Below are 56426 nucleotides of genomic sequence, written 5' to 3' on the forward strand. Positions count from 1 at the left end.
CAGCATCTGGCCGGCATGAAGGATTCGAAGGTGATCGTCGCCATCAACAAGGACGAGGAGGCGCCGATCTTCCAGGTCGCCGACTACGGACTGGTCGCCGATCTGTTCGAAGCCCTGCCGGAATTGCAAAAGGCGCTCTGACGATACCTTTCTGGCTTCGAGCCACTTGCATGACATCTGCCCAGTTCCAAGGTTGACATGAACTCAGCCCTCGACATAGTCTTTGCGGCATTCACCAGGGGGGTCCCGGCAAGGGGCTGAGATACTGCTGGACAATACGGCTTTGCCTGTTGTGGCGCAGTGACCCGTTGAACCTGATCCAGTTCATACTGGCGTAGGGACGGTGCAAGCGCTCGAAGGCTTCGGATTCCCGCGTGGATTCCATGCCGGCGTCTTTTCATCATTCCGGCTGATTGACTGGGTCTCCAATTGCAACTTGGAGCCTCAAACCATGACCATTGCCGCAAAGAACCTCACCCCGACCGTCACCACCGGCCCGCTGCCGGCGTCGCGGAAAATCTACATCCCCGGAGATATGCACTCCGATATCCGCGTGCCGATGCGCGAAATCAGCGTCCATCCGACATCGGGCGAGCCGCCTGTCGTCGTCTATGATTCCTCCGGCCCCTATACGGTCGAGGGCGCCGAGATTCACATCGAGCAGGGCCTGTCGCAGCTTCGTCGCGGCTGGGTGCTCGCGCGCGGCGATGTCGAGGCCTATGAAGGCCGTCATGTGCGTCCCGAAGACAACGGCTTTGTCAGCGGCGAACGGCTGACACCGGAATTTCCGGCCAAGCGCCAGCCGCTGCGGGGCAGGGACGGTAAGGCCGTGACCCAACTCGCCTATGCACGCGCCGGCATCATCACTCCGGAAATGGAGTTCATCGCCATCCGCGAAAATCTCGGCCGCAAAGCGAAAGCCGAAGCTTTGGTTCGCGATGGCGAGAGCTTCGGCGCCCATATTCCCGATCATGTGACCCCGGAATTCGTCCGCCAGCAGGTCGCGGCCGGCCGCGCGATCATTCCCGCCAATATCAACCACCCGGAAAGCGAGCCGATGATCATCGGCCGGAATTTCCTGGTGAAGATCAATGCCAATATCGGCAATTCCGCCGTGACCTCCTCCATGGCGGAGGAAGTCGAGAAGATGGTCTGGGCGGCGCGCTGGGGCGCCGATACCGTCATGGATCTCTCGACCGGCCGCAACATTCACAACATCCGCGAATGGATCATCCGCAATTCGCCGCTGCCGATCGGTACGGTGCCGCTCTATCAGGCACTGGAGAAGGTCGGCGGCATCGCCGAGGATCTCACCTGGGAAGTCTATCGCGACACGCTGATCGAGCAGGCGGAGCAGGGCGTCGATTACTTCACCATTCATGCCGGCGTGCGGCTGCATTACATCCCGCTCACTGTCAACCGCGTCACCGGCATCGTTTCGCGTGGCGGCTCTATCATGGCGAAGTGGTGTCTCCATCATCATCGCGAGAGCTTCCTCTACGAGCGTTTCGAGGAAATCTGCGATATCTGCCGCGCCTATGACGTCTCTTTCTCACTTGGCGACGGCCTGCGCCCCGGCTCGATCGCCGACGCCAACGACGCCGCGCAGTTTGCCGAACTGGAGACGCTCGGCGAGCTGACGAAGATCGCCTGGGCGAAAGACTGCCAGGTGATGATCGAGGGACCCGGTCATGTGCCGATGCACAAGATCAAGGAGAACATGGACAAGCAACTGGCCGTCTGCGGTGAGGCGCCCTTCTACACGCTGGGGCCGCTGACGACCGATATCGCCCCAGGCTACGATCACATCACCTCGGGCATCGGCGCGGCAATGATCGGCTGGTTCGGCACCGCCATGCTCTGCTACGTTACCCCGAAGGAGCACCTCGGCCTGCCCGACCGCAACGATGTCAAAACCGGCGTCATCACCTACAAGATCGCCGCGCATGCGGCCGACCTTGCCAAGGGGCACCCGGCCGCTCAATTGCGCGACGATGCACTCTCGCGCGCCCGCTTCGAATTCCGCTGGGAGGACCAGTTCAACCTCTCGCTCGATCCCGACACCGCCCGCAGTTTCCATGACGAAACCTTGCCGAAGGAAGCCCATAAGGTCGCGCATTTCTGCTCGATGTGCGGCCCGAAATTCTGTTCCATGCGGATTTCCCACGACATCCGCGCCGAGGCGCAGAAGGAAGGATTGGAAGCGATGGCGGCGAAATATCGGGAGGGCGGCGACCTCTACATGCCGATCGACGGCGCCGCACATCCGGCCGAGTAACATGCGCGTCCTCGTCAAAGGGGCCGGCGTCGCCGGCCTCACCGTCGCTCACGAACTGCTTCGGCGCGGTGCTGAGGTCACGATCTCAAATCCCAGCCAAAATTTCCGCGAGGCCGCCTCCTGGCTCGCCGGCGGCATGCTGGCGCCATGGTGTGAACGGGAAAGCGCCGATGAAGCCGTGCTCGAGCGCGGCCGGGATTCCGCCGACCGCTGGGAAGCGATCCTGCCGGGCAAGGTCGTCCGCAACGGAACGCTTGTCGTCGCGCCGAACCGCGATCAAAACGAGCTGAAGCGATTCGCCAGCCGCACCACTGGCTATCGCTGGGTTGAGGAACGCGAAATCGCTACCCTCGAACCCTCCCTTGCCGGTCGTTTCCGGCACAGCCTGTTCTTTCCGCAGGAAGCCCACCTCGATCCCCGCGAAGTATTGCTATCGCTGAAGAGTGATCTGTCGGCCAAGGGCGTCATCTTCGTCGATGCGATCGCGGATGACGGCGAATTCGCCGAAATCGTCGATTGCACAGGGGTAGCCCGCCTCGGCCAAAGCCCGGATTTGCGGGGTGTGCGGGGCGAAATGCTCTATCTGCAGACGGAGGAGGTCACGCTTGCGCGGCCCGTCCGCCTGCTGCATCCGCGTTTTCCCGTCTATATCGTGCCGCGTGGCGAAGGCCTGTTCATGGTCGGCGCGACAATGATCGAGACGGAATTCCAGGGGCCGATCACCGCTCGCTCGTTGATGGAGCTGCTGAATGCTGCCTACGCGCTGCATCCCGCTTTTGCCGATGCCGCCATCGTCGAAACCGGCGCCGGTATACGCCCTGCCTTTCCAGACAATTTTCCGCGGGTGACGCGGGAGAGCAATGTCATCATTCTCAACGGCCTTTATCGCCACGGTTTTCTGCTGGCACCGACCATGGCTGCCGAAGCCGCGGATCTGGTCTTTTCCGCACAGACGAAACAAGGGAGCCCCCGATGCGCCTGATCATAAACGGCGAACCCGAGACAATCGCCGCAACCACGCTTTCGCAGCTTCTGGCTGCGCTCGACTATGAGGGCGCGTGGCTGGCAACCGCCGTCAACGGCGAACTCGTCCATCGCGAGGATCGTGACGATCACCTCCTGAACGACAATGACAGGATCGAGATTCTGACCCCGATGCAGGGAGGCTGACCCGTGCTTGATCTCTACGGAACCCAGATTGGGTCACGCCTTCTACTCGGCACAGCGCGTTACCCTTCGCCAGCCGTCATGGCCGAGGCTGTCAAACGATCCAGGACGGAGATCGTCACCGTGTCGTTGCGCCGGGAAACGGCCGGCGGGCGCAATGGCGGCGCATTTTTCGATATGATCCGGGCGCTCGGCATCCGCGTTCTTCCCAATACCGCCGGCTGCCATGGTGTATCCGAGGCCGTGCTGACGGCGAAGATGGCGCGCGAGGTGTTTCAGACCAACTGGATCAAGCTGGAGGTGATCGGCAATCACGATACGCTGCAGCCTGACGTTTTCGCGCTTGTGGAGGCGGCCCGCATTCTCGCCAGCGACGGCTTTGAGGTCTTTCCCTATACGACCGACGATCTGGTCGTGGCCGAGCGGCTGTTGGAGGCCGGATGCAAGGTGCTGATGCCCTGGTGCGCGCCGATCGGCACCGCGGCGGGCCCGCTCAATCTTTCCGCCCTTCGATCCATGCGTGCGCATTTTCCCGACGTGCCGCTGATCGTCGATGCCGGCATCGGCCGGCCGTCGCACGCAACGACCGTGATGGAGTTGGGATTCGATGCGGTCCTTCTCAACACCGCCGTTGCCGGCGCGGGTGACCCCGCCGCAATGGCGGAAGCCTTCGTTGGGGCGATTGAGGCCGGCCGACAGGCATTCGGCGCCGGCATGCTGGAACCGCGCGACATGGCGGTTCCGTCGACACCCGTGATTGGAAAGGCGGTTTTCGCATGAAGCTCGATCCCTTCTATCTGATCGTCGACAGCGCCGCCTGGATCGAAAGGCTGGTTCCGCTTGGTGTCAAACTCGTGCAACTGCGCATCAAGGAACGGCCGCTACCGGACATACGCACAGACATCCGGCGGGCAAAAGCAGTCTGTGCGGCGCATGAGTGCCAGTTGATCGTCAACGACTATTGGCAGATCGCCATCGAGGAAGGCTGTGATTTCATCCATCTCGGCCAGGAGGATCTGGCGACGGCCGATCTTGCCGCCATCCGGGAAGCCGGCCTGAAGCTGGGACTTTCCACGCATGACGAGGCGGAATTGGCAATCGCGCTTGCGGCGCGTCCGCACTATCTCGCGCTCGGTCCGATCTATCCCACCATTCTCAAGGCCATGCCCTGGGCGCCGCAAGGTCTTGGCCGTCTGCGCGAGTGGAAGAGCCGCATCGGTCCGCTGCCGCTTGTCGCCATCGGCGGGCTGACAGTGGAGCGCATTGCCGGCGTGTTCGAAAATGGGGCCGATAGTGCGGCTGTCGTGACCGACATCACGCGCAATCCCGATCCCGAACAACGGACGCTGGCGTGGATTGCGGCAACCCGGTCATTTCACCAGGGCCGTTGAAGAGGAACTATCCCGACAACTCCGCTGTTTCACGCGAGGTATTTCGCTAGCGGCAGGAGGTTGCATATTCTGGACCGCCAACTGGTCGAACATCGCTCGGCCGAATTTGAAAATGGGACCGGTGGCGCAGGGAACCAGTGCGCGCACTACGATCTACTCCCGGGCTTCTGGTCCATCCCCCTTCCGAGGCCTCGCCCCAGAATGGCAATGCCCACATTGGTCAGCGTCGGATGGTTGAAAAACAACCACCGCTTTGTCCGCAAATGGCGCAAAGCGAGAGACGCGCATCGAACCACTTGTCTCAAACATCCTGAGCCGGACACATCATAGCCAGCAACGACATAGCTGTGATGGCATTGTATGAGGTGCGTCGCCGTTGTACTATGCAGCCTGACGGTTGCGCAAAGTGCTCGATGTATAGCCGGGGCCAAAGTCCGGTCGCGCGCTTCAACCCGATGAATAAGTGGCCGCGGATCATGGAACTTATCGTCGCCCTTGGCCTGATTGTCTTCAAGGTCGCGTTTCTGATTGCGATCCTGCTGCTGCTGCCGTTGCCGCTAACCTGGCTGGAACGTAAGATCGCCGGGCACATCCAGCAGCGGATGGGGCCGATGCGCGTCGGGTGGCACGGGCTGCTGCAGCCGGTGGCGGACGGAATAAAGCTCTTAACCAAAGAGGACCACATCCCGGCCGAGGCCGATCGCTTCCTGTTCAAACTGGCGCCAATCCTGGCGCTCACTCCGCCCTTTGTGGTGTTCGTCGCGATCCCCTTCGGCGAAAGCATCTCGGTCCTCGGCGCCGAAATCACGCTCTACGTCTCCAACATGAATGTGGCGTTACTCTTCGTCTTTGCGGTGATCGGGATCGAGGTCTATGGCGTCATCTTCGGTGGCTGGGCCGCTAACAGCAAATACGCGGTCCTCGGCAGCCTCAGGACCTGCGCGCAGATGATCAGCTACGAGATTCCGATGGGGTTCGCGGTGATCGGGGTGGTCATGTTGGCGCAATCCATGAGCCTGCTCGACATCGTGCAGGCCCAAACCGATGTTTGGAACATCGTCTACCAACCGGTCGGCTTCTTCGTGTTCTTCGTCGCCGGATTGGCCGAAGCGCAGCGTATTCCCTTCGACCTTTCGGAAGCGGAAGGCGATCTGGGGGCCGGCTTTCATACCGAATACAGCGGTATCCGCTTTGCGTTTTTCATGGTCAGCGAATACGCCATCGTGTTGCTGGTGTCGGTCCTGGTGGTGATCCTGTTTTTCGGCGGCTGGAACGGTTTCCTAATCCCGTTGCCACCGCTCCTCTGGTTCGTGCTCAAGGTCGCATTCTTCGTCTATGTGTTTATCTGGTTCCGTTTCACTTTCCCCCGCTACCGCTACGACCAACTGATGGCGATCGGATGGAAAGTCTTGCTTCCTCTGTCGATGGCGAACATAATTATAACCGGTGTACTTTTAGGGGCCGTAGCGGCCCCGTAGCGAGGCGGCGATGTCGCGCGCGCAGGACAGAATTGGAACATGGATTGGCTGGACGTTCTTCGCCGATCTTGCGAGCGCGTTGGCTCTGACCTTCGGCTACATGTTCTCCAGAACCGTCACCATGCAGTATCCGGACAAGGAAAAATGGCTGCCCTACTCGCGCTATCGCGGGCATCACTTCCTGACGCGTGATGAAGAGGGCGAGATCAAGTGCGTGGCCTGCGAACTCTGCGCGCGGATCTGTCCCTGCGACTGTATCGAAGTCGTCCCCTACGAGGACGAGAAGGGCAACCGGCACCCGGCTAAATTCGAGATCGACACGGCTCGCTGCCTTTTCTGCGGGCTGTGCGAGGACGCCTGCCCAGCCGATGCAATCGCGCTTGGCCAGCAGTACGAATTTTCGAGTTTTTCCTCGCGTGACCTGGTGATCGGGCGCGACGACCTGCTCGCCAAGCCGGGCAAGGCGACAACCGGCGGCGGCGTGGTTGCCGCGCGCCTGAATACAAAGAAGGACGTGCTCGTCGAGACGAAAGAGACGAAGGGTTACAACTGGTGGCGGAATATCCGGCGAACGTGAACGCGCGCATCCGTCAAGCCGGAGCGCGCAGACAGGAGGCTCAGATGCTTGTCGGCGAAATCATGAAGAACAAGGGTGCAGGTGTCATCGCGGTCGCTCCCGATCAGACGATGGTGGAAGTCTTGAGGCTGTTTCGCGACAACAATATCGGCTTCGTCGTCGTCAGCCAATCGAACGACGAATACCTGGGTTCGCTATCGGAGCGGGATTGCTGCAATGCGGTGGCGGAATATGGGGCCGAGGCGGCGATGATGCGGGTCGCGGATGTCATGAACCGCAATGTGGCGACCTGTTCGACACGGGATTTGCTACCCGTCGCGATGGGGATCATGACCCAGCGGCGTACGCGTCATGTGCTGGTCATGGATGGAGGCGACGTTGTCGGCGTGGTCAGTATCGGCGACGTGGTTAAACACAGGCTCGACGAAGCGCAGCGCACAGAGCAGGATCTGCAGGATTACATCTGCGGGACCAGGTATCACTGACGTCGCCAGCTTGATGTGGAGACGCTGGGGCAGGGCGGCTTTGCCGTGCCCCGACCCCAAATCGTCAGACCCCACGCCAGATCCGGCTCGTGCGGTCGACCTCAAGAGCGGCATGCACCTTCTGGACCTTGACCGGGCATGGGTATTCGCCCCGCCGCATCAGGCTGTTGAGACGCAAGGCTCTATAGTTTTCCGGAACGAAGACGAGGCCCTTGGGAAACCGCCTGTCGACCTTGAGCTGCGCCGTCAGTTCGCCCTGGGCGGAACGCACCTTGACCTGATCGCCATCCGAAAGGCCAAGCTGTGCGGTATCCTGCGCGCTCATCGCGACATAGGGATCATTGGCGACCGTGTTTAAGATGTCCGACCGTTCGGAAAGATATCCGTTGTGGAACAGGCAGTTGCCGGTGATCAGCATGAGCCGGTCGGCTGCTGTCGGGACAGGCGGTGGCGCAAAAAACACGTCGGCCGGTGGCGCTGGCACTGCCTTGGTGAATGCGCCGTCGGCGCCAAGCGCGTCCTGAGTCAACCCCTGATAGGCCGGAACCAGCCGGGCAATCTCGTCGAAAATTTCGCCTTGCGTCGACGGCCGCAGTGCCTGGTTGCGAAGCGCTGCGACGAAGTCGAAGATCGCCAGATTGCTCCGCGCCTCGAAGGCGGGTTCGCGGAATTTGCGGACCGTCTGGGTCCGGCCCTCGTTGTTGGTGAACGTGCCGGTTTCCTCGCCGTAACCTGCCGCAGGCAGAACGACCTCGGCAAGGCCCGCCGTATCCGTGAGGAAGGCGTCCTGCACGACCAGGAGATCGGCGGCGCCAAGCGCGCGCGTCACGAAATCCCTGTCGGGATAGGCGATCAGGGGGTCGGTTCCGGCGATATAGAGCGCGCCCATCCGCCCGCCGACGCAGAGCTCCAGAATGGCGTCGAGATCCGCGCCGGGTTCAGACGGGATTTCGGCGCCCCAGTTCCGCGCAAGAGTTGTGCGCGCAACATCGTCGGCGACCGCCCGCAGCCCCGGCAGAGCCACCGGCAGAACTCCCATATCCCAGGCGCCCATCTGGTTGGCACGGTCGAAGAGGAACTGCATCGCCGGGCCCTTGCCGAGCAGGCGGAGAACGTGCAGCAGGTTGTTGATCTGCTGTAGCGTCGCGCGCGCTTCGGGTGATCTCAAGAGGTCAACGCTGACAAGCACGGTGACGCTGCTGCCTTCCTTGAGCGCCGCGGCCAGACGATCCGGCCCTTCAATGCCGGTGCTCGCCGCCGGCTTGCCAATTATCGCGCCGATGCCCGCAAGAACGTCGCCCGGCAAAGCCTGACCAACTGCCATCACGAGACTGGCCACCACTGTCGCAAGGCTCGCCGCTTCTCCGCCGGGCAGCACGCGAACCACCACGCTGGCATCGGCGTCCAGACGGGATGGCCGCGCCGAGAGCATGAGCAATCCGGTCTGCCGCCGCCGCACGCCATCCCGCAGCAGATATTCGGTGACCGGGTTCTCCTCGGTGACGTTGCCGCCGACGACGAGCACGCAGTCGTTGCCGATCACTTCTTCCAGCGGTGCGCGGCTGTTAAAGGCTGCCAGTAGCGGGCCGAGCGTATCGAAGGGCGTGGACCAGCGTGACGAGCAATCAATGTTGTTGGTCCGGAATGCCGTCCGCATCAGCTTCTGGAACTGGTAGAGCACCTCGTTGGGCAGGCGAGGCGAGGCCAGCCCGCCAGCAACCTTGCCCTCGACGGCCGATAACCGCCGGCGCAGATAGTCCCCAGCCTCATCCCAGGAAACCGGAACCAGGGCGCCATCACGACGGATCATCGGTCGCTTGATCCGGTCCCGGCTCGCGACGAAATCGAGGCCGAACCGTCCCCGAACGCAGAGCGTTTCGCGGTTGACTCCCTCATCCCACTTCGAGCGCACCCGCATGAACTCGCCCTTACGTGTGCCCACCGTCAGCTGGCAACCGGTGCCACAATGCGGGCAGACCGTGTCGGTCTCTACGAGATCCCAGGGGCGCGCCTTGTAGCGGTAGGGGAAGCTCATCAGCGCGCCGACCGGGCAGACCTCGACGCAATTGCCGCATTGGTCGCAACTCGCCAGACTGCCCTCGAAGCCGGTGACGGCGGTATCCATGCCTTTTTCGACGGTGCCCAGCGCCACCGCACCGACGACCTCCTCACACATCCGGACGCAGCGCTGGCACTGGATGCAGCGGTTGACGTTCATGATGATGACCGGGCTCAGACGAATGTCCTCGGAGTGGAACACACGTTTGTCATCGCGGAATTGGCTTTCGCGGGGGCCGTAGGCCATCACCATGTTCTGAAGCTCGCATTCGCCGCCCTTGTCGCAGATCGGGCAGTCGAGGGGGTGGTTGGCGAGTAGCATGTCGAGCATGGAAGAGCGCGTTTCCTCGATCAGAGGCGTGTTCGTCCGCACGACCATGCCATCGGTGGCCGCAGTGGCACAGGACGGCTGCAACCGCCGCACGCCCTCGATCTCCACCAGGCACATGCGGCACGAAGCCAGCGGCGGCAGCCGCTTCAGATAGCAGAAGGTCGGGATATCGACGCCCAAACGCTGGGCGGCCTGCAGCACTGTCGAGCCAGCCTCAACTTCCAGCGTTTGTCCATCAATCGTAATGCTAACCATACTTCCTCGCAGTCCTGTCGCAGCGCCCGCCGTCAGTGAAAGGGACACCTGCGGTCCTCGATATGGGCAACGAACTCATTGCGAAAATGGCCGAGTGCCGCCCGCAACCCCATCGCCGCCCCGTCACCCAAGGCACAAAACGTATTGCCGAAAATGCCTTTGCAGAGCATATCCAGCTGCTCCAGATCGCCGGCAGCACCTTCGCCGGCCTCGATCCGGCGCAGGACCTTGACGACCCAGTTCAATCCTTCCCGGCATGGCGTGCACTTGCCGCAGGACTCATGATGGAAGAATTCGATGATCCGGGTGGCGACCTTGACCATGCAGGTCGAGTCGTCGATCACGATAACGCCAGCCGAACCGAGCATCGAGCCGGCGGCAGCCAGCGAGTCGAAATCCATCCTCACCTCCAGCCCGTGCTCCGGTATAACAGGCGCTGAGACCCCGCCGGGGATCACCGCCTTGATTCTGCGTCCCGGCAGCGCGCCGCCGGCGTGGTTCTCGACCAGTTCGCGCAGCGGTATGCCCATCGGCAACTCATAGAGGCCGGGTTTGCGCACCTGCCCACTGAGGCAGTAGAGCTTCGGGCCGGGGCTCTTGTCCGGGCCGATGCCCCGAAACCAGTCCGACCCCCGTATGACGATATGCGGCACGCAAGCGAGCGTCTCGACATTGTTGATCACGGTCGGGCTGGCGTAGAGCCCGGCCACGGCCGGAAATGGTGGCTTCAATCGCGGTTGCGCCCGCTTGCCCTCGAGCGACTCGAGCATCGCAGTCTCCTCGCCGCAGATATAGGCGCCGGCGCCGCAGTGGATGTGTACGGCGAAATTGAAATCCGAGCCCAGAATGCGCTTTCCGAGATAGCCCTTTGCGTGGGCCTCGGCGATCGCCTGCTTCAGACGACGGATCGCCGTCACATATTCTCCGCGAATATAGACATAGGCGGTTTCGGCCCCGATCGCGTATGCACTTACCGCCAGCCCCTCGATCAGTTGATGCGGGTCGTGCTCCATGATGATCCGGTCCTTGAACGTGCCCGGCTCGCCCTCATCGGCGTTGCAGCACAGATATGTCGGCTTGCCGGTGCGCTTCGGCACGAAACCCCATTTCATACCCGTTGGGAATCCGGCACCGCCGCGACCGCGCAGGTTGGACCGTTTGACGAGGTCGATAACCTCGTCAGGCGTGTGCTCGCGCAGCGCCTTCGCCAGCGCCTGGTAGCCGCCGCCAGCCTCGTAAGTCGACACCAAATGACCGTCCGCCACATCGACATTTTTGAGAAGAACCGGCTCGAACATGGCGCTATCCCCCCGGCAGCCGTGCAGAGGTGGGCTCGACGCTCGCGGCTCCCGCTGTCGCCCGCAGGCTGTCCAACAATCCGTTTATCCGCGCCACATCAAGGTGGGCGTGGTAATCGTCGCCGACTTGCATCACCGGAGCCATCTCGCAGGCGCCGAGGCATTCGACGGTCGAAAGCGTGAACAGCCCGTCCGGGGTGGTGTCGCCTTTCCTGATCCCCAGCACCGTTTCCAGATGGTTCAGCAGGTCCTCTGATCCGCACAGCATGCAGGAAACATTGTCACAGAGTTGCAGGTGGAACATCCCCACCGGCTCGGTGTGGAAGAGGGTGTAGAAAGTCGCCAGCTCGTAGACCCAGATCCGCTCGACGCCGAGAATGTCGGCGACCTCTTCCAACACCGGCCCAGGCAGATGGCCATGTTCTTCCTGCGCGATCAGCAGTGCGGGCATGATCGCGGAGCGCTGGTCGGGATAGCGCGCCGCCGCCTCTTCGATCTTTTCGCGCATGGTCATCGCATTCAAATCCTTGCTACTTGTCCACCTCCGCCATCACAGGGTCGAGGCTGCCGAGCACGGCGATCATGTCCGCCAGATAGCGGGCGTTGGTGACCCCGAAGAGGGCCTGAAGATTGACGAACGAGGGTGCCCGCACCTTCATGCGGAACGGTTTTGGCGACCCGTCGCTGATGATGTAGAAGCCAAGCTCGCCCTTTGGCGCCTCGATCGCCGAATAGACCTCGCCCTTCGGCACCTTGAAGCCGTAGGCCGACAGGTCGAAATGCTGGATCAGCGTCTCCATCGAGCAGTGCACCCGATCCTTGTTGAGCGGGAAGGCGATTGTCGGATTGTCGATCTGGAACGGACCCTCAGGCATCTGGTCGATGCATTGTTCGATGATCCTCATGCTTTCGCGCATCTCGTCGACGCGGCATCGCCAGCGTGCATAGCAATCGCCCTCGTTACGGGTGATGACGTTGAAATCGAGCCGGTCGTAGATCTCGTAGGGCTCATCGCGCCGGATGTCCCAGTCGACACCGGAAGCACGCAGGTTCGGGCCGCTGAGGCCGAGATCGACCGCATCCTCGGCGGAGATAACGCCTATCCCCTTCGTGCGATTGAGAAACACCCGGTTATCTTCGAGCAGTCGCTCATAGTCGCGGATACGGTTCGGGAAGATGTCGCAAAACTCCCGGATCTTGGGGAAGAACCCGTCAGGCAGATCCTCGCGCACCCCGCCGACCCGGCAGAAGGACGTGTGCATGCGCGCACCGGTGATCATTTCCAGGAGGTCCATGATCATTTCGCGCTCACGCATGACGTAAAGCAGCGCGGTCATGGCGCCGAGATCCATCGGCAGCGCGCCGGTGATCAGGAGGTGACCGGAGATCCGCGCCAGTTCGGCCATCATCACGCGGATATATTGTGCCCGGATCGGCGCTTCTATGCCGAGGAGTTTCTCCACCGCCAGCGCGAAGGCCAGGTTGTTCGAGGGCGGACAGAGATAGTCGAGCCGGTCCGTCAGCGGGAAAATCTGGGTATAGGTGAAGCTCTCCGCAAGTTTCTCGGTGCCGCGATGGAGGTAGCCGATATGCGGATCGACGCGGCCGACGAACTCGCCGTCCAATTCGAGGACGAGCCGAAGAACCCCATGGGTGCTGGGGTGCTGCGGACCGAGGTTGAGAAGCACTTCCCTGGTATTGAGCGCTTCACCCTCGGGCCTGTTGAGCTCGGTGACTTCAGTCATCTCAACGTTCCGGCGTAGGACGGCCTCCCTTACGGAATGTCCCTGGTGGCAAGGTCGGGCTGCGTTGGCGGCGGACCTTCGGCACCGAAGGGGTTCAACTTGTCCTTATAGCCCCTGAGAGGGAAATCCTTGCGCTGGGGAAAGCCCTCGAAGCCTTCCCACATGTAGATCCGGCGCAGATCGGGATGTCCCTCGAACCGGATGCCATACATGTCCCAGGCCTCACGCTCATGCCAGTTGGCGGTGCGCCAGACTCCCGTGACCGAAGGCACTTCAGGAGGATCGCCAAGCCGGCACTTGATGCGGACCCGCCACCTGTTGGGCAGCGAATAAAGATGGTAGACCGCCTCGAACCGCGGCATTTCGGGATAGTGATCAACCCCGCAAATGTCCGAGAGGAAATTGAATTGCAGCGCCGGATGCTCTTTCAGGAACCGGCAGAAGTCGACGATCCTCTCGGGCGGAACGGCAAAGGCGTCGATACCGTGCGCAGTGCCGAGGTCCTCGATTGTTTCTCCGAAGCGCTCCATGATCGGAGCGCGATTGAGGGACGGCTCCGCACTCATGACGCTATAACCCGATCCAGAGGTGTGCCGGCGAGTGCCCGGGATCTCTTGATCTTTTCTTGAAGCAGGAGGAAGCCGTGCATCAGCGCCTCGGGCCGGGGCGGACAGCCAGGCACATGCACATCGACGGGCACGAAGGTTTCCGATCCCTGCACCACGGCATAGGTGTTGTAGACCCCACCCGAAATAGCGCAGGTGCCCATGGCGATCACCCAGCGCGGTTCCGGCATCTGGTCATAGAGCCGCCGCACGACGGGCGCGAATTTCCGGGTCACGGTGCCGGCGATGATCATGACGTCGGATTGTCTCGGCGAAGGGCGGAACACCACGCCGAACCGGTCGAGATCGTAGCGGGCGCAACCGGCAGAGATCATCTCGATGGCGCAGCAGGCAATGCCGAAGGTCTCCGGCCACAGCGCCGACCTCCGGCTCCAACTGATGATGCTGTCGGCCGTGGTGAACAGCACGCTGTCGCGGATCGCGTTGTTTACGCCTCCCATTCCAGCACTCCTTTCAGCCAGGCGTAGGCGAAGCCTACGATAAGCAGCACCATGAAGACGAACATCTCGATATAGCCGACCAGCCCGATCTCTTTGAGGACGACGGCCCAGGGAAAGAGGAACATCGCTTCGACATCGAAAACGACCAGCAGGATCGCGAGGATGAAGAACGGCACCCTGAAGCGGCCCGCCGCCGCCTCGCCCGCTGCGTCCATGCCGCATTCATAGGGCATGTTCTTGGCGGGGTAGGGATTGGATGGGCGCAGCAGCGAGGAAACGAACAACGTCACCCCCACCACCAGAACGACTCCGGCGACCATGAAAAGAACCGGCAAGAATTCCATTGCAGTCATATCACTGCACCGGTTGCCCACTGACCTCATCGCGAACCGGTAAATCGGTCACGCCACGGGGCGACTTGGGCAATCCTTCCTCCGTCTTCAAGTCTATTCCGTCGGTGTGATCATTGCAAATCCAATCGCTCACCCGCCAAAGACCGAATCTTGGGCAAGCTTCAGAAACCACGACGGAAACAGGCCGATGCCGATGGTGCCGGCGGCGGTGACGGCCAGCGTGGCGCACACCAGAGGCGTCAGAGCCGGGGCGAACGCCCCCTTCGGCTCGCGCATGTACATCACCATGACGATGCGGATGTAGAAATAGGCGGCGACGGCGCTGAGCAGCACTGCGATTACCGCCAGCATGACGAAACCACGCTCGACGAGGGCGACCAGCACGTAGAACTTGGCGAAGAACCCGGCCGTCGGCGGAATGCCGGCCAGCGAGAAGAGATAGAGCAGCATCAGAAGCGCCAGCCCCGGATGTGACTTGGCGAAACCCGCATAGTCTTCGATGACCTCGCCCGAGACATCGCCGTTCCGCATCATGATGACGGCGGCGAAAATGCCGAGATTCGTGAAAGCGTAGATCAGTAGGTAAAGCATCACGCTGGCGATCCCATCGGCACCGCCGGCCGCCACGCCGAAAATCGCGAAGCCGGCATGGGCGATGCTGGAATAGGCCAGGAGACGCTTGAAATTATCCTGGACCAGCGCCACGAAGCTGCCGAGCGCCATCGTCACCACCGCAATGACGGCGACGATGATCCAGACGTTCGAGGCTGCGACCAGAGGGTTGAGGAACACCCGCAGGATCACCGCGAACCCAGCCGCCTTGGGGCCAACCGACATGAAGGCGGTGATCGTCGTCGGCGCGCCTTCATAGACGTCCGGCAGCCACATATGGAAGGGAACAGCGCCGACCTTGAAGACCAGCCCCGCGACGATGAAGACCACCGCCAGCAGCAATCCGGGATCGAGCGGATCGCCGGTCACCGCCGCAGCCATCCCGTCCAGTTGCGTCGTGCCGGTAAGCCCGTAGATCAGCGAAACGCCGTAAAGGAAAATCCCGGTCGAGACCGCGCCAAGGATCACGTATTTCAGTGCTGCTTCGTTCGACCGCCGCTCACGCCGCAGGAAGCCGGTCAGCACATAGGTGCAAATCACCATCAGTTCGATGCCCACATAGATCGACAGGAGATCGGTCGCCGAGGCCATGATCATCATGCCCGAAAGCGCGAAGAGCAGCAGGACATAGTATTCGCTGCTCCCGATCCCTTCGATATCGGCATATTTTCGCGAAAGGAGGAATGTCAGAACGGTGGCTAAATAGAAAACGAACTTGAAGAAGACCGCGAAACGGTCGGCGATGAACATGCCCGTGTAGGCCGGCCGCACCTCGCTCGCCAGCATGAGTGTCGCCAAGGCGGCAATCAACACGACCGCGACCGACGCCCCGACAAGGAAATGTTCCTGTCCCTTTCGCACAAACTGTCCCAGGATCAGCAGGATGCAGGCGCCGGTGATCACAACGATCTCGGGCAGGCTCGCCAGGGCCGACTGGAAAAGCATGGCGGCGGTCATTGGCCGCTCCCCCTGCTGTGCACGTGCTCCAGCAGTTGCTTCACCGAGGCATCGATGATGTTGAGAAAGGGTTTCGGATAGAGCCCAACCCAGAGTACGAAGACGGCCAGCGGCAGGATCGCAGCCATCTCACGGGCGTTCACGTCGCGTATCTTCAACCGGGCGCCGACGCTGGCCGGGCCAAGCGCGACTTTCCCATACATGCCAAGCAGATAGGCAGCCCCGAGCAATGCGCCCAAAACGGCGGCCGAGCCGGCGACCAGGTTGGCCGCAAACCCGCCTGACAGCACCAGCAACTCGCCCACGAACGAATTCGTTCCCGGCAGCGCCATCGACGACAGGGTAAACAGTGCCAGAAACGTGGTGTAGATCGGCGCCACCTTCATCAACCCGCCATAGTCGGCGATGCTGCGGGTATGGGTCCGCTCGTAAATCAGCCCGACCAACAGGAACAGGGCGCCTGTCGTCACGCCATGATTGAACATCTGCAAGATACCGCCCTCGAGCCCGCGGAGGTTCAGTGCAAAAATCCCCAGCGTCACGAAGCCCATGTGGCTGATGCTGGAATAGGCCACCAGCTTCTTCAGATCGTCCTGCGCCAGCGCGAGCAACCCGCCATAAACGATCGCAAGCACCGAAAGCGTCAGCATCAGCGTCGAATAATACATCGATGCCTCCGGCAGCATCGGCAGCGAGAACCGCAGGAATCCGTAGGCGCCCATCTTCAGGAGCACTCCGGCGAGGATAATGCTGCCTGCCGTCGGCGCCTGCACATGGGCGTCCGGCAGCCAGGTATGGACCGGCACCATCGGCACCTTGACCGCAAAAGCGATCAGGAAGGCGAAGAACAGCCAGGACTGGATCCGGAACGGCAAGTCCTGCTCTGTCAAGGCGAGGATATCGAAGGTCCTGCCACCGTAGAAATAAAGCACGATGACACCGATCAGGAACAGGAGGCTGCCCGCCAGCGTGTAGAGGAAAAACTTGATCGCCGCATAGACCCGACCCTCGCCGCCCCAGACGCCGATGATGAGGTACATCGGGATCAGCATCGCCTCCCAAAAGACGTAGAAGAGGAACAGATCGAGCGCGCAGAAGACCCCGAGCATCAGCGCCTGCATGGAGAGCAGGCATATCATGAATTCCTTCACCTTGCGGTCGATCGCGACCCAGGAGGCGAGCACGCAGATCGACCCCAACAGTGCGGTCAGGAACACGAAGAGCGCGCTGATTCCGTCGATGCCGAGCGCATAATTGATCCCGAGCGCAGGTACCCACGGGCGCGTCTCGGTGAACTGCATGGCATGGGTCGTGGTGTCGAAGCCGACCAGCATGGCGATGCAGAGAGCAAGGTCGAGGACGGTGAAAGAGAGCGCAGTCCACCGAGCCGCATCGTCACCGCGCAGGAACATCAGAACCGCAGCACCGGCGACGGGTGTGAATATGATGAAGCTGAGGAGCGGGAAGCCCATGGCACTCCTCTACCGCCACGCCACGACGAAGACGACGATGGCTGCGATCAGACCGACGACCATCGCCAGCACGTGATGGGTCACGACACCCGTCTGGAGCCGCCTGAGCCGCCCGCCGCCATGCAGGATCGCGTGGGCAATGCCATTCACGACGGCATCGACGCCGGCAAGATCGAGCCGGAGTCCTGCCCGCGCCGCGCCGTGCAGCAAGGGCAGCGCCGCAGTCTCGGAGACGTTGCTCACCGCCTGCTCATAGCGCGCCAGCGGCCTTTCGGCGAGCCACATGAAGGCCCGCGCACCCTTGCGATAAAACCAGTCGGTGTCGAGGCTGATCGTCTTCTCGGGATCGAGCGCCCAGAGGAACAGCACGAACCCCAGGGCGGTGAACATCAGCAGCCCGAGGCTCTCCATGACATGCAGGCCCGTATAGGGTTCGAAATCCACCGGATAGGGCAGAAGCGCATAAAGCGGCTGCGGGAACACCCCGATCGCAATGCAGAGCACCGCCGCCATGCCCATGGCAATCAGCATGTTGCGCGGTGGCTCGCGCGCCTCCAGTTTCCGGTCCGTCCCGAAGAACATGTAATAGGGAAGCTTGAGGCCAGTGTGCAGGAACGTCCCGGACGATGCCATCGTCAGCGCCAGCACCACCAGCGCGCGGTGATCCGCTCCTGCAGCCGCTATCACCATCGATTTGGTGACGAAACCCGAGAAGAACGGGAACGCCGAGATCGCGAAGGCGCCGACCATGTAAAGCGCGACGGTCAGTGGCATGGTCTTGTAAAGCCCGCCGAGCTCGGTGAGCTTGCGTCGGCCGGTGACGTAGATGACGGCCCCGGCACCCATGAACAGCAGCGCCTTGTAGAGGATATGCGCGAAAGCGTGGCTGGCCGCTCCGTTTAACGCCATCTCGGTCCCGATGCCGATACCCGCGATCATATAGCCCACTTGGCTGACGATGTGATAGGCGAGAAGCCGTCGGCAATCGTTCTCCAGCACCGCGTAGATGACGCCGTAGAGCGCCATGATGGTGCCAAGCCAGACCAGGAGCTCGGTCCCCGGAAACGCCCGCGCCAGCACATAGACGGCGGTCTTGGTGGTAAACGCGCTCATGAACACCGCCCCGGTGACGGTCGCCTCCGGATAGGCATCGGTCAGCCAGGCATTGAGCGGCGGCACGGCCGCGTTGAGGATGAAGCCGGAAAGGATCAGGTAGTCGCCGACCCCCATTCCCCCGTTGGTGAGGCCCCCGGTGATCGGGCCGAAAAGCAGTGAACCGGTGGCGAGCCCGTGGGAAACGATGCCGCCGAGCAGGACGACGCCGCCGGCGATATGGACCATGAGATAGCGGAAGCCGGCCCGGATCGCCGGCCCATCACGCTGCGCGAAGACCAGATAGGCGGAAGCGAATGCCATGCCCTCCCAGAACAGGTAGAGGGTCAGGTAGTCACCGGCAAACACCACGCCTAGCGCGCTGCCGACATAGACGAATGCCGCTACGTGCTGGCCGGCATCCGTCAGGTGCAGCGCGTAGACCATGCCGATCAGCGCCATGATGGTGAAAACGGTGGCGAAGACGATGCTGAGCTTGTCTACCTTCGCGATCAGGATCTCCTGTCCGATGAACCGCGCTTCACCATAGCTGCCCGGCTCCATCGCAAGCACGGCAAGGATCGCCAGCGCAGGGATCAGAAGCAGATAGGCCTTGCGGACCGACCCGCTGAGGAACGGGATCGGCAGGGCGCCGGGAATAAAGAGCAGAGCCGGATGGATGAAGTCAGTCATAATAGTCCTCGCGCCGCATCAGCCGGACCCGATGGCCGAGAAACTTGGAAACGAAGATAAGCAGGACGCAGGAGACGAAGCCGTAGACGGCCGACCAGCCCGGCAGGCTGTCCCACAGATATTCGGCGTGTTCGCGAGACACCAGAAAGTCGGCGACGACGATCAGGACGAGCACGAGGTAGAATAGTCGGCGGCGCGGCCTCGCATATTGCTCGTCACCAAAGAAGTCGACGACACGCTTGATCATCGGATCACTCCGTCTGCCAGGGTGAGAAAATAGCCCGGGAAAATGCCCATCAGCACCGACAGGATTGCCGTCGCGACCAGCGGAATCGTGACCAACGGAATTTCACGGACCGTCGTCCGGCTCTCCTGCCTCTCAGCCTGGAAGAAGGCGGCATAGCTGATCGGCAGGAAATAGGCGGCGTTCAGGATCGAGCTCACCAGGAGCACCACCAGGAACACGGTCTCTCTCGCCGCCACGGCGCCCTCCGCCAGATACCACTTGCTGACGAAGCCCGCGGTTGGCGGTATCCCGATCATACTGAGCGAGGCGACGAAGAATGCCCCCATGGTCCAGGGCAGCCTGCGGCCGATACCGGCCATGTCGCTGATGTTACGCTTACCGGACGCGCAATAGATCGACCCGGCGCAGAAAAACAGCGTGATCTTGGAGAATGCGTGCGCCGCGATGTGGATGATCCCGCCAACCATCGCCACTGGCGACAACAGAACCGCGCCCAGCACGATGTAGGAGAGCTGGCTAACCGTCGAATAGGCAAGCCTGGCCTTCAGGTCGTCCCGCGTCAGGGCGTATACCGACGCCATCAGGATCGTGAACGAAGCCAGATAGGCCGTGGCGATGCCGAGGCCCAGCCCGCCCACTAGCCCCGTGCCGAAGACATGGAACACCACCCGCAGGACGCAGAACACGCCCATCTTGACCACTGCCACTGCATGCAAAAGCGCGCTGACCGGTGTCGGCGCGACCATCGCGGCGGGCAGCCAGGCGTGCATCGGCATCACAGCAGCCTTGGCGAAGCCGAAAAGATAGCAGAAATAGACGACCGTCAGCAGCGCCGCGGAGGCATCGCTCCCGGCCAGCAGTCCCCACGCGACAAAGTCGAGCGACCCCGCAATATGGTAGGTCAGCGCCAGTGCGGCGAGCAGCGCGCTTTTCGAGGCGCCCATCAGATAGACGAGATACTTGTGGCTGCCCCTCCATCCCTCTTCGTCCTCGTGGTGGTAGACGAGGGGATAGGTAACGAGGCTGAGCACTTCGTAGAAGATCACCAACGTAAACAGGTTGGCGGCGAAGGCGCCCCCGGCGGCGGCCGCAAGACTGCTGGCGAAGCAGGCGAAGAACCGGGTCTGCGCATGCTCGTTCAAATGCCGCATGTAGCCGATCGAATAGATCGCCGCCACGATCCACAGCAGCGACGAGACGGTGGCAAACACCATGCCGAGCGCATCGACCCGGAAAGCAAAGTCAATCCCCGGCAGAATCTCGAACAGACGCAATTCGACCGTCCCGCCCGCCAGCACCGTGGGTGCCATCGACACGACAATCGCGAACATGACGATCGCGGCCAACGGCGAGACCAGATCGCGAAGTCTTTCGCGGTTGTTCAAAAGGAGAACTGCAAGGGCCGCCAGACCGGCGACGGTGATGGCAAGCAACGGCCGGATGGATACAACCGGGTCCAAAGCCGCTATCCTTTCATCACCGTCACGTCGTCGACCTTGAGGGTGGACTTGTTCCTCACGAGGGCGACCAGGATACCGAGGGCGACGGCAACCTCTGCCGCGGTGATTGCGATGACGAAGATCGCGAAGATCTGCCCACGGAAATCGGCGTGGTAACGCCCGAAAGCGATGAAATTGATGTTGACCGAGTTGAGCAGCAGCTCCAGCGACATCAGGACGACGAGAATATTGCGCCTGAGCAGCACGCCCGCCGCTCCGATCACGAACAGGACCACACCGAGCACAATATACCACCAGAGCGGAACCATCACCCCTGCTCCTTCCGCGCCAGCATGATGGCGCCGACCAAGGCCGCCAGCAGGATTACGGAGGCGGTTTCAAACGGCAGGAGATAGTCGGCGAAAAGGGCTGTGCCAAGCTGCCTGACGTCATCGCCGCCGCCCATCGTGACGGGCTCCATGACCGAAAAGCGGTCGCTCCAGAGCACCAGCACGAGCATCTCGACCCCGAGCAGAACGAGAAGTACGAGAGCCGGGAGGTTTCCGCCCGGCAAGAACCGCTGCAACACCGCTTCGCGCACATCGATCATCATGATCACGAACAGGAACAGGACCATGATCGCGCCGACATAAACGAAGATCTGGATGACCGCGAGCAACGGTGCCTCGAGCAAGACGAAGATTGCCGAGACCTGCAGGAAACACGCCATCAGCGCCAATGCGCTGTGAACCGGATTGCGCGCCAGGACCATCGTCAGGGCCGTGATCACGGATACCGTAGCGAACAGAAGAAAGAACCCCTGATCCATCGACGCCGACCCTCCGGCGCGAACTGTCACTCGGCGCGAGATGGCCGGATTTGAGATTGCGCCGCAACTTCAGATGCCTTCGCAAATTGTGCCCTAGTATCGGATTTTTCACAAGATTATTGTCATCGCCGGAGCAAAAGCAGCCCAGTCCGGATGTGGCGAGATGCGCGTTGGGATCGCCGTGGCTGGTGAAGAAACTTCTGCCTTATCTTTTGGTAAATCTGGCGTATATTTGAATGTATGAATATTGATCGGGTGACCGTGCGGCCCCGGAGGTATTGCCGAGAGGCAATCCGTATTTTCGCTTTGGCATTGATCTGGGGTTCAGCATTCCTGTTTTCCGTCGCCCCGACAGCGGGCTCGGAACGCGTCGCTTTACTGCTGCGATTGAATGGCGCCGTCAGCCCGGCGTCCGCCGACTATGTGATACGCGGCATCCAGCTTGCCAACGATCGTAAAGTGGCGTTGATCGTCCTGCAAATGGATACGCCCGGCGGTCTCGATACGTCGATGCGGGACATCGTTCGCGCAATCCTTGCCTCATCTGTGCCGGTCGCGAGCTACGTGGCTCCGAGCGGCGCCCGCGCGGCCAGTGCCGGCACTTACATCCTCTATGCCAGTCATATCGCCGCCATGGCGCCGGGTACTAATCTGGGCGCCGCAACGCCCATTGCTCTCGGCGGGAGCGGACAAGACAACGGCCAGAACGGCGACAGCAAGGAGCGACAGTCGCGCAACGCTGCAGAGGCAAAGGCAGTGAACGACGCTGCTGCCTATCTTCGGGGGTTGGCCGAGTTGCGTAATCGCAACGCCGACTGGGCGGAAAAGGCGGTACGCGACGCAGCCAGCCTCTCATCAACTGCGGCCGAACGCGAAAAAGTCATCGATTTCGTCGCGTTCACCGTCGACGAGCTGATGGCGAAAGCCAACGGTCGCACGGTACGGGCAGGAGGAGCGGACATCCGGCTTGATACGACTGATCTCGCTGTCCAGAGCATCGAGCCTGACTGGAGAACACGCCTGCTTTCGGTTATCGCCGACCCGAATGTCGCACTCATTCTGATGGTCATCGGCATTTACGGCCTGATATTCGAGTTTCTTACGCCCGGAGCGGTTATCCCGGGAATGGTCGGCGGCATATGCCTGCTGCTCGGTCTCTACGCCCTGGCAATGCTGCCGGTCAGCTATGCCGGCGTCGGCCTCATCGTGCTTGCGGTTGCTCTCTTGGTCGCGGAGGCGCATGCACCGACATTCGGGGTTCTCGGCCTCGGCGGTGCGGTCGCCCTCGTTCTGGGCGCAACCATCCTCTTCGATACGGATGTGCCCGATCTGAAAGTGAGCCGACAGGTCCTAGTTGGTATCGGTGTTTCAGCCCTTGCCTTCAGCCTCATCGTCGTTCGCCTTGCATTCGGCGCGCGCCGGCGTGCCGTGGTGACCGGTGCGGAGCAGATGATCGGCATCTCAGGGAAAGTCTCCAGTTGGACGGGCACGACCGGCTACGTTGTCGCGCATGGAGAGCGCTGGAGCGCCGCCTCCGCCGAACCGCTCACGGACGGAGACGACGTGACGGTCATTGCCAGAGATGGGCTAACCCTCGAGGTCACCCGTGATCCCCGCAAAAATCGAGGACCTCAAGAAAGCAAGGAGAAGCTGAGATGACCATGATTGGAGGTTTCATCTTCTATATCGTCGCAGTCGTCCTGTTGCTGATCATCCTGGCGAGCGCAATCAAGATCCTGCGCGAGTATCAGCGGGCGGTCGTCTTTACGCTTGGCCGATTTACCGGCGTGAAAGGCCCCGGATTGATCCTGCTTGTTCCCTACGTACAGCAAATGGTGCGGGTCGACCTGCGCACGCGCGTGCTCGACGTCCCCAGCCAGGACGTCATCTCCCATGACAACGTTTCGGTTCGAGTCAGCGCGGTGATTTACTTCAGGGTCATCGATCCGGAGAAGTCAGTGATTCAGGTCGAGGATTTCATGGCAGCCACGAGCCAGCTTGCCCAAACGACGTTGCGCTCGGTGCTCGGCAAGCACGATCTCGACGAGATGCTCGCGGAACGCGACAGGCTCAACGAAGACATCCAGAGAATGCTCGACGTCCAAACAGATGCGTGGGGCATCAAAGTGGCCAATGTTGAGATCAAGCATGTTGACATCAACGAGTCGATGATCCGTGCGATTGCCAGGCAAGCTGAGGCAGAACGCGAGCGACGTGCAAAAATCATAAACGCCGAGGGCGAGCAGCAAGCCGCGGCAAAGCTGGTGGAGGCGGCTGAAATGCTGGCCAGGCAACCGTTGTCAATGCAACTGCGCTACTTGAGCACGCTGAACGTTATTGCCGGGGAAAACAGTTCGACGATCATATTCCCTTTCCCCATGGAACTCATTCATCTCCTGGACGGCAAGGCCGACAAGCCAACTGAATGAGCAACGGCATGTCCGGCGCTTTGATAATAAATTCGAAGAGTTACAGGAGCTGAAATACGATTTCACTTTGTTCCAGAAAATAAAATAGCGTCATCATATCCGTAACCTTTTTCCGGCGCCAGTGACCGCGAGCACTCGCTCTGAAGGGCGCGATTGCCAGCTGCGAAGACGCCAGCACGCGGACGAGGCAAGGATCAGCGAGAAGTTCCGGGGGCTAACCACCCCTACCACGCCCAAAGGCCGGCACTGAAGCCACGCTTGTGCGCCCGGGAACGGTTCGATTGATTGTTCAGGCGCAGCCCACCGCTAAAGCGAATGTCAGGGTCTGTATCGGCCCCGGGATATCCGTAATGAGCGATTGGCTCAGACTCGGCGCCGCGATCTGTCGCTGCCTGGCTGAGTGAGAACATTATGGACTTTTAAAAGTAGTCCCATGAATAACTTGGTTGCCAGTCGGTAAACATTCGCTGAATGCCCGGATCAATCCAGTTCCGGGCATCCATTGTCAAAGTAACCTTGGCCGTCAGGCTGCCTCGCGGAAACCGATAATGGCCTTGATCTCGAGGAATTCACCGATCGCCATCGGACCCCATTCACGTCCGTTGCCGGACTGCTTATAGCCGCCGAAGGGCGCAGCCAGATCAAGATTAACATTGTTCAAATAGACTTGGCCGGCACGCAGGCGACGCGCAATAGCTTCCGCCGCATCCCGCTCACCCTGAACATAGCCAGCTAGGCCGTAGGTCGTGTCGTTCGCGATTTTAACGGCATCTTCTTCGTCGGAGTAAGCAATGATGACGAGGACTGGTCCGAAGATCTCTTCACGCGCGATCGTCATGTCGTTGCGCACGTCAGCGAAGACCGTAGGCCGGACGTAAAAGCCAGTGTCGAGTCCATCGGGACGGCCAAGCCCTCCAGTCACAAGCGTGGCGCCTTCATCGAGCCCCGACTGGATCAGACGTTGGATTTTGTTCCACTGCGCTTCTGAAGCTACAGGCCCCATCTTCGAGTTGGAGGAGGGATGGCCGACGGACCAGGTTTCGGCGGCGGCCTTTGCGTAGCGGATTGCTTCGGCAACCTGATCGATATGGACCAGCATCCGAGACGGGGCACTGCAGGACTGTCCGCTGTTCAGCATCATTTGCGCTACGCCGCCTTCGACAGCAGATGCGAGGTCGGCACTACGCAGGACGATATTGGGTGACTTTCCCCCGAGTTCCTGATGCACTCTTTTGACAGTGAGGGCACCCGTGCGAGCAACCTCGATCCCAGCCGCAGTTGAGCCGGTAAACGAGACAAGGTCCACGTCCGGGTGGCTCGTCAAAGCATTGCCGACAACGCGTCCATCACCATGCACGAGGTTGAACACCCCTTTAGGAACTCCGGCCTCATGCAGGATCTCGGCAAGGATCGTGCCTGAGAAGGGCGCGATTTCGGAGGGCTTCAATACCACGGTGCAGCCCGCAGCAAGCGCAGGCGCCACCTTTGCGGCCATCAGCATCAACGGCCAATTCCACGGCGTGATCAAAGCACAAACGCCGATCGGCTCGCGCACGACTTCGCTTGTGCCAAGAGGCTCGTCGAACCGATAGTCCGTCAGCGATGCTCGTGCGATCTGGAAATGGGCAAGGCCGGCGGTCACCTGCAATTGTTCAGAGAGCCATTGCGGCGCGCCCATTTCATCCGTTACCGCCAAGGCTAAATCGCTGGCTCGCTTCTCGTAGGCAGCAATAATCCGGTCGAAGAGCGAAATTCTCTCCGCAATCGAGGTGAGTGAATACGTTTCAAACGCCTTTCGCGCAGCTGCAACCGCATCGCCCACGTCACTCGCATCGCCCAGCGCGACTTGACCAACGACGGTCTCGTCCGCTGGGTTGATGACATCGATTACGGCTGTGCTTTTGGGCTGTACCCAGGCTCCGTCGATGTAGAACTGAAGATTGTTACGCATGAAAAAGCTCCATCATTGTTGACGGAGGCATAAGTATCTTTTGTAAACTTGGCGTCAATCAGGCACTTGAAGTCGCGCTGGTAGGGCGAAGTATACTTGACCCGGACTCGTCATTGCGGACGCGACGGCGAACCGATTTTTGAAAGCCCCGCCGCTGCTCAGCTCGCGTCACATGCGTAGCCGGATCAGCGATCTGTCCGCTGCCTTCTGCCGGTCATCCGTATTGTCGAAAGCCTCTCTCGCTGCGGTGACCTCCGGCAGTTTCACCAATGTCCACTTGTGCAGTTCTTGGAGGGGTTCACGCAACGTCTGGCCAAGTGGCGTCAGTTGATATTGCACCGCCACCGGCGAGAGTGAAATTACCTCTCTCGCTATGAGACCGTTGCGCTCGAGGCGACGGAGGCACTGAGTGAGAGCCTTCTGCGTCACGCCTTGCAGCCGGCGGCGGATGGCATTGAAGCGCTGCGGTCCCTCATCGAGAACCGCAATCACCATCATCGACCACTTGTCAGCAATCTGATCGAATAGAGCCCGGCTCGGGCATTCAGAAGAAAAGCAGAGCGGTTCCAGTTCAAGCATGATGGTTTCCTTCGATATATCTAGGCGACTTGAAGTGCCTGATTGACGCTAGGTCTACATCATATACCTGTACCTTCGGTTAACACAACGGAGTTCTACCGATGCCCAGTCCCGATACAAGTAGCCTTTTTCGACCGTTCAGCATCCGATCGCTTGACCTCAAAAATCGCATCGTGATGGCGCCTATGACCCGCCTTTTTTCGCCCGAAGGCGTGCCGGGACCGGCGAGTGCCGACTATTATCGGCGCCGAGCAGAAGGTCGCGCCGGACTTATCCTTTCTGAAGGGACGGTGATCGACCGTCCTGCCTCCCGCAATGATAGCGGGATTCCCTTCTTTCATGGCGATGCAGCGCTACAGGGATGGAAGACTGTGATTGACGCTGTCCACAGTGCTGGCGGTCGTATGGGGCCGCAGATCTGGCACACTGGAGCTACCCGGTACATCAACGGTTGGGAGCCCGATGCGCCAGTGGAAAGTCCGTCTGGTCTCGACGCGCCTGGCGACGCGCGCGGCGTGGCGATGACCGGAGAGGATATCGCCGATACTGTCGCAGCCTTCGCCAAAGCCGCAGCAGACGCCAAACGGCTTGGTTTCGACACTGTCGAAATACACGGCGCGCACGGCTATTTGATCGATCAATTCTTCTGGTCGCGCACCAATTTGCGGACGGACCGATATGGCGGGCCAACGATCAAAGAACGCTCGCGCTTTGCAGCCGAGATCGTTACTGCCGTGCGTGAAGCGGTGGGACCTAAATTCCCGATCATCATGCGCGTCAGCCAATGGAAGCAGCAGGATTTCAGCGTGCGGCTTGCTGAGACACCTGCAGAGATGGAGACTTGGCTGTTGCCTTTGGTTGAGGCAGGCGTCGATGTCCTTCACGTTTCGCAACGTCGCTTCTGGGAACCAGAATTTCCGGAGATTGACGGCGAGAATGGTCTCAATGGCGCAGGCTGGGCAAAGAAAGTGACGGGTGCCGCGACAATCGCTGTCGGATCCGTGGGACTAGACAACGACGTTACTGCCAGCGCTTTCGTCGGCAAGGGATCAACTACAGCTAGTCTCGATCGCTTAATCGATCGCATGGAACGCGACGAATTCGACCTTATTGCTGTGGGACGCGCGTTGCTCAGTGATTCGAATTGGGTCGGCAAGATAAAAGACGGCGAATTTTCGGGATTGAAAGGGTTCGACCCAACTTCCTTATCCGAGCTGGTCTGAAGAAGAAGGGTGGGCGGATGAGAGCGTTGGCTGCGTCCGTCCATTAGCATATTTGACGATATCGTCGACGTGGTGCACTGGCGTCCACCTTGCTGGCTAACGAAGTAGAGAAATTTGACGACAGCGCTCGGCTGCTTACCGTCCCAAGCCGCCGTTGCACCGGTGAATTGGATGGTTCCATAAGTCGTCTTATGCGATTTTTAGCCAATGCGACAGTTGGGCCAGTTAGAGATGCGACAGTCTCGCCTCTCGACGCGCATAGCCTCATCCACTGACCTAGTCCCGATTGGCAACCACCGGCAAACTGCCTTCGTTCGAAAGACGGGTTTCTGTCTGCCGGGCGGCGGAGACGAGGCGGCGTTTGGCGCGGATTGCATGCCATTGCTGGTCGATCAGGACCCCGATGAGGATCACGCCACCCATGACGGCGAAATTCAGCGACGATGGGATGCCCAGCAGATTCACCAGATTCTGCAGCTCCTGCAGCAGGACCGTGCCGAGCACGACGCCGACGATCGACCCTTCGCCGCCGCGGAGCGAAAAGCCGCCGAGGACGGCAGCGGCAATTGCGTAGAGCTCGTAGAACTGACCATGGCTCGCCGGTGAGATCGAGCGCGTATACATGGCGAAATAAATCGCCGAAAGCGCCGTCAGCAGCCCGCAGATGACATGGGCCGACATGATCATGCGGCCGGTACGGATACCGGAATAGCGGGCCGCCTCCTCGTTCTTCCCGATCGCATAGAGATAACGCCCGAAGACCGAGCGATGCAGCATGATCCACATGACCACGGCAATGATGACGAGCGCGATGAAGGTGCTGGGAACGCCGTAGAACCGTCCGGCGGCGAGGAATTCGAGATCCGGGAAATTTTGGCCGAAAGCAAAACCCGCCGTTCCGTCGGCCGTATAGAAGCGCGCTGCCCCGCGGTAAATCAGGAGGCCGCAAAGGGTGACGACGAAGGGCTGCAGGTTGAGCCGGGTGATCAGCCAGCCGTGGACGGCACCTATAACAGCGCCAAGCGAAAGAATGAACGGCAGCGCCAGCATCCAGGACATGTCCTGTACCGCGATGAAATCGACGAACAGCACGCCGAGAAGTGCGACCAGCGAGCCGACGGAAAGCTCGATACCGCCGGTGATGATGACAAAGGCCTGGCCGATCGACAGGATGCCGAACAGGCCGATCAGGTTGGCGGTGTTGGCCAGGTTGATCGGCAGCAGGAAGCGCGGATTGATGATGGCGACGACGATGCCGACGACGACGATCAAAAGCAGCAGTCCGAGATCTTTCTTGATCATTCGAGATCCGTTCCCCGATACTTATTATATTTGGCACGGCGCTATTTTACCCTTTTGCCGACAGCAAGCAAAAGAACGCTTTCCTGATTGAATTCGTCCTCTTCCAATATGCCGGCGATCTGGCCCTCGTGCATGACGGCGATGCGGTCGGAAACACCGATCACCTCTTCCATATCGCTTGAGATCATCAGGATCGCTACTCCCGCATCGGCAAGCGCTCGCATCAGCCCGTAAATCTCGTTCTTCGCGCCGATATCGATGCCGCGGGTCGGTTCGTCGAAGATCATCACCTTCGGGCTCATCGACAACCATTTGGCAAGCACCACCTTCTGTTGGTTCCCGCCGGAAAGAGTGCCGGTTCGTGTCGAAAGCGAGGGCGCCTTGATACCGAGGCGAACGCGCTGCTTTTCGGCCGCCGCCATCTCCTTCTCAGCGGAGAGCATGGAGCGGCTGGAGAGTTGAGGGAGATCGGCAAGGGTTATGTTCTGGGCAATCGGGAAATCGAGAAGAATGCCGTTGCGCTTGCGATCTTCCGGCACCAAGAAAATGCCGCGGGCGACAGCGTCCCGGGCAGAACGGACTGCAATTTGCTGCCCGTCCTGCAGGATGACTCCCCCGTAACTGCGATCAATGCCAAAGAGCACCCTGGCAAGCTCGGTCCGGCCGGACCCGACGAGGCCCGCAAGTCCCAGGATTTCGCCATACCGGATTTCCAGATCGACGGGACGGCTGGGATAGGCCTCGGTGCGCACGCCGCTTACCTCAAGCGCAACCGAGCCCGGCGAGCGCTGCGGCTTTGCAGTCCGGGCCGCAAGCACCCGGCCGATCATCAGCTTGACCATCTGATCGTGGCCGATGTCCCTCTTGGCGAGCGTGCCCACAAGCGCGCCGTCGCGCAGAACGACGACCCGGTCGGCTACGCGCTCAACCTCGTGGAGCCGATGCGAGATGAAAATAACACTGATGCCATCCGCCTTCAGCAATTTGATGATGCTGAGCAGCCGCTCCGTTTCGGCCAGCGGCAGGCTGGAAGTGGGTTCGTCGAAGATGACGAGCCTGGCGTTGATGGACAGCGCCTTGGCGATTTCCACCATCTGCTGCTCCGCAAGGGAAAGCGACGCCACGGGTGTGTCGGCGGAAAAATGCGCCCCTACGCGCTTCAATAGCGGCTTCACCATGTCTCGCAGCCGATCGCGATCGACGAGCTTGAAAGGTCCCGCCTTCAGCGGTTCGCGCCCTAGGAAGATATTGGCGGCGACGTCGAGATTCTCAAAGAGATTGAGTTCCTGATGCACGAAGGCGATGCCGGACGAGATGCTCGATTCCACAGTGAGGAAACGAAGTTCCGCACCGTCGAGCAGGATCGTGCCCCGGTCGGGGGCGATCACGCCGCCAAGGATCTTCATCAGCGTCGATTTTCCGGCCCCGTTCTCGCCGACGAGGCCGATGACCTCTCCCGGCATGATATCGATCGACAGGTCATCAAGCGCAACGACGCCTGGATAAGTCTTGCCGACGCCGGAAAGCGAAAGGAATGGCGTTGCGGGCGCGCCCGGTGACGGGATGTCGGAACTATGGTTCATCGCCTGTCCATGGCCGCTGATGCTGTCGGCATGAAACGCATTTCGCGGCGGCGGTGAGTACCACCGCCGCAAAGGAGGTTATTTTCCAGGATTATTTTCCAGCCAGGGCCTTCAGGTTGGCGGCATACTTGTCGACGTCATCCTTGCCGATGATCACCGTCGGAATGATGATCAAGCCATCGGCGGGAACGCCTGATTTGTCGCCCTTGAGGTAGGCGGCCATCAATTTCATGCCTTGATAGGCCCATTCGAACGGCTGCTGTACAACGGTTGCCGCGATCGTACCTTCCTTGACACCGCCGAGCGTGATCGGATCGTCATCAAAGCCGACGACAGTGATCTGGCCGAGTTTGCCGGCGTCGCGCAGCGCCTCATAGATGCGCGGCGTGTTGTAGGAATAGAAGCCGACCATGCAGGTCAGGTCGGGGCTGGCCACCAGCGCATCCTCCACGTTCTTCTTGGCGCGCGTCTGGTCGATGTCGTCACCGCGAACATCGACAAGCTCGATCTTGGTACCCTTGAGCCCTTCCTTCATCCCTTCGATGCGTTCGCGGGCGTTATCGGCGCCCAGCAGACCGACGAAGCCCATGCACTTACCGCCGTCCGGCATCGCCTTCTTGGCGATTTCGGCGGCCTGCTTGCCGGCGTCGACGTTCGAAGAACCAATATAGGCGACGCGGTTGGTCTTCGGTGCGTCGCTGTCGGTGGTGAAGAGAGCCGTCTGCGAGCCGATCTTGTTGAGGCCGTCCGTCTGGGTCTTGGGGTCGACCGCGGAGACCATGATCCCCTTGACGCCGGCGCTGACGAGATCTTCCATGAGACGCTGCTGAATGGCGACAGCCGCCTGCTCGGGGTATTTCAGCTCCATCTGGTAGTCCGGCATCTCGGCCTGCGCCTTCTTGACGCCCGCCTCTGCCGCTTTCCAGAAGTCGGACGCACCGTTGACGACGAATGCGAGTGTCGGCTTGTCGGCGGCATGCGATACCGCAGCCGGCGCCGCGCTCAGCATCAAGCCGGCGAAGAACAAGGCTGCATTGCGTTTCAGCTGTTTCATAATACACCTCCCGAGGGGCCGCAGTTGCAGGGCCCGTTTTTCCGATTGACGGCCGGTCGGATGCACGCCCCCTCCCAGGGCCGTCGCGCAGCGACGAGTGGCATTGGCTCCGATCGCTCCGTGACGGTATAGAAGAATTTTAATTAGTAAATAGTATTATCAATTCAGATCAAAACATTTCATCGCGCACGGACCAGGATGCAGTTTTATACTGGAGATGGCCAGCAATTGTGGGCATTGCAGCAAACGATGCAATTGCCAGCGCTTTCAGATAGATGATAATATTAATTACCAAATACGATAATCGAGCGCCCTCACCCATTATCCCAGCAGAGACAGTTTTCCACGCATGCAAAAAACCAAGACCCGAAAAAGGAATAAGCCTGTGGTGGACAAGCCTGCACGCGTGACGATGATGGATATCGCCGCGGCGGCCGGCTGCTCGCAGGCGGCCGTCTCCTTCGTTCTCAACGACACGCCCGGCACCCGTATTTCACAGCAGACCCGCGACCGCGTATGGGAGGCGGCGCGCGCGCTCGGCTATACCGGGGCGACTTATACGACGAAGGCGGCTTATTCGGGGCTGGACAATGTGATCGGTTTCGCCGTGGATCAACTCGCCACCAGCCCGGAAGCGATCGTTGCGATCGAAGGCGCGCGGCAAGCCTCCTGGAGCGCCGGCAATGTCCTTTTGGTAACCCAGACGCTGAGCGATCCGGTCATGGAGCCGAAGGCAATCAAGGCGTTGACGAGCGGCGGCATATCGGCGCTGATCTATATGACGATCTACACCCGCCAGGTGGAGCTTCCTGCTTATGTCAGCAAGCTCAACATCCCGACGGTGCTGCTGAATTGTTATACGGCGGACCATGCTTTCCCCGCCGTGGTGCCGAGCGAGATCGCCGGAGGGCAGAGCTCCACCCGGCATCTGATCGTGCACGGACACCATCGCATCGCGACCATCACCGGCGAAATCTGGATGCAGGCTGCGCAGGACCGGCTGACGGGATATCGCCGGGCGCTGGCGACCGCCGATATCCCCTTCGATCCGGAATTGGTCATTGAAGGCGACTGGTCCGCCGGCGCCGGCTATGCCTCCACGATGAAACTGCTTGCCCTGAAAGAGCCGCCGACCGCGATCTTCTGCCAGAACGACCGCACCGCCATCGGGTGTTACGAAGCGCTCAAGGATGCAGGGCTTCGCATTCCCCAGGACATGTCGGTGGTGGGGTATGACGACGAAGAAATTTCACGACATCTCGTCCCCCCGCTGACGACGTCGGTCCTTCCGCATCTTGCCATGGGGCAATGGGCGATCGAACATCTCAACCCGGAAAGTTCGCCCGGCAAGCGCTATCCGATTGCCAAGCTCGAATGCTCGCTGGTCAAGCGCCATTCCGTCGCCGCGCCGCGCGCCGACGCACGGCAAATCCTCGATGGTATTCATACCTCGCCATAGGCCTAAGGTTTGCGGGGGAATCACGCCCCGCCAATAAATTCGGCTGAGGTACGATGTCGAACCTCTGGCTCTGTTCACCGATGAAACCTTGCAGGGAACGTCAACTGTCGGCCGGATCCTGGACGGCGAAGGCGATGGCAACCGCACGATTGACGGCCGCCGCAAGAACGGACATGTGGGTCTCGCCGGCATAAAGCTCGAATTCGGTACGCAATCCGTCGGCAGTGCCGTTCAATCGCTCCGCCATCTCCCGCGCCAAGAGGACAGTCCGCTCCGTCTTCCTCTTCTCCAGACGTACAGGGGCATCCTCGTTCCGGTACTGAAAAGGTGCCAGCTCATCGCCTTCGTGTTCTCCGGCGGACAAATGCAGGAAGGATGCATTTCCCGGTATGACTTGGCGGTTCGCCTCATTCTTGAGGATTTCACTGTTTTCCCAATAGATGGTTGGGCTGGCCGCAATCCAATTGGCAAACAGTTCTGGGCGCTCGAACAGGCCATAGAGCGTAAAGAGGCCGCCGAAGGAATGTCCGAAGAGCGATCGGCGCTTGGGATCGAGGTTCACCGTCTCGGCAATCCGCGGCAGAAGATCGTTCTCGATGAAATCCAGCAGCTCGCCGGTTCCTCCGATGACAACCGGAGGACCGCCCTCCACGAAGGGCGGATAGGTTTTGACCGGCGGAGGCCCCAGGTCCCAGGAGCGGCGGAGCGCATCATAGGGCTCGTCGGATGGATAACCGATCGCCGCGATCACCCCCCAACCGACATTCGTCCCCGTGGGATAAGGCGCCTGCGTGACCAAGCTGGCGACCGCGAAGGGGAAAGTAGCGTTGCCGTCGGTCATCACGAGAAGCGGCCATCCTCCTGCCGGCGGCTTCTCCGCCGGAATGGAAAGGAATATGCGATAGGGCTCACCGCCCGCTGCAGGCGCCAGATCGAAAAAACACGTTCCGGGCATTGAATAGACGCTGGCAGGATTGGTCATGAGAATGTTTTCTGATGTTTGCTTTAGAAGATAGGCGAAGGAAAATGGATGCCGGTGCGGTTCGTGCCGCCTCGCCCGGCGAGGACACGAAGCTAGCAGCACAGGACGCGAGGCATCTCTTCTTATTCAATTATGACATGCGGTACGAAACGCGACAGGTTGGCGGTGATACGCGAGCGGTCTTCGCGCACGGCGAGGCCGCAGGCGCGATCGCCGACGACCCAGCTGCCGAGCACGGCGAAGCCGCCATCGCTTTCGAAAAGCGGGGCATAGGCCTGGACGATGAAGCCTTCCTCACCATAATCGCCGGGAGCGGAAACGAATTCCCGGCCATCTCTGAATATTGTGACGTTCTCGCCCTCTCGCGACAGCAGCGGTTTGCGCACGTAATCGGACAAGCTCGAGGCCGCCGGGTCGTCGGCGAAATAGCTGGGCAGCAGGTTGGGGTGATTGGGATGGCGCTGCCAGAGCAGAGGCAGAAGCCCTTTGTTGGAGAGCACGGCCTTCCAGGCGGGCTCGATGAAAACATCGCCCGAGCGTGCGAGTTCGCGGGCGAACGGCTCGCGCAGCATGAATTCCCAGGGGTATAGCTTGAAGCAGCGGTCGATCACCCGATCCTGTAGGTCGGTGTAGCGGCCTTGCGCATCGATGCCGATTTCGCGAATATCAAGAAGCTCGACGCGATGGCCGGCCTGCACCGCACAGTCCATCAGATAGACCGTCGTGCCGCGATCCTCCTCATTGTCGGTCATCACAGCGAAGTGGAAGATCGGCTCTTTAGAAAATTGCTCGAACGCCTCGACCAGGCTTTCCTGCAAGGAATTATACTGGTCCGCATCATTGGGCAGGACACCCAAAGCCATCTGGTCGGTCAGCCAGTTGAACTGGAAATAGGCCGTCTCGAACACCGAAGTCGGCGTATCGGCATTGTATTCAAGCAGCTTGACCGGGCCATTGCCGTCATAGGCAAGATCGAACCGGCCATAGAGGTGCCGGTCTCGGCGCTGCCAGGAGCGCTGCACCACATCGCGCAGATCCTCCGGAATGGCCAGCCTGTCGAGCGCTTCTTCGCTTTTGACGATATCGCCGACCAGATCCATGCACATGTCGTGCAGTTCCTGGCTCGGCTCTTCGATCCGCGTCTCGATCTCATCGAGCGTGAACGTATAGGCGGCATCGTCGAGCCAGTAAGGCTCGCCGTACATGACGTGAAACCCGAAGCCGACGGCGCGAGCCTTGTCACGCCAATCAGGACGCGCCGGAAGGGTGATGCGCTTCATGTCAGCCGCCGAAACTGAAGGATGAACGCCCCCCGAAGCCCTGACGGGCGACGGTGCGGGTGTTGACGTTGACCGGTTTGACGCTCTGGCGCGAGGGCGCCGTCACGCTGTCGTTGAGCGAGCCGCCCGAGCGAACAGTCGTCGTCACCGTCTGCCCCGAGCGATTGCGATAAATCGGCGTCGAACCATAATAATAGCCGCTTTCCTCCTGGCGCCGGCGATAATCGTAATAGTCGCCGATGTTGTTCAGTGCCGAAGACAGCATGTAGCCTGTCAGGAATGGCACGAAGAAGCTGCCGCTTGCGCCGGTATTGTTGTTAGGGACGGCATTGGCCCGCTGTTCCGTGCATTGGCCCGAGCCGTATTCGGCCTCACAGGCGGCCATGCCGTTGAAACGCGGCGCGGTGGCGAGATGGGCCCGCATGGCATCCTGATAGCCGGCCTGGCAGACCTGCCGGTCCATGCCGGATGCCACGCATTGGTCGACAGAGGTGAACATCGTGTCCGAAGGAGTCTGATCGCCGCAGCCGGACAGCGCCAGGGTCGAGGCAGCGATGGTGCCGAGGGCCAGGAAAGGTCGTTTGTGCCCGCTCTTGCGTCTGCGCATCGTTCCCTCCCCTCAATAGGTCATGCAGGCGGCATTGAGAATACCGATGACCAATGCGATACCGCCGCCCCATATGCCCGCGGCGATATTGTCGGCCGTGATCTTCTCATGCAGATCCGTCATGGTGAAATTGGCGATGTAGTAAGCGAGAATCTGCGCCAGGATGCCTATCACCGCCCAGATGATGTAGTCGACGATGCTGACCGAATTGGCAGCAGCCGAAGCCAGAGGCAGGCTGAAACCGACAAGCGCACCCAAAAATGCCGTGACGGCGGCAAGATTGCCGGCACGAATGAGTTCGACTTCTTTTTGCGGCGTCAGGAATGTGTAGATCACCGCGAAAACGACATAGGCGGCAAGACCGACGGCGAAATAACCGAGGAAGGCAGGCAGACCCGCCACGTAAACGAGCATTGAAAAAGTCCTCCGTTGAAAATTGATAGTCTGTCAGACGCGGCGAACATCGGCCGGAGCAAGTCCATAGCCGATCAGAAATTCCACCGAGCTTCCCGCCTGGCTCTGTGCGAGATCGAGGTCGCGCTCGACATTGATCAGAAGCATTTCGCGCGTCGAGCCAAGCGGGCGATAATACAGCATGCAGGTCTGGTGAATGGAGCGCTGCTCTTCACCATCGTCGACCTTTTCGACAAATTCGACCAGTTGAGCGCGCTCCGGGCCGTCGCCCCAGAAGCGGTTATAGAGGATCCCATCGGCATCGTAGGAGGGCTGGCCGATCAGGCCGTTCGGCCCGGTCCAGCGGTTCCATTCGCTCTGCCCGGCAGGCACGACGCTGTCCCAGGGCTGATAAAAGCTGATGTCGTCGACGGCATCCCCGGGCTGGCCCGACGTCGACATGACCTGAATTATCCGGTGGTCTTCATCGTAGTAACGCGACAGAACCGTCGCCGCATCGAGCGAAACCTCACCGTAGCCGGCAATGATGAAGGGGCCGCTCCGTGGCAGCGGCATAGCCGGCTCGCCGCCCAAGGCCTCGGCCTCGAGGGAGAGGAAATCGATCTCCAGGGCCCCGCCGATAGCGGCGCTCAAGGGGCCGAGTTCTTTAGGCAAGGGCGTTTCGTTCTTGTTTCCGCCGAACCATCCGATCATGATACGTCTCCCATTCGAGCCCAAGCGATGGCAGCGGGATCTAGCCGCATTCCGCTGATGTAGTAAAGGGTCTCGCCGCCCCGCATCAGCACCTCGTCCCGGCAATTGAGGTCGGTCATGCCCTGGCTCAGCAAGCCCACCAGGGTGACATTGTGCTCACGCTTGAGGCTTAAAAACACGTCGCCATAGAGCAGCGGCCTTTGCAAAGGCGGTACCGGCAGGGAAAAGGCCGTGTCGGTGGAGGCGGCAGACAGCAGCCGTGCGGCGATTTCCGAAGAGCCCGGATCACGGGCGGCACGCGACAGCAGCTCCTCGGCGAGCGAGCCCACCGCCTCGACGCGCGGCCGGAGTTGTTTGACCATCTGTGCTGTACGGTCGTCGGCGAAATAAGCCACGATGTGGGCATTCGGCGCATGATCTTCGGCAATCAGCACTGCGGCCAGGGTCTCGTCGTCATTGGCTCCGCGCGCGATGATCGCGCGCGCCTGCGCCACGCCTGCCCGCACCAGAGCGTCGGCATCGGCGAGCCGCTCGGTTCTGATATAGTCGGCATAGTCGCTGGCGGGATTTTCCGCCAGCTCCTTGGCAACCAGAACGCTCATCGGTTCGTTGGCCTGCCGTTCGGCATGCAGCAGCCGCAGCGTCTGGTATGTCTGCCCCTCTTGCCAGCCGAGAACGATGATATGGCCGGCGCGTTCGCTGTAGTCACCCAATCCGCGCATACGGTTCCTCCAGATCGTGCCGATCGTTGTCAACAATTTGCCAAGAACCGCGGTGAAGATGGCAATGCCACCGGGAAGAACGAACAGGACGGCAATGATCCGGCCAAGCCCCGATTTTGGCGCAAGATCTCCATAGCCGACAGTCGTTGCAGTCACCATATAGTAGTAAAGAAAATCGATCGGCTTACCGACAAGATCGCCTTCGCCGGCCAGCACGAACAGCAGGTAAGAAGCGATCAGATGGATCACGAGGATGAGAAAAAGGGCCGACCAAGCCAATTCGCTGAGCGAGAGATATACACGCCGCAGCAATGAAGCGATAAATGGCACGCGATTCGCCCCCGTTCCCAACGCTTAGCCTAGCGAAATTTATTTAGCGCGCCACCTTTAAGTAGCATATCGACTACCCAGATATTTTTCGGCGTTCCAACCGATGGAGGATTTTTTGGAGACCTGGAACCTCACCACTTTAACGCGCCTGTTCGCCGCCGATCCCGAGGCGTTGGGCGATGTGGATGTCGCCGTACCCGAACAGGGCGACGTCCTATGCGTCACTCTGAAGGAAAAAGGCGACCTCGACGTCTTCGTCGCGGTGAGCGGGGAGCGCGATATTCTTGTCAGCGCTGTTCTGGTGCCGTGCAAGGACGTCCCCAATCGCGAAGCCTTCGAACGTATGGTGCTGAAGACCCACAAGTTCGTGCCGCTCTCCAGCTTCGGCATCACCACGATCGACGGTGAGGAATGGTATGAATTGTTCGGCTCGCTGTCGGCACGCTCGTCCGCCGACACGGTGGTCGAAGAGGTTGCAATTCTGGCAGCCAATGCCGTCGATGCGGCGCACATGATCGAAGAATGGAAAAGCGGGGAGATTGCAGCGTGAGCACCTGGGGAAAGATTTTCACCGCCATTCGCGGCGGCATTAACGAGGCAGCCGAAGCCGCCGCCGACAACCAGTCGATGCGCATTCTCGACCAGGAAATCCGCGACGCCGAACAGTCGCTGCGCCGGGCGCGCTCGGATCTGGCTGGGATCATGGCGTCGAACAAGAGCGTCATGCGCCGACTTGAAGAAAACCGCGCCAAGGAGGTCAAGGATACCGACAGCGCCCGCGCCGCGATCTCCGCGGGCCGCACCGATCTCGCTCAAGGTCTCGCTCAGCGCATCGCCAGCAGCCGCGGCGAAGTACACCGCGACCAAGAAGAGCTCGACCGGCTGCTGCCCCGCCAGCAGCAGATGCTGCGCACGATCCAGGACACCGAAGCGCGCATCGCTCAGATGAAGCGTGAGGTGGAAAACGTCAAAGCCAACGAGTCGCTGCTGCGCGCGCAATCGGCGATTGCTCATAACCAGTCGGGCATCAACACCCGTCTCGGCAGCGCCGTCGAAAGTCTCGAACGCATCAAGAAACGCCAGGAAATCACTGCCGGCCGCATCGAAGCCGGTGCGGAACTGGCCGCGCTGGAAAATGGCGGCGATCTCGATCGTCAACTGCGCGAGGCCGGCATTGGCAGTCCGAGCCATTCGGCCGACGACATTCTTGCCCAACTGATGCTGCCGAAACATTCGGCCGAACCCGTCCTGCTGCCCGCCCCTGCTGGCAACAAAGACTGACAATTCCCCGGGGACGGCAGCCTTGGCTGCCGCCCCGGTACGCCTGCGCGCTTGTCAGCGCCAGCAGCGGGAAGAGAGCCTCCCGGTCTGCAAGCGAGAGCATGACGTCGTTTCCTAATTGACCCCGAGAAACTGCTTCAGCTCTGCCGTCTGCGGATTGGCGAAGACGTCCTCCGGCCGCCCTGCTTCGTGGACCCGGCCCTGATGCATGAAGACGACGCGGTTGCAGACGTCGCGGGCGAACTTCATCTCGTGGGTTACCATCAGCAGTGTCATGCCCTCGGCGGCAAGCTCGCGCACGACGGCCAGAACTTCGGCGACCAGTTCCGGATCGAGCGCGGAGGTAATCTCGTCGCAGAGAAGTGCGCTCGGGTGCATGGCGAGCGCACGGGCGATGGCGACGCGCTGCTGCTGGCCGCCCGAGAGCTCGTCGGGATAGGCGTCGAACCGGTGGCTGAGCCCCACCCGCTCCAGCATCTTGCGGGCGGTAGCCTCGGCTTCGGCTTTCGGGGTCTTCTTGACCACGGTCTGCGACAGCATGACGTTGCCGCCGACGGTCAGGTGCGGGAAGAGGTTGAACTGCTGAAAGATCATGCCGACCTTGAGGCGCAGTGCCTTCAGATGCACTTCGTCATCGAGGAGTTGCGCGCCGGCCACGGAGATGGAGCCGTCGGTGATGGTCTCCAGGCCGTTGATGCAGCGAAGCAGGGTCGATTTGCCCGAGCCGCTCTTGCCGATAATGGCGATGACTTCGCCGGCCTCGACATCGAGGTTGATGCCTTTCAGCACCTCGGTGGCGCCAAAGCTCTTGCGGACTTCAGTGATTTCGATGAGCGACATTGAGCTTCCTTTCCAGGATCTGGCTGCTTTTCGACAAAGGCCAGCAAAGGGCGAAGTAGATGAGGGCGACGAGCCCGTAGACGGTGAAGGGCTGGAAGGTGGCATTGGTGACCACAGTGCCGGCTTTCGACAATTCGACGAAGCCGATGATCGAGGTCAGCGCCGTACCCTTGACGGTCTGAACGGAGAAACCGACCGTGGGCGGTATGGCGACCCGCAGCGCCTGCGGCAGGATGACGTAGCGCATCTGCTGCAGCCGCCCCATGCCGAGGCTGGCGGAGGCTTCCCATTGCCCCTTGGCGACCGCTTCGACGCAGCCACGCCAGATTTCGGCGAGAAAGGCTGCACTCCACAGGGTAAGCGCCAATCCCGCGGCAAGCCAGGCCGGCACGTCGATCCCGAAAAGGCCGAGGCCGAAAAAGGCGATGAAGAGCTGCATGAGCAGCGGCGTGCCCTGGAAGAGTTCGATATAATATCTCGCGATTACCCTGAATGCCTTGCGTTTGCTGATGCGCAGGAACAGCAGGCCAAGGCCGACCGTACCGCCGCCGAGGAACGAGACGAGCGACAGCAGGATCGTCCAGCGGGTGGCGAGCAGCAGGTTGCGCAGGATGTCCCAGAGTGTGAACGTGATCATCGTGCCGCCCTCCTCGGGAAGATCAACCCGCCGACCATTGCCAGCACCTGCCGGAGCAGGATCGCCAGCACGAGATAGACTAATGTCGAGACGATGTAGGCCTCGAAGGCGCGGAAGGTTCGCGATTGGATGAAGTTGGCGGCAAAGGTCAGATCCTCGGCGGCGATCTGCGACACCACCGATGAGCCGAGCATGACGATGACGACTTGCGACGACAGCGCCGGCCAGATGCGCTGCAGCGACGGCACGAGAACGACATGGCGGAAGGTTTCGAAGCGCGTCATGGCGAGGCTCTCGCCGGCCTCGAACTGGCCTTTCGGGGTCGCCTGGATGCCCGCGCGGATGATCTCGCAGCTATAGGCGCCGAGGTTGATGACCATCGCCAGGTTGGCGGCCGTGAGTTCGGGAAGCTGGAGGCCGAGCGACGGCAGACCGAAGAAGATGAAAAAGAGCTGGATCAGGAACGGCGTGTTGCGGATCAGCTCGACATAGGTCGCAACGACAGGCTTCAGCCAGGCCGGACCGAGCGCGCGCACCCAGGCACAGAAGATGCCGAGCGCAATGCCGAGCACGCCACCGATGGCGATAAGCTCCAGGGTGATCAGTATGCCCTTGATGATCTCAGGATAATATTCAAGCAGCCAGCCAAATTCGAAATGATAGCTCAAGGAATGGTTCCCTCTTGCGGTGACGAGCATCTGTCATCCCGCGCGTGGGGCGCGGGATGACGTCCGTAAGACTGGGTCTTTAGAGATCGGACGGGAGATCGGCGCCAAGCCATTTCTGTGATATGGCGTTCAGCGATCCATCGGTCTTGGCGGTGGCGATAATGCCGTTCACCTTCTCCAGAAGAGCCGCCTGCTCCTTGTTGAGACCGATATAGCAGGGCGAGTTCTTGATGAGGAATTTCATCTCCGGGCGCTTGGGGGGATTTTTGGCGAGGATCGCAGCGGCGACGACGTTGCCGGTGGCGATGGTCTCGACCTGGCCGGAAAGGAAGGCCGAGATCGTGCCGTTATTGTCTTCGTAGCGCTTAATCGTCGCGTCGGCCGGCGCGATCTTCGTCAGTTCGAGGTCTTCCACGGCGCCGCGCGTGACGCCGATGCTCTTGCCTGCGAGATCTTCCGCCTTGGCGATCGAAAGGTCGGCCGGTGCGAACACGCCGTTGAAGAAGGGTGCGTAGGCTGCAGAGAAGTCGATTACCTTTTCGCGCTCCGCATTCTTGCCGAGGCTTGAAATGACCAGATCGACTTTGTTGGTCTGCAGATAGGGGACGCGGTTGGCGCTGGTGACCGGCACGAGTTCGGTCTTGACGCCCAGCTTTTCTGCAATGAGGTTGGCGACGTCGATGTCGTAGCCCATCGGCGCCATATCGGTGCCGACGCTGCCGAAGGGCGGGAAATCCTGCGGGACGGCGACACGCAGCGTCCCGCGCGCCGTGATGTCGGCGAGAGCATCAGCGTAGGACGCCGAGCCGAATCCGAAGGTTGCAGCCAGGGTCGCGATTGCGAAGAAGACTCGTCTTGTCAGCATGTTTCAATTGCTCCTTTGAAGTTTGTGGTTTTTGGGTCTGACAGTTGCGGATACGGTCCTGGGAGGAAGGGATAGGGAACTGCGCAGTTCCGAGAGCGGATCCGGCCGGGCGGTGAGGTCGAGGCCCATTTCCACGTCGTCTAGATGTTCGACGGAGAGCTCCGCCGCTCTGCCGAAATCGCCCGCCTGCATCGCCTGGAAGATGCGGCAATGCCCCTCGTGAGACTGTGCCGCGTGAAATTCAGATTGATAGAGCATCGAAATGAGGATCGTCCTCGCGGTGAGATCGCGGAGGATATCGACGATGATGGCGTTCCCGCTCAATTCCGCGATGCGGATGTGAAAATCGCCCATCAAATAGGTCAGGCGCTGCCGGTCGCCCGCAGCCATGGCGCTTTTTTCCTCGTTCAAATGCGCATCGAGAGCCTCGCGTCCCTCGCCTGTCAGGACGCGCATGCTGCGCAGCAATCCGGCTTCGATGACGCGCCGTGCCTCATAGACCGCGATCGCCTCTTCGGCGGACGGCTCGACGACAAACCAGCCTCGCCGCGGACTGACATGCACGATGCCGCGTGTTTCCAGGCGCATCATGGCTTCGCGAACGCGGGTGCGGGACACGCCGAAGAGCGTTGCCAGCTGGTTTTCGCTGAGCCGCGTACCGGGCCGGATCCTGGCTGAAAGAATCCCGGAAACGATCGTTTCCTCGATGGTCTTCTGCGTGGTCTCGGATGTGTGGCTATCTTGCATACAAGACAGAAAGCAAAGCGCGTGCCAAAATTCTGCGTCCGGGATTTCCAGGATGTCTCGGATTCACCCTCTGAAATTTGCACGCTGGGAATGCAGACTGAACGTAAATTGAGCGAGTGCCTGCAACGGCTGTCCAACCCGATCAGCGTCGGCCGCTCACTTAAGTGCTGGCAGTGTTCGCTTACCCTGTCCGGTTGACGTGAATGCGCTCAGCCTATGCGGCCGAAGCCGCCCAGGGATTGATCACTTCAACACCTGCCGCGTCGAAGGCGCTTGTATCGCGCGTGGCGACGACAAACCCTTTTGACGCCGCAATGGCGGCAATATAGCCATCCGGCGTGGGAAAGCCTCTGCCGGCGGCGCGAGCCTTGACGGCGAGGTCGGCATAATGCCGTGCCGCGGTGATGTCGAAGGCCAGAATACGGTTTTCGAAGAGCTCCATCAGACCGTCCAACGCCTCTGAGAGCCTTTCCTTGCGTTTCCCGGGCGGGAGCGCGCCGATACCAAACATCAGTTCGGCAATGGTGACGCTGGAAAGGAAGAGGGTCTCGGCTGCTTGCTCATCGAGCCAGAATTTCACGGCTTCGTCGGGCGCGGGTTTCATCGCCTCGGAAACGACGTTCGTATCGAGGATAATCATTCAAAGCTCATCGGCTTCGCAGGGAGCTTGCCGCGAGCATGGTCCAAAACGGCAAAGTCCTCATTCGTCAGGCCGAGGCGACGGCTCCTTTCGGCGAGCACACTGCCAAGGCGCAGCCGTGTTTCTGGACGGACGGCGGCCTCGAGGATTTCACGCATCTCCGCTTCGGCGCTGCGCCCGTGATGAGCCGCACGCACCTTGAGGGCACGGTGCGTTGCCTCGGAGAGGTTTCTGATTGTGACTGCGGGCATGATAGCAACTCTGCGTGACATGATAGCGATGCTAGCAATATAACTTATTTGCCATCACCCTTCAATGCGCGTTGCATGTACCCGTGCCGCCGGAGGCGTCGACGACGTGCGTTGATCGTCAAGGGTTTCTTTTTCGTTTAGTTGAAACTCGAGGTCTTGAGGAATTCGGCGAGCCGTTCGGTCTTCGGATGCACGAACATTTCCTTCGGATCCCCCTCCTCGCAGATAACCCCCTGGTTCATGAAGATGACGCGCGATGAAACCTCGTAGGCAAAGCGCATCTCGTGGGTGACCAGCAGCATCGTCATGCCGTCGGCGGCAAGGCCCTTGATGACCTGCAGCACTTCGCCGACCAGTTCCGGGTCCAGCGCCGAGGTCACTTCGTCGAACAGCATCAGCCTCGGCGACATGGCGATGGCGCGGGCGATGGCGACGCGCTGCTGCTGGCCGCCGGAAAGCTGTCCGGGATAATGGTCCGTGCGGGCGGCAAGACCGACCCGATCGAGCCATTTTTCGGCGATCGCACGGGCCTCCGGCTTCGTCATTTTCTTGACCTTGACGAGGCCGAGCATGACGTTTTCAGCGGCACTCATATGCGGAAAGAGATTGAACTGCTGAAACGCCATGCCGGTCAGAGCGCGCTGGCGTGCGATCTCCTTCTCGCTCTTGCGGCGGCGCGTCGCGCCTTCGGCACGGTAGCCGATCTCTTCGCCGTCGAGGCTGATCGTGCCGCCCTGGAATTCTTCCAGCATGTTGACGCAGCGCAGCAAGGTGGTCTTTCCGGAGCCGGACGAGCCGATGATGGAAATGACCTCGCCTTCCCCCACGGCGCAATCGACGCCCTTGAGGACTTCGTGGATGCCGTAAGTCTTGCGCAGACCTTTGATGTCGAGAATGGTCTTGGCCATCGGGGGAACTCCTCAGGACGGCAGGGCGGTCTTGCGCTCGACATATTTGCCGAAGTGCTCGATGCCGTAGTTGACGATGAAATAGAGACCGCCGGCCAGGAAATAGAACTGGAGGCTCATGAAATTGCGGGAGATGATCTCCTGCGTGCGCAGGAGAAGCTCGGCGACGCCGATGACCGAGAGCAGCGTCGAGGCCTTGACCATTTCGGCCGCCGTATTGACCCAGGCCGGCAGGCACTGGCGCATGGCTTGCGGCCAGAGCACCGAGGTGAAGGTCTGGGTAAAGGTCAGGCCGATCGCCTTGGCGGCTTCGGTCTGCCCCTTCGGGATCGCCTGAAGCGCTCCGCGCACGATTTCGCCGACATGCGAGGAGCAGAAGATCGCAAGGGCGAGCACGCCGGCCGAGAACGGGCCGAGATCGAGCCCGACGGCGGCGGAGACATAATAGCTTGCCAGCACCAGCACGAGCACCGGCGTGCCGCGAATGATATCGGTATAGGCGCGCACGAGGAGACGCAAAACAACGCCGCCATAGACGAGTGCCAAGCCGACGAAAACGCCGAGTACGGACCCTGCGAGGATGGCCAGCAGAGAAATCGACACGGTCACGCCGATGCCATTGATGATGACGTAGCGGGCGATCCAGAGTTGTTCGAGAAAGGTGTGTGACATCAGGTCTATCTCGGCAGAGCCAGACGGCGCTCGACGAAGCGCATCACGGCGGCGATGAGGAAACAGGTCACGACATAAAGGGCTGAGGTGACCATCCAGGTTTCGATGACGCGGAAACTCTCGACATTGATCTTGCGGGCGGCAAAGGTCAGTTCCGGCACGGCGATGGCGGCGGCGAGCGAGGTGTCCTTGAAGAGCGAGATGATCGTCGAAGACAGCGACGGCAGCACGTTGCGCAGCATCAGCGGCGCGATGATGGAGCTGCGGATCTGCATTCCCGTCAGGCCGATGGCGAGGCCGGCTTCCGTCAATCCTCTCGGAATCGACAACAGCCCGGCGCGGAACACCTCGGCCAAATAGGCGCCGGAATAGAGGGAGAGAACCAGCACGAAGCTTTTTATCTTGTCGAGGCGCAAGCCCATCTGCGGCAACGCGAAAAAGGCGAAAAGCACCAGCACAAGGATCGGCAGGTTGCGGATGACCGTGACATAGACCCGCGCCGGCACAACCGCAAAGCGGTTTTTGGACGTCAGCGCGAAGGCCACGACGAGCCCGATCGCGGCGCCGATCAGGATCGAGATCACCGCAAGGCCGAGGCTGAGCGCAAGCCCGCTTAAAAGAAAATCGAAATTGCGCCAGACGGCGGCAAAATTCAGCGTGTAACCCATGCGGGCCGCCCTTTCAGACTAACGCATCGTGCACGATGCGCAGATTCAAAATGTTACAGCGTTTTTTGCGTGTCTGAAAAGACGCGCGGCGCTGCAGCGGAGCGGGAGAACACTCCCGCTCCGCATGGCCGTTACTTGAACTCGACGGGAAAGCCGATCTGCGGCGGTGTCAGATCCTTGCCGAACCAGGTCTTGAAGGACTTGGCGTAAAAGTCGAACTCGACGCCGGTCATGGCTTCATGCAGGGCGGTGTTGACGAAGTTCAGCCAGTCCTGATCGCCGCGCTTGACCGCGCAGGCATAGGTCTGCGGGTTCCAGCCGTAGCCGGCGTCTTTGTAGCGGCCCGGGTTCTGCGTCATATACCAGGCAAGCGACGACTGGTCGGTGGCGACGGCATCGGCCCGTCCCGACTCCAGGGCCTGATAGATCAGGTCGACGGAATCATACTGATCGACGGTCGCCTCCGGCAATGCCGCATGCACCATCGCCTCGGCATAGACGTTCTGGAGAACCGAGATGGTGACGGAGGAACCGGCCGCCTTGAGAGCGGCATAATCGGCATATTTTCCGTCGCCCTTGAGCATCAGGCCGACGCCTTCGCGGTAATAAGGAATGGTGAAGGCAACCTGCTGGGCGCGTTCGCCGGTCACGGTCATGAACTGGCAGGTGATGTCGACCTTGTCGGTGGTGATGTTCGGGATACGGGCGTCGGAAGACTGGTTCACATACTCGATCTTCTCAGGATCGCCGAAGAGTGCCTTGGCGATGATGTGGCCCATGTCGACGTCGAAGCCCTGAAGCTTGTCATCGGCGCTCTTGAAGTGCCACGGCGCGTTGGTGCTGCCCGTGCCGAGGACGAGATGGCCGCGGGCCAGCACTTCATCGAGCTTGCTGCCGTCGGCCAGTGCAGGCGTGGAGAGCAGCGCGGCGGCGGCGAGCGACATCACGCCGGTGCGAAAGGAAATGGTCATGGCGTTCCCCTTATGGATGGTTCCCATTGTTCCAGTATAATGGACCTATGTCTGTTTTACTGGAATAAACGTATCAAGTGCCATCAAGGATGAATTGTCAATGGGTCATGCCGAAAAAACGCGCAGCAATGCGCGTGGCAATTTTTTTGGCAATGCAGCATTTTCCTCTCGCCTGCGAGCCGATCGCCCGGCCGCGCTCTGAGCTCTCGGTGCAAGGGAATAGGGAAGCGAGGCATTAGCCCAGGCGGCGACTGCGGGGTTTGGGGAAACCGCTTACCTCAGGCCCAAAGGGGCCTGTCTTTCGCCGGGAATTCAGAAGTCTTCCCAATCCGTGTTCAGCGCGGCAGCCGCCGGTCCACGTTGGCCGGAGGCGGGGCCTGGTTGATCCCGCCGAGCGCAGTCGATTGCTCGCGCGCCGCCTTCACGATCGCCGTGACATTGGTATGGGGAGCCGATGCGGAGATTCAAAGTGCTACAGGGTCTTTTGCGCGCTTCAAAAGACGCGCAGCGCTGTCACGATCATTCAGCCGCTTTTCAGCTGCGCCATCGTGAGCAGCGTATCGGCACTTATCGTCGCTGAGCCGGTCAGGATAGAAAGCGCCGTCGACGTGGTGCCCGTCCCGTTGGTCATGTCATACATGGCGGTGAAGCGCTTGATCAGATCGTCGACTTTGTCAGGATCCGACAGATCCTTGATATCGATGAAATTGTCGACCATCTCGGCTTGCTTGTCGACGTCCATGTTCGAGACATAACTGGACAGGTTGAAGGTCGTGGTAAAAAACTCAAACAGCGCGCTGTCGCCCAGAATATCGTAGGCGTTCGAGACCTCCGGCGCCTTGCGTTGAAAGTAGAGCGCGAGGCGCACGCCGGTGTTGCTGTCGCCCTGATCGTCTTCGAGCGTCAGGCGGACATAGGAGTCGATCGTCTCCAGCACGTCGCCGCGCTGCTGCACACTCCCTGTGGGATCGGCGGAAATATTGCCGTCCTGATCGAAATTGAACGCGCCGACGAGCTCGGCAAAACGATTGTCGTCCTGCTTGTTGACATAACTATCTTCGTCCTCGAGATCGGAAGAAAACATCTTCTTCAACTCGTCCGAGGTGACATCGTCCGGATCGAGCCCCTTCGCCTCGAGCGCGAAGCTAACCAGGCGATCGTCGGCCAGAAATTCGCTGGCCGTCGTGATCGTCGCCATCTGCTCGCGAAAATAGGTGATCTCGTCATCCGCCGCGTCGCTCGCCTCGGTCAGTTCGTCCCCTTCGAGGTAGCGGATCTTGTTCTGCTTGTAATAGGCGGCATAGTCGTCGACGACAGATTCCGACATGGCCTGCAAGGGTACGGTGACGTCGCCGTCGCTGTCGAAGTTGAATGCTTTCCGAAAGGCGACGAACCGGTCGTCGTTCAGGCTGTTGACATAGCTTTTCGAATCCGTTGGATCGCTTTCGAGAATTTTCCGGACCTCGCTTCTCGAAACCTCGGTGGAGTCTATGCCATAGGCGCGCAGCGCCATCTCCCACATCTCCGGGAGATCGTCGTTGTCGTCATCGTCATCATCGGCATTCGACACGAGGAAATCATCGATCGAGGTGACGCCGGCGATGCGCGTCGTATAGTTGTCGGTGGCATCTTCCGTGCTCGTATTGGCGACCAGCACCTGATAATTTTCGTCGAAGGCCGCCGTGGTCGTGGCGGTCTGTTCCGACGTCTGGGCGGTGTCGCCATCGGCAAGCGCGCCGTCCTCATCGAAATTGAAGGCGTCGTGCAGATCGGACAGGCCGATTGCATCGGCGATGTCGGCGCTTTTCAGCGCTGCGGAAATGAAGGTGTCGGATTCGTCGTCGGTCAGCCCGTAGGCGATCCTGAGATAGCCGACCAGCTTGTCGTCGTTCATCAGCTGATCGACGGAGGTAATGTTGCCGATTTCCGCTGCGAAATAGGTGTCGTAGGCCTCACCGGTGTCCGAAGACGCAATCGTCGACGAGGCCACCGCATAACCGCTCGTCACCAGCGAGATCTGGTCTTCCGACATCACGTCGCCGTCGGTCGATCCGTCCTCGTTGAAGTTGAAGGCCTTTGCGAGGCTGACATAGACGTCGTCGCCGAGCTGGTTGACGAAACTGTCGGGATCGTCGAGATCGCTCGTCAACACCTGCTTCAGGAAACTGCTGGACGTGTAGTCGGTGCTGAGACCGAAGGCGGTCAGCGCATAGTTCTTCAGTCTCGAACTCGACAGGAAATCATCGACGGAGGTGATCGACGAGATATTCTCTTCGAAATAATCCGTCTCGTCGGCGATGTTCTCCGCCTCGGTGTCGAAGGATTCCTCATAGGCATCGAGCAGATTGTCCCGCTGCACGTCCGATTGCGCCGTCTTCGTCTCACCGGAAAATTTGAAGGCGGCGGCGAACTCGGCATAACGGCCGTCGCTCAGGCTGTTGGCGAAGCTCGATGAATCACTGAGATCGCTTTCCAGCACCTTCTTCATGAAGGCCTTGGCATAGGTCATGTCGTCGAGCCCGTAGGCCTTCATGGCGTAGGAGTAGAGCTTATAGTCGCCCATGAATTCATCGACCGTCGTGACCTTGTCGATGTTTTCCTTGTAATAGGCGCTGTCGCGGGAAACCGTGGCCTGAGACGCCACGCTCGACAGGCTGGTGTTGAGATTTCGCGCGACTGCGAGATAGCTTACATAGGTGGAAACCAACGTCTGTTCCTCTAACCTGTTGTTTTACGCAATTCCCCGCGAAAGCGTTTCACGCTTTGCCTGGCAAAACCGCTGCACACTTTTGCGCGACATGCTCCAGGCACGACGGTGCCGCGCGAAAGCCTGCCGGCGGTCACGGGTAAACTTTTCATCTCTGAGGAAATGTCGTCGCCGATCATGGCGAGGCGCAGCCACATACATGTGGCCGAATCAATTTAATAGAACTATACGGTTCTATAATTCATTCAACGCGGAATGGGAAGCTGAAATATTTGCGACGCGCTTTTAGACTAGACGGCGCCGACACCGGCGGCAAAGATTGCAATGCAGCGCCTGAGATGCGCCAGCAGTGCTGCCCGATCGGGCCAAGCCTTGTTGCGTCCTTCCGGCGGCCCCATACCGCCAAAGATCATGTCCATCAGCATCCGGGCCCCGCTCTGCGGGTCTTCAAGCGATAACTTGCCTTCCGCCCGGCGATCGCTCAGCCAGTCGGCAAGATGCTGCCGGCTGGCAAGAATTCCTTCATGCTGCAGAATTTCGACGAGCTCGGGAAATTGCCCTGCTTCACGAAAGACGAGCTGCAGGAAGCCGGCGCGATCCGCATCCGTCTCCTCATCCATGTCGATCATGAAGATGCGCTCGAGGCTCTCGGCGATCGAGAGATCCTCCACAGGCCTGGGCAGATCGAGCATCATGCGTCGATGCGCGCCGACCACGGCGGCAAACAGCTCTTCCTTGCTCTGAAACAGTTTGTACAGCGTTTGTTTCGAGACACCCGCCTCGGCGGCAACGACGGCGGTCGTGCTTCCGGCATAACCGCATTTTACGAAAACGCGGCGAGCAATTTCGACGATATGCGTCCGCTTGTCCTCATCGCTGGAGACTTTCGGCCGGCCCCGCTTGCGCGGCTCATCTACGGGCTCGTCGACACCATCCATGATGATCTAAACCGCTTTGCCGAAGCGCATGCCGACGACCCCGGAAAACGGATTACGATTTCTGAGGGATGATTTTTTCGGTTGTCGCATTAATAATTTCGATTTAGAGAACTCATCAGTTCTGTAATGCGTTGCATCCCCACCCTCCTAGCGATGGAGCGCTTATGACGACCATTTCGGCCGCAACATCAATTTCTTCCTATTCCTATAGCAAGAATTCGACGTCAGCATCCCAGGACATCCTATCCTGTAATACGGTTTCGGCAAAAAAATCAACCGCAACCCAGCAGTCCGACGAAGACTCGACCAACAGCGCCGAGAAACTCATGGCCCAGTTGATGTCGCTGGCGATGAACGGCCTCACCGGTCAATCCGGCTCCAGCCAAGGCGAGGACGGCGGCGCTGGCCCGGACGTTGCGGAGCTGGACAGCGATGGCGACGGCTATGTCAGCAAGGCCGAGTTTGTCGCAGCCCGGCCGTCCGACGTGACGGAAGATCAAGCCGGCACGCTCTTCGACAGCTTCGACAGCGAAGGCGCCGGCTCGCTGTCGGTCGATGCGCTCACTGAGGCCATGTCCGCCCAGCAATCGGAATGTGGCGAAGGGCCATCGCCGCCAGCTGGGGATGACGAGCTTGCATCCCTGCTCTCCGATCTCGATACCGATGGCGACGGCCTCGTCAGCAAGACCGAATTCGTCGCCGGCCGGCCGGCCGATGTGACGGAAGATCAGGCCGGCACGCTTTTCGACAGCTTCGACAGCGAAGGCGCCGGCTCCCTGTCGGTCGATGCGCTGACCGAGGCCATGTCCTCCCAGTCGTCGCAACGTCCCGACGGACCGCCGCCCGCCGACGATGACCAGTCTGCATCCCTGCTCTCCGATCTCGATTCGAATGGAGACGGGCTCGTGACATTGGAAGAGTTCATGGCCGGCAAGCCGGAGGACGTCACCGAAAGCCAGGCGAGCCAGCTCTTTGATCTGCTCGACACATCGGGCACCGGTTCGTTGTCCACCCGCGCCACGGGCTGACAGTCGATAAGGAGCGTCGCCATTGCGGGTGCTGGAGAACTGCAATGCGACGATCTGAAAGCGGCCCGGCAATCGAGCCGGCAGAGCCCCGAGCCGGGCCGCTCCTGAATTGTCGAAGCGTTTGAACGGTGCGCCCGAACAGGCGCACGACAGCGCCGCGCGTCTTTCAGAGGTGTAAAGGACGCTGTAACACTTTGAATTTCTGCATAATTTATCCTTAGATCGATTCCGATTTAAGCAATTATGCAGCGGACCAGCGCGCGGATGAGCCGCAGCGCCTATCGCCATCACGGGGTTAGTCCAGACAATCAGATCATCCACCGGTGCCGGCCTTTGCCCGGCGCCAGCGATGTCGTGCGCCCGTTCTCCGGGAGCTGGAAGCCTCTCGTCACCGGCATGTTCCCAAACCTTAAAGGATCGAGCCATGAGCATTTTTGGAAGCATGAAAACCGCCGTCTCCGGCATGAGCGCCCAGGCAAACCGGCTGAGCACGGTTTCCGACAATATCGCCAACGCAAACACCACCGGCTACAAAGCCGTTTCCACGTCCTTCTCGTCGCTGGTCCTGCCGTCCTCTTCAGGCAACTATAATTCCGGCGGTGTCCAGACATCCGTGCGCCAGGCGATTTCAGAGCAGGGCGACATCTCCTATACGACCTCGGATTACGACCTGGCGATATCGGGAGACGGCTTCTTCATCGTGCAAAGCGCCGACGGCACGCCGGTCCTCACCCGGGCCGGCGACTTCTCCGTCGACAGCGACGGCAACCTGGTCAACAGCGCCGGTTTCACCCTCATGGGTTATTCCTATGATTCCGGCGTGCCGGCAGTAGTCGTAAACGGCTTCGACGGGCTGGTGCCGGTCAACGTATCCCAATCGGGATTGAGCGCGGTTGCTTCGACCAGCGCCTATTTCAGCGGTAACCTCAATTCCGAAGCAACCGTCGTCACCGACACGACGACGCTGCCGAGCGCCAACTCGTCTGGTGTCACCGACGATACGCAGAAAATGTCGCTGGTTGCCTATGACAGCCTCGGCGGCACCGTCCAGTACGACTACTATTTCACCAAGACGGGTGTAACGACGGATGCAAACGGCGCGGTCACCGGAAGCAGCTGGGAGGTCTCGGTTTACCGCAACGCCGATGCAGCGACCGGCGGCACGACGTCCTTCCCCTACTCTTCCAGTGCGGTCAGCATCGCCAGTCTCTCTTTCGACGCCGCCGGTCAGCTGACGTCTGCAACAGACACCGATATCGTCGATCCGATCACGGCAAAGACGATCACCATGGATTATTCGGATTTCACCCAGCTTGCCTCCGACTTCTCGGCGACGGGCTCTGCCGACGGTCAGGCCGCAAGTGCCGTGAGCTCGGTGTCCATCGGTACGGACGGTGTGGTGTCGGTCTCCTACGCGAATGGCGCGACCAAGGCTCTCTATCAGATCCCGCTCGCGACCGTCGCCAGCCCCGACAATCTGACGCTGCTCAGCGGCAACGTCTACAGCGCCAACGGAATGTCCGGCGTCACGGTCACCGGCTTTCCGCAGACGAACGGACTCGGCTCTATTCAGTCCGGCGCTCTCGAAAGCTCGAATGTCGATCTCGCCGGCGAACTGACGGAGATGATCGAGGCGCAGCGCAGCTATACCGCCAATTCGAAGGTGTTTCAGACCGGCTCCGATATCATGGATGTCCTCGTCAATCTGAAACGATAGAGGGGGCATCCGAATGTCGCTCACCTCCGCCTTGAACAGCGCCCAAAGTATTTTCAACAATACGGGCCAGCAAAGCAGCGTCATCTCGACCAACATCGCCAATGTCGGAAATTCCGATTATGTCAGACGGGAGGCGTCGGTTACGACGTCGCTGTCCGGCGCCCAGGTCGTCAGCATCAGCCGGGCGCAGGAAACGGCGCTGCTGGCCCAGTATCTGCAATCGAATGCCAAGGACAGTGCCCAGCAGACGCTGGTGACCGGACTCGAAAGCCTGAAGTCGCTGATGGGCGGCAATGACTACGAGACCTCGCCGAGCACCTATCTCACGGCATTTCAGCAGGCGCTGCAGACATACGCCACATCGCCGAGCAGCTCGACAGCAGCGCAATCGGCCGTGACTGCCGCGCAGGATCTTGCCAATTCGCTGAAAACCGCAAGCGACGGCGTCCAATCGATCAGAGCCGAGGCCGATGCGGATATCGCCACGCAGATGTCCTCGCTGAATACCCTGCTGTCGCAGTTCGAGACGGCAAACAATGCGGTCAAGCTGGCGACGGCGACCGGCGGGGATACGTCCTCGGCGCTCGACGAGCGTGAAAAGCTCTTGAAGCAGATCTCCTCGATCGTCGGCGTCACCACCGCCGTCCGCGACAACAACGACATGGCGCTCTACACCTCGGATGGCACCGTGCTGTTCGAGACCATACCGCGCACCGTCTCCTTCACCGCGACAACGACTTACGTCGCGGGCACGGAGGGGAATTCCATCTATGTCGACGGCGTGGCACTTGACGCCGGCGAAGGATCGACGACGAGTGCCTCGGGCAGCCTGCAGGCGCTGCTGCAGCTTCGCGACGAAATTGCGCCGACATTCCAGGCCCAGCTCGACGAGATCGGCAAATCGCTCGTCCAGGCCTTCTCCGAGACCGACGGCAGCACGAGCGCGCCCGGGCTTTTCGTCTGGACGACGGCGGCCGGCGCAACCGGGGGAACACCCGCCGCTTCCGACGACACCACCGGCATCGCCTCGACCATCTCCGTCAATCCAGCCGTCTTCACCAGCGAGGGCGGCGATGCGACGAAACTGCGCGATGGAACGATCAGCGGCATCACCGATCTCAACACCGCTGGAAACAGCGGCTTCTCGGACAATCTCGACGCCTTGTATACGGCGTTGACGCAACAGCGCTCCTTCTCTTCCGACGCCGGCCTCTCCACGACGCAAAGCCTGACGGACTATGCCAGCTCCTCCATCGGCTGGCTGGAACAATATCGCAGCGATGCGACGTCGGCCTCCGAAAACACCGCCGCGGCGCTATCGCGCTCCGACGAGGCCTATTCCAACGAAGCCGGCGTCAACCTCGACGAGGAGCTGACGCTCCTTCTCGACATCGAACAATCCTACAAGGCGGCGACAAAGATCCTGAACGTCATCGACGAGATGTTCCAGTCGCTCCTCGACATAGCGAGCTAGTCATGAAAGCCTCTTTTGTCTCATCATCGGCGATGCAGAACGTCCTGCGCCTCACCATCAGCCAGTCCCAGGCCAAGCTGCAGCAAGCCTCGACGGAGGCGACGACCGGAACCTACGCCGATACCGGCGTATCGCTTGGCGCCGGCACCGCAAAAACGATCAATCTCACCAGCGCCATCGACCAAGCCGCCTCGTTCCAGACAAGCAACGCCGTCGTCGAACTGCGCATGGACGCATCGCAGACCGCCCTTTCCAGCCTTAAGGATGCCGGCGACAGCCTGGTCTCCAACCTGAGCGCCCTCCAGGCAAGCCAGGATACGACGAGTGTCGCCGTTGCCCTGCAGACCGCGGGCGCGACGATTTCGCAACTGATCTCGACGGCGAATACGTCGGTCAACGGCGAGTTCCTGTTTGCCGGAACGAATCTCGACGGCCAGCCGCTGACCGATCAATCCTCTACGGTCACCGCTACGATCGTTTCGGCGCTCAGCGATTACGCAACCGGCCTTGGAAAAGACGTCAGCGATCTCACAGGTGATGAAATCGACACGTTCATCACCGACACGGTCGAACCGATGTTCTCCGAAAGCAGCTGGACGGACGCTTCGAGCGGCTGGTCGACCGCATCGAGCACCGACATGACCAGCAGGATCAGTGCATCGGAAACAATCACCTCGTCGACCAACGCCAATTCCGAAGGCATGCGCTATCTGGCGCTCGCCTCCGTCGTCGTCTCCGCCCTCTTCGGCCAGGATCTCAGCGCCGATGCGCAGAGCACTGTTGCGTCGAAGGCGATCGGTTACGCGGCACAGGCGACATCAGGCATCGTGACGCAGCAGAGCCAGCTCGGCCTGTCGCAGGAGCGGGTCGAAAAGGCCAATGATGCCCTCGATGCCCAGTCGACCCTGCTTCAAGGAAAACTCGTCGATCTCCAGGGCGTGGATGCCTATGAGGCGTCGACCCTCGTCAACCAACTGCAGACG

At 60.5% G+C, this 56426-nt stretch carries 56 protein-coding genes, 1 pseudogene and 1 riboswitch (1 of these 58 running past the window's edge); of the genes and pseudogenes, 19 read left to right on the plus strand and 38 right to left on the minus strand.

Annotated features, from left to right (window positions below):
* The 9 genes and pseudogenes from CO667_RS29890 to CO667_RS29930 form a co-directional block, all read left to right on the plus strand.
* Positions 1-141 (plus strand): annotated as a pseudogene (locus CO667_RS29890) (electron transfer flavoprotein subunit alpha/FixB family protein); the annotation flags it as partial.
* A gap of 86 nt (positions 142-227) precedes the next feature.
* Positions 228-359: riboswitch (TPP riboswitch) on the plus strand.
* Positions 360-451: 92 nt separating this feature from the next.
* Positions 452-2278 (plus strand): phosphomethylpyrimidine synthase ThiC, encoded by a 1827-nt coding sequence (thiC, locus tag CO667_RS29895; RefSeq protein ID WP_097621847.1) that lies wholly within the window; start codon positions 452-454, stop codon positions 2276-2278.
* Between the two features lies 1 nt (position 2279).
* Positions 2280-3260, plus strand: a complete 981-nt coding sequence (gene thiO, locus CO667_RS29900; protein WP_097621782.1) for a glycine oxidase ThiO — start codon at positions 2280-2282, stop codon at positions 3258-3260.
* Positions 3251-3448, plus strand: a complete 198-nt coding sequence (gene thiS, locus CO667_RS29905; protein ID WP_037107070.1) for a sulfur carrier protein ThiS — start codon at positions 3251-3253, stop codon at positions 3446-3448. The genes thiO and thiS overlap by 10 nt, the downstream gene beginning before the upstream one ends.
* Before the next feature lie 3 nt (positions 3449-3451).
* Positions 3452-4225 carry a thiazole synthase gene (locus tag CO667_RS29910; protein ID WP_097621783.1) on the plus strand — a complete coding sequence of 258 codons (774 nt, stop codon included), beginning with the start codon at positions 3452-3454 and terminating at the stop codon, positions 4223-4225.
* Positions 4222-4836, plus strand: a complete 615-nt coding sequence (locus CO667_RS29915) for a thiamine phosphate synthase (RefSeq protein ID WP_097621784.1) — start codon at positions 4222-4224, stop codon at positions 4834-4836. The genes CO667_RS29910 and CO667_RS29915 overlap by 4 nt, the downstream gene beginning before the upstream one ends.
* A 476-nt stretch (positions 4837-5312) precedes the next feature.
* On the plus strand, positions 5313-6314 hold the full coding sequence (gene nuoH / locus CO667_RS29920) for an NADH-quinone oxidoreductase subunit NuoH (protein ID WP_097621848.1): 1002 nt from the start codon (positions 5313-5315) through the stop codon (positions 6312-6314).
* Between the two features lie 10 nt (positions 6315-6324).
* Positions 6325-6891 carry an NADH-quinone oxidoreductase subunit I gene (locus CO667_RS29925; RefSeq protein WP_097621785.1) on the plus strand — a complete coding sequence of 189 codons (567 nt, stop codon included), beginning with the start codon at positions 6325-6327 and terminating at the stop codon, positions 6889-6891.
* A 44-nt stretch (positions 6892-6935) separates the two neighbouring features.
* Entirely contained in the window at positions 6936-7376 is a 441-nt protein-coding gene (locus CO667_RS29930) for a CBS domain-containing protein (protein ID WP_097621786.1), read from the plus strand.
* A gap of 64 nt (positions 7377-7440) precedes the next feature.
* On the opposite strand, the gene nuoG is transcribed toward CO667_RS29930, so the two are convergent.
* The 14 genes from nuoG to CO667_RS30000 form a co-directional block, all read right to left on the minus strand.
* Complete coding sequence (nuoG, locus tag CO667_RS29935; RefSeq protein ID WP_097621787.1) at positions 7441-10020, minus strand: NADH-quinone oxidoreductase subunit NuoG; 2580 nt, start codon at positions 10018-10020, stop codon at positions 7441-7443.
* A gap of 32 nt (positions 10021-10052) precedes the next feature.
* The gene (nuoF, locus tag CO667_RS29940) at positions 10053-11318 is read right to left on the minus strand and encodes an NADH-quinone oxidoreductase subunit NuoF (protein WP_097621788.1); all 1266 of its coding nucleotides are present in this window, start codon (positions 11316-11318) and stop codon (positions 10053-10055) included.
* A 4-nt stretch (positions 11319-11322) separates the two neighbouring features.
* Positions 11323-11832, minus strand: coding sequence for an NADH-quinone oxidoreductase subunit NuoE (gene nuoE / locus CO667_RS29945; RefSeq protein WP_097621849.1), 510 nt, complete (start codon positions 11830-11832; stop codon positions 11323-11325).
* Between the two features lie 16 nt (positions 11833-11848).
* Positions 11849-13063, minus strand: a complete 1215-nt coding sequence (gene nuoD / locus CO667_RS29950; RefSeq protein ID WP_097621789.1) for an NADH dehydrogenase (quinone) subunit D — start codon at positions 13061-13063, stop codon at positions 11849-11851.
* Positions 13064-13092: 29 nt separating this feature from the next.
* Positions 13093-13629 (minus strand): NADH-quinone oxidoreductase subunit C, encoded by a 537-nt coding sequence (locus tag CO667_RS29955; RefSeq protein WP_097621790.1) that lies wholly within the window; start codon positions 13627-13629, stop codon positions 13093-13095.
* A complete protein-coding gene (locus CO667_RS29960) occupies positions 13626-14129 on the minus strand; it encodes an NADH-quinone oxidoreductase subunit B (RefSeq protein WP_003582024.1) in 504 nt (167 codons plus the stop codon). The genes CO667_RS29955 and CO667_RS29960 overlap by 4 nt, the downstream gene beginning before the upstream one ends.
* Positions 14117-14482 (minus strand): NADH-quinone oxidoreductase subunit A, encoded by a 366-nt coding sequence (locus CO667_RS29965; RefSeq protein ID WP_097621791.1) that lies wholly within the window; start codon positions 14480-14482, stop codon positions 14117-14119. The genes CO667_RS29960 and CO667_RS29965 overlap by 13 nt, the downstream gene beginning before the upstream one ends.
* 129 nt (positions 14483-14611) lie before the next feature.
* On the minus strand, positions 14612-16051 hold the full coding sequence (locus CO667_RS29970; RefSeq protein WP_097621792.1) for an NADH-quinone oxidoreductase subunit N: 1440 nt from the start codon (positions 16049-16051) through the stop codon (positions 14612-14614).
* A complete protein-coding gene (locus CO667_RS29975; protein WP_097621793.1) occupies positions 16048-17523 on the minus strand; it encodes an NADH-quinone oxidoreductase subunit M in 1476 nt (491 codons plus the stop codon). The genes CO667_RS29970 and CO667_RS29975 overlap by 4 nt, the downstream gene beginning before the upstream one ends.
* A 9-nt stretch (positions 17524-17532) precedes the next feature.
* Entirely contained in the window at positions 17533-19308 is a 1776-nt protein-coding gene (locus tag CO667_RS29980; protein ID WP_097621794.1) for a Na(+)/H(+) antiporter subunit D, read from the minus strand.
* Complete coding sequence (locus CO667_RS29985) at positions 19301-19555, minus strand: hypothetical protein (RefSeq protein WP_097621795.1); 255 nt, start codon at positions 19553-19555, stop codon at positions 19301-19303. The genes CO667_RS29980 and CO667_RS29985 overlap by 8 nt, the downstream gene beginning before the upstream one ends.
* Positions 19552-21015 (minus strand): monovalent cation/H+ antiporter subunit D family protein, encoded by a 1464-nt coding sequence (locus tag CO667_RS29990; protein ID WP_097621796.1) that lies wholly within the window; start codon positions 21013-21015, stop codon positions 19552-19554. The genes CO667_RS29985 and CO667_RS29990 overlap by 4 nt, the downstream gene beginning before the upstream one ends.
* 5 nt (positions 21016-21020) lie before the next feature.
* Positions 21021-21323, minus strand: a complete 303-nt coding sequence (nuoK, locus tag CO667_RS29995; RefSeq protein ID WP_007819572.1) for an NADH-quinone oxidoreductase subunit NuoK — start codon at positions 21321-21323, stop codon at positions 21021-21023.
* On the minus strand, positions 21323-21823 hold the full coding sequence (locus tag CO667_RS30000; protein WP_097621797.1) for an NADH-quinone oxidoreductase subunit J: 501 nt from the start codon (positions 21821-21823) through the stop codon (positions 21323-21325). Before CO667_RS30000 ends, nuoK begins: the two co-directional genes overlap by 1 nt.
* Positions 21824-22063: 240 nt before the next feature.
* Between CO667_RS30000 and CO667_RS30005 the strand changes: the two genes are divergently transcribed.
* Both CO667_RS30005 and CO667_RS30010 read left to right on the plus strand, forming a co-directional pair.
* Positions 22064-23482: a nodulation protein NfeD gene (locus tag CO667_RS30005; RefSeq protein ID WP_097621798.1), complete on the plus strand. Its 1419-nt coding sequence runs from the start codon at positions 22064-22066 to the stop codon at positions 23480-23482.
* Positions 23479-24252 carry a slipin family protein gene (locus tag CO667_RS30010; protein ID WP_097621799.1) on the plus strand — a complete coding sequence of 258 codons (774 nt, stop codon included), beginning with the start codon at positions 23479-23481 and terminating at the stop codon, positions 24250-24252. Before CO667_RS30005 ends, CO667_RS30010 begins: the two co-directional genes overlap by 4 nt.
* Before the next feature lie 523 nt (positions 24253-24775).
* Here the strand turns inward: CO667_RS30010 and CO667_RS30015 are convergent.
* Positions 24776-26203 carry an aldehyde dehydrogenase family protein gene (locus CO667_RS30015; protein ID WP_097621800.1) on the minus strand — a complete coding sequence of 476 codons (1428 nt, stop codon included), beginning with the start codon at positions 26201-26203 and terminating at the stop codon, positions 24776-24778.
* 168 nt (positions 26204-26371) lie between these two features.
* Positions 26372-26782: a helix-turn-helix domain-containing protein gene (locus CO667_RS30020; protein WP_097621801.1), complete on the minus strand. Its 411-nt coding sequence runs from the start codon at positions 26780-26782 to the stop codon at positions 26372-26374.
* A gap of 101 nt (positions 26783-26883) precedes the next feature.
* Here CO667_RS30020 and CO667_RS30025 point away from each other — a divergent pair, with 101 nt between their 5' ends.
* Positions 26884-28005 (plus strand): NADH:flavin oxidoreductase, encoded by a 1122-nt coding sequence (locus CO667_RS30025; protein ID WP_097621802.1) that lies wholly within the window; start codon positions 26884-26886, stop codon positions 28003-28005.
* Positions 28006-28281: 276 nt separating this feature from the next.
* Here the strand turns inward: CO667_RS30025 and CO667_RS30030 are convergent, their stop codons facing one another.
* The 3 genes from CO667_RS30030 to CO667_RS30040 form a co-directional block, all read right to left on the minus strand.
* Positions 28282-29307 carry an ABC transporter permease gene (locus tag CO667_RS30030; protein WP_097621803.1) on the minus strand — a complete coding sequence of 342 codons (1026 nt, stop codon included), beginning with the start codon at positions 29305-29307 and terminating at the stop codon, positions 28282-28284.
* 41 nt (positions 29308-29348) lie between these two features.
* Positions 29349-30890, minus strand: a complete 1542-nt coding sequence (locus CO667_RS30035) for a sugar ABC transporter ATP-binding protein (RefSeq protein WP_097621850.1) — start codon at positions 30888-30890, stop codon at positions 29349-29351.
* A 91-nt stretch (positions 30891-30981) separates the two neighbouring features.
* Positions 30982-31944 (minus strand): sugar-binding protein, encoded by a 963-nt coding sequence (locus tag CO667_RS30040; RefSeq protein WP_097621804.1) that lies wholly within the window; start codon positions 31942-31944, stop codon positions 30982-30984.
* A 349-nt stretch (positions 31945-32293) separates the two neighbouring features.
* On the opposite strand from CO667_RS30040, the gene CO667_RS30045 reads away from it, so the two are divergent.
* On the plus strand, positions 32294-33403 hold the full coding sequence (locus CO667_RS30045) for a LacI family DNA-binding transcriptional regulator (RefSeq protein ID WP_097621805.1): 1110 nt from the start codon (positions 32294-32296) through the stop codon (positions 33401-33403).
* A gap of 100 nt (positions 33404-33503) precedes the next feature.
* Here CO667_RS30045 and CO667_RS30050 read toward each other — a convergent pair whose 3' ends face one another.
* The 6 genes from CO667_RS30050 to CO667_RS30075 form a co-directional block, all read right to left on the minus strand.
* Complete coding sequence (locus CO667_RS30050; protein ID WP_097621806.1) at positions 33504-34385, minus strand: alpha/beta hydrolase-fold protein; 882 nt, start codon at positions 34383-34385, stop codon at positions 33504-33506.
* A 122-nt stretch (positions 34386-34507) separates the two neighbouring features.
* Positions 34508-35665, minus strand: a complete 1158-nt coding sequence (locus tag CO667_RS30055; RefSeq protein WP_097621807.1) for a glutathionylspermidine synthase family protein — start codon at positions 35663-35665, stop codon at positions 34508-34510.
* A gap of 1 nt (position 35666) precedes the next feature.
* Positions 35667-36272 carry a DUF1190 domain-containing protein gene (locus tag CO667_RS30060; RefSeq protein ID WP_097621808.1) on the minus strand — a complete coding sequence of 202 codons (606 nt, stop codon included), beginning with the start codon at positions 36270-36272 and terminating at the stop codon, positions 35667-35669.
* Positions 36273-36284: 12 nt separating this feature from the next.
* Positions 36285-36686, minus strand: a complete 402-nt coding sequence (locus tag CO667_RS30065; protein ID WP_097621809.1) for a DUF350 domain-containing protein — start codon at positions 36684-36686, stop codon at positions 36285-36287.
* Between the two features lie 33 nt (positions 36687-36719).
* Positions 36720-37379: a YjfK family protein gene (locus CO667_RS30070; protein WP_097621810.1), complete on the minus strand. Its 660-nt coding sequence runs from the start codon at positions 37377-37379 to the stop codon at positions 36720-36722.
* Positions 37376-38431, minus strand: a complete 1056-nt coding sequence (locus tag CO667_RS30075) for an ion channel (protein WP_097621811.1) — start codon at positions 38429-38431, stop codon at positions 37376-37378. Before CO667_RS30075 ends, CO667_RS30070 begins: the two co-directional genes overlap by 4 nt.
* A gap of 103 nt (positions 38432-38534) precedes the next feature.
* Here CO667_RS30075 and CO667_RS30080 point away from each other — a divergent pair, with 103 nt between their 5' ends.
* Positions 38535-38981 (plus strand): YjfI family protein, encoded by a 447-nt coding sequence (locus tag CO667_RS30080; protein ID WP_097621812.1) that lies wholly within the window; start codon positions 38535-38537, stop codon positions 38979-38981.
* Positions 38978-39712, plus strand: a complete 735-nt coding sequence (locus CO667_RS30085) for a PspA/IM30 family protein (protein ID WP_097621813.1) — start codon at positions 38978-38980, stop codon at positions 39710-39712. The genes CO667_RS30080 and CO667_RS30085 overlap by 4 nt, the downstream gene beginning before the upstream one ends.
* Positions 39713-39826: 114 nt before the next feature.
* Here CO667_RS30085 and CO667_RS30090 read toward each other — a convergent pair whose 3' ends face one another.
* The 13 genes from CO667_RS30090 to CO667_RS30150 form a co-directional block, all read right to left on the minus strand.
* Positions 39827-40552, minus strand: coding sequence for an amino acid ABC transporter ATP-binding protein (locus CO667_RS30090; RefSeq protein WP_097621814.1), 726 nt, complete (start codon positions 40550-40552; stop codon positions 39827-39829).
* Complete coding sequence (locus CO667_RS30095) at positions 40530-41189, minus strand: amino acid ABC transporter permease (protein ID WP_097621815.1); 660 nt, start codon at positions 41187-41189, stop codon at positions 40530-40532. Before CO667_RS30095 ends, CO667_RS30090 begins: the two co-directional genes overlap by 23 nt.
* Positions 41186-41857: an amino acid ABC transporter permease gene (locus CO667_RS30100; RefSeq protein ID WP_097621851.1), complete on the minus strand. Its 672-nt coding sequence runs from the start codon at positions 41855-41857 to the stop codon at positions 41186-41188. The genes CO667_RS30095 and CO667_RS30100 overlap by 4 nt, the downstream gene beginning before the upstream one ends.
* A 79-nt stretch (positions 41858-41936) precedes the next feature.
* A complete protein-coding gene (locus CO667_RS30105) occupies positions 41937-42722 on the minus strand; it encodes a transporter substrate-binding domain-containing protein (RefSeq protein ID WP_097621816.1) in 786 nt (261 codons plus the stop codon).
* Positions 42723-42725: 3 nt separating this feature from the next.
* On the minus strand, positions 42726-43469 hold the full coding sequence (locus CO667_RS30110) for a GntR family transcriptional regulator (protein ID WP_097621817.1): 744 nt from the start codon (positions 43467-43469) through the stop codon (positions 42726-42728).
* A gap of 214 nt (positions 43470-43683) precedes the next feature.
* Entirely contained in the window at positions 43684-44109 is a 426-nt protein-coding gene (locus tag CO667_RS30115) for a type II toxin-antitoxin system VapC family toxin (RefSeq protein WP_097621818.1), read from the minus strand.
* Positions 44106-44360 (minus strand): plasmid stabilization protein, encoded by a 255-nt coding sequence (locus tag CO667_RS30120; protein ID WP_097621819.1) that lies wholly within the window; start codon positions 44358-44360, stop codon positions 44106-44108. The genes CO667_RS30115 and CO667_RS30120 overlap by 4 nt, the downstream gene beginning before the upstream one ends.
* A gap of 137 nt (positions 44361-44497) precedes the next feature.
* The gene (locus CO667_RS30125; RefSeq protein ID WP_097621820.1) at positions 44498-45268 is read right to left on the minus strand and encodes an amino acid ABC transporter ATP-binding protein; all 771 of its coding nucleotides are present in this window, start codon (positions 45266-45268) and stop codon (positions 44498-44500) included.
* Between the two features lie 12 nt (positions 45269-45280).
* Positions 45281-45940, minus strand: a complete 660-nt coding sequence (locus CO667_RS30130; RefSeq protein WP_097621821.1) for an amino acid ABC transporter permease — start codon at positions 45938-45940, stop codon at positions 45281-45283.
* Positions 45941-45945: 5 nt separating this feature from the next.
* Positions 45946-46608: an amino acid ABC transporter permease gene (locus tag CO667_RS30135; RefSeq protein ID WP_097621822.1), complete on the minus strand. Its 663-nt coding sequence runs from the start codon at positions 46606-46608 to the stop codon at positions 45946-45948.
* 131 nt (positions 46609-46739) lie between these two features.
* Positions 46740-47579 (minus strand): transporter substrate-binding domain-containing protein, encoded by an 840-nt coding sequence (locus CO667_RS30140; protein WP_097621823.1) that lies wholly within the window; start codon positions 47577-47579, stop codon positions 46740-46742.
* A gap of 523 nt (positions 47580-48102) precedes the next feature.
* Complete coding sequence (locus tag CO667_RS30145) at positions 48103-50286, minus strand: DUF1217 domain-containing protein (RefSeq protein ID WP_097621824.1); 2184 nt, start codon at positions 50284-50286, stop codon at positions 48103-48105.
* A 290-nt stretch (positions 50287-50576) separates the two neighbouring features.
* A complete protein-coding gene (locus tag CO667_RS30150; protein WP_097621825.1) occupies positions 50577-51224 on the minus strand; it encodes a TetR/AcrR family transcriptional regulator in 648 nt (215 codons plus the stop codon).
* Between the two features lie 164 nt (positions 51225-51388).
* Between CO667_RS30150 and CO667_RS30155 the strand changes: the two genes are divergently transcribed.
* The 4 genes from CO667_RS30155 to CO667_RS30170 all read left to right on the plus strand — a co-directional run.
* A complete protein-coding gene (locus CO667_RS30155) occupies positions 51389-52252 on the plus strand; it encodes an EF-hand domain-containing protein (RefSeq protein ID WP_097621826.1) in 864 nt (287 codons plus the stop codon).
* A gap of 424 nt (positions 52253-52676) precedes the next feature.
* Complete coding sequence (locus tag CO667_RS30160) at positions 52677-53969, plus strand: flagellar hook protein FlgE (protein WP_097621827.1); 1293 nt, start codon at positions 52677-52679, stop codon at positions 53967-53969.
* 13 nt (positions 53970-53982) lie between these two features.
* Positions 53983-55443 carry a flagellar hook-associated protein FlgK gene (gene flgK, locus CO667_RS30165; RefSeq protein WP_097621828.1) on the plus strand — a complete coding sequence of 487 codons (1461 nt, stop codon included), beginning with the start codon at positions 53983-53985 and terminating at the stop codon, positions 55441-55443.
* Between the two features lie 2 nt (positions 55444-55445).
* A protein-coding gene (locus CO667_RS30170) for a flagellar hook-associated family protein (RefSeq protein WP_097621829.1) crosses the window boundary here: on the plus strand, positions 55446-56426 show its 5' portion. Its footprint extends 66 nt past the window's final position; only the first 981 of its 1047 coding nucleotides appear in the window; the start codon lies at positions 55446-55448; the stop codon falls past the right edge of the window.

The sequence above is a fragment of the Rhizobium sp. L43 genome (assembly GCF_002531725.1).
GTDB lineage: Bacteria > Pseudomonadota > Alphaproteobacteria > Rhizobiales > Rhizobiaceae > Rhizobium.

What these genes read in the sequence shown, in the direction of transcription:
- thiC (WP_097621847.1), top strand. Translation starts at nt 452, where the DNA reads ATGACCATTGCCGCAAAGAACCTCACCCCGACCGTCACCACCGGCCCG.
- thiO (WP_097621782.1), top strand. Translation starts at nt 2,280, where the DNA reads ATGCGCGTCCTCGTCAAAGGGGCCGGCGTCGCCGGCCTCACCGTCGCT.
- thiS (WP_037107070.1), top strand. Translation starts at nt 3,251, where the DNA reads ATGCGCCTGATCATAAACGGCGAACCCGAGACAATCGCCGCAACCACG.
- CO667_RS29915 (WP_097621784.1), top strand. Translation starts at nt 4,222, where the DNA reads ATGAAGCTCGATCCCTTCTATCTGATCGTCGACAGCGCCGCCTGGATC.
- nuoH (WP_097621848.1), top strand. Translation starts at nt 5,313, where the DNA reads ATGGAACTTATCGTCGCCCTTGGCCTGATTGTCTTCAAGGTCGCGTTT.
- CO667_RS29925 (WP_097621785.1), top strand. Translation starts at nt 6,325, where the DNA reads ATGTCGCGCGCGCAGGACAGAATTGGAACATGGATTGGCTGGACGTTC.
- CO667_RS29930 (WP_097621786.1), top strand. Translation starts at nt 6,936, where the DNA reads ATGCTTGTCGGCGAAATCATGAAGAACAAGGGTGCAGGTGTCATCGCG.
- nuoG (WP_097621787.1), bottom strand. Translation starts at nt 10,020, where the DNA reads ATGGTTAGCATTACGATTGATGGACAAACGCTGGAAGTTGAGGCTGGC.
- nuoF (WP_097621788.1), bottom strand. Translation starts at nt 11,318, where the DNA reads ATGTTCGAGCCGGTTCTTCTCAAAAATGTCGATGTGGCGGACGGTCAT.
- nuoE (WP_097621849.1), bottom strand. Translation starts at nt 11,832, where the DNA reads ATGACCATGCGCGAAAAGATCGAAGAGGCGGCGGCGCGCTATCCCGAC.
- nuoD (WP_097621789.1), bottom strand. Translation starts at nt 13,063, where the DNA reads ATGACTGAAGTCACCGAGCTCAACAGGCCCGAGGGTGAAGCGCTCAAT.
- CO667_RS29955 (WP_097621790.1), bottom strand. Translation starts at nt 13,629, where the DNA reads ATGAGTGCGGAGCCGTCCCTCAATCGCGCTCCGATCATGGAGCGCTTC.
- CO667_RS29960 (WP_003582024.1), bottom strand. Translation starts at nt 14,129, where the DNA reads ATGGGAGGCGTAAACAACGCGATCCGCGACAGCGTGCTGTTCACCACG.
- CO667_RS29965 (WP_097621791.1), bottom strand. Translation starts at nt 14,482, where the DNA reads ATGACTGCAATGGAATTCTTGCCGGTTCTTTTCATGGTCGCCGGAGTC.
- CO667_RS29970 (WP_097621792.1), bottom strand. Translation starts at nt 16,051, where the DNA reads ATGACCGCCGCCATGCTTTTCCAGTCGGCCCTGGCGAGCCTGCCCGAG.
- CO667_RS29975 (WP_097621793.1), bottom strand. Translation starts at nt 17,523, where the DNA reads ATGGGCTTCCCGCTCCTCAGCTTCATCATATTCACACCCGTCGCCGGT.
- CO667_RS29980 (WP_097621794.1), bottom strand. Translation starts at nt 19,308, where the DNA reads ATGACTGACTTCATCCATCCGGCTCTGCTCTTTATTCCCGGCGCCCTG.
- CO667_RS29985 (WP_097621795.1), bottom strand. Translation starts at nt 19,555, where the DNA reads ATGATCAAGCGTGTCGTCGACTTCTTTGGTGACGAGCAATATGCGAGG.
- nuoK (WP_007819572.1), bottom strand. Translation starts at nt 21,323, where the DNA reads ATGGTTCCGCTCTGGTGGTATATTGTGCTCGGTGTGGTCCTGTTCGTG.
- CO667_RS30000 (WP_097621797.1), bottom strand. Translation starts at nt 21,823, where the DNA reads ATGGATCAGGGGTTCTTTCTTCTGTTCGCTACGGTATCCGTGATCACG.
- CO667_RS30005 (WP_097621798.1), top strand. Translation starts at nt 22,064, where the DNA reads ATGAATATTGATCGGGTGACCGTGCGGCCCCGGAGGTATTGCCGAGAG.
- CO667_RS30010 (WP_097621799.1), top strand. Translation starts at nt 23,479, where the DNA reads ATGACCATGATTGGAGGTTTCATCTTCTATATCGTCGCAGTCGTCCTG.
- CO667_RS30015 (WP_097621800.1), bottom strand. Translation starts at nt 26,203, where the DNA reads ATGCGTAACAATCTTCAGTTCTACATCGACGGAGCCTGGGTACAGCCC.
- CO667_RS30020 (WP_097621801.1), bottom strand. Translation starts at nt 26,782, where the DNA reads ATGCTTGAACTGGAACCGCTCTGCTTTTCTTCTGAATGCCCGAGCCGG.
- CO667_RS30025 (WP_097621802.1), top strand. Translation starts at nt 26,884, where the DNA reads ATGCCCAGTCCCGATACAAGTAGCCTTTTTCGACCGTTCAGCATCCGA.
- CO667_RS30030 (WP_097621803.1), bottom strand. Translation starts at nt 29,307, where the DNA reads ATGATCAAGAAAGATCTCGGACTGCTGCTTTTGATCGTCGTCGTCGGC.
- CO667_RS30035 (WP_097621850.1), bottom strand. Translation starts at nt 30,890, where the DNA reads ATGAACCATAGTTCCGACATCCCGTCACCGGGCGCGCCCGCAACGCCA.
- CO667_RS30040 (WP_097621804.1), bottom strand. Translation starts at nt 31,944, where the DNA reads ATGAAACAGCTGAAACGCAATGCAGCCTTGTTCTTCGCCGGCTTGATG.
- CO667_RS30045 (WP_097621805.1), top strand. Translation starts at nt 32,294, where the DNA reads ATGCAAAAAACCAAGACCCGAAAAAGGAATAAGCCTGTGGTGGACAAG.
- CO667_RS30050 (WP_097621806.1), bottom strand. Translation starts at nt 34,385, where the DNA reads ATGACCAATCCTGCCAGCGTCTATTCAATGCCCGGAACGTGTTTTTTC.
- CO667_RS30055 (WP_097621807.1), bottom strand. Translation starts at nt 35,665, where the DNA reads ATGAAGCGCATCACCCTTCCGGCGCGTCCTGATTGGCGTGACAAGGCT.
- CO667_RS30060 (WP_097621808.1), bottom strand. Translation starts at nt 36,272, where the DNA reads ATGCGCAGACGCAAGAGCGGGCACAAACGACCTTTCCTGGCCCTCGGC.
- CO667_RS30065 (WP_097621809.1), bottom strand. Translation starts at nt 36,686, where the DNA reads ATGCTCGTTTACGTGGCGGGTCTGCCTGCCTTCCTCGGTTATTTCGCC.
- CO667_RS30070 (WP_097621810.1), bottom strand. Translation starts at nt 37,379, where the DNA reads ATGATCGGATGGTTCGGCGGAAACAAGAACGAAACGCCCTTGCCTAAA.
- CO667_RS30080 (WP_097621812.1), top strand. Translation starts at nt 38,535, where the DNA reads ATGGAGGATTTTTTGGAGACCTGGAACCTCACCACTTTAACGCGCCTG.
- CO667_RS30090 (WP_097621814.1), bottom strand. Translation starts at nt 40,552, where the DNA reads ATGTCGCTCATCGAAATCACTGAAGTCCGCAAGAGCTTTGGCGCCACC.
- CO667_RS30095 (WP_097621815.1), bottom strand. Translation starts at nt 41,189, where the DNA reads ATGATCACGTTCACACTCTGGGACATCCTGCGCAACCTGCTGCTCGCC.
- CO667_RS30105 (WP_097621816.1), bottom strand. Translation starts at nt 42,722, where the DNA reads ATGCTGACAAGACGAGTCTTCTTCGCAATCGCGACCCTGGCTGCAACC.
- CO667_RS30110 (WP_097621817.1), bottom strand. Translation starts at nt 43,469, where the DNA reads ATGCAAGATAGCCACACATCCGAGACCACGCAGAAGACCATCGAGGAA.
- CO667_RS30115 (WP_097621818.1), bottom strand. Translation starts at nt 44,109, where the DNA reads ATGATTATCCTCGATACGAACGTCGTTTCCGAGGCGATGAAACCCGCG.
- CO667_RS30120 (WP_097621819.1), bottom strand. Translation starts at nt 44,360, where the DNA reads ATGCCCGCAGTCACAATCAGAAACCTCTCCGAGGCAACGCACCGTGCC.
- CO667_RS30125 (WP_097621820.1), bottom strand. Translation starts at nt 45,268, where the DNA reads ATGGCCAAGACCATTCTCGACATCAAAGGTCTGCGCAAGACTTACGGC.
- CO667_RS30130 (WP_097621821.1), bottom strand. Translation starts at nt 45,940, where the DNA reads ATGTCACACACCTTTCTCGAACAACTCTGGATCGCCCGCTACGTCATC.
- CO667_RS30135 (WP_097621822.1), bottom strand. Translation starts at nt 46,608, where the DNA reads ATGGGTTACACGCTGAATTTTGCCGCCGTCTGGCGCAATTTCGATTTT.
- CO667_RS30140 (WP_097621823.1), bottom strand. Translation starts at nt 47,579, where the DNA reads ATGACCATTTCCTTTCGCACCGGCGTGATGTCGCTCGCCGCCGCCGCG.
- CO667_RS30150 (WP_097621825.1), bottom strand. Translation starts at nt 51,224, where the DNA reads ATGGATGGTGTCGACGAGCCCGTAGATGAGCCGCGCAAGCGGGGCCGG.
- CO667_RS30155 (WP_097621826.1), top strand. Translation starts at nt 51,389, where the DNA reads ATGACGACCATTTCGGCCGCAACATCAATTTCTTCCTATTCCTATAGC.
- CO667_RS30160 (WP_097621827.1), top strand. Translation starts at nt 52,677, where the DNA reads ATGAGCATTTTTGGAAGCATGAAAACCGCCGTCTCCGGCATGAGCGCC.
- flgK (WP_097621828.1), top strand. Translation starts at nt 53,983, where the DNA reads ATGTCGCTCACCTCCGCCTTGAACAGCGCCCAAAGTATTTTCAACAAT.